Here is a 57,671-nt window from a genome sequence, read left to right on the forward strand (position 1 = left end):
TTCTGGTTTAGCTTCTGGTTTAGCTTCTGGTTTAGCTTCTGGTTTAGCTTCTGGTTTAGCTTCTGGTTTAGCTTCTGGTTTAGCTTCTGCGTGAACTTCTGATTTAACTTCTAGCTCAAGTTCAACGCTTGGCTTAGCTTTTACTTCCGGCTCAGCTTTAACTTCAACTTCTGCCTTAGCTAGTATCTCAGGTTCAGATACTGATTCTGGCTCTAGTGCCGCCACAGGCTGAACTTTTTCTTCAACCTCAGAGAATGGCTCAGACACTGGCTCTGCTTGGGCTTCAACAACCGATTCTAATTTTGGCTCTGGCTCTGGCTCAACTGCAGCTTGTTTCACTTCAGCTTCATGATCAACCTTAGACTCAAAGCTCACCCCATCTACGGTGGGCGTCGATACCTCTTCTGTTGTCTCTGGAGTGATATCTTTCATCTCACTCTCGGCTGCATCTTGAGCCTCTTCAGAGCGCTTAGCTGCCTGCTCTTTTTCAGCTTTAGCCGCTTTTTGAGTGCGATTGTAAAGATAAAAACCTACTACAATCAGCAGTATAATGATTATTTCTTTCATTGTTTTCCACCATGGGTTAGCCACGAACACATTTAATACACGCGTTTGTGTAGCTAAAATGTGCAAAATTTAAACGTTATTATTAATGCATTGTCTTTTATAAAATCAACTATTTATATCATTTTTTTATCGGGTATCAAAAATAATCGCTTTTTTAGGTGTTACAAAACATAAATAAACAAAGCACTAACTATCCTGATAGCACAACTTTTCAAGGGGTAAAGGCTTAGCAAAATAAAAACCTTGGACTAAATCAACACCACAACTTTGGATAAATTGATATTCCTGCTGTGTTTCTACTCCTTCGGCAACGACTTTACAGTTAGCAATTTGGCCAAGCTTTGCAACTAACTTATAGATCTCTTTTCCTTTACTCGATGTCGCATCCAATAATAACGACCTGTCAATTTTAACTTTATTGAATGGGTACTTGAGTAGGTGAGGAAATGAAGCGTAGCCTGAACCAAAGTCATCCATTGAGATAGCGATGTCTTGCGCCTGAAGCTCGGTCATTACTCGAGTTAAGTAAACCTTGTCACTTAACATCGCTTCCTCTGTAATTTCGATTTCTACCTTAGACGGTGAAATAGCGTAGTACTCTAATCTAGACAGTAAATGCGACACAAAATCAGGCTCCTCGATGGAGGCGACAGATACGTTAATGGATATACGCCCCCCTACAGGTAACTCTATTTTCTGCATATCTTGTAATACCAACTCAATAACCATTTTATCTAACATTGGCATCGCTTTGAGTAATTGAAAGTCAGCAATGAATACTGGCGGACAAAGCATCCCTTTATCATCTATATAACGAATTAATGCCTCGTAGTTATAGTGTGATTTATCATGAACAGATTGTATTTTCTGGTAAAACATCACCAGAGTACCTTCTCTTAAAATCTTCGCTACCCGATTCTGCACTGAAGATTGAGTAATATTGTCGTTGGTTGAGTCCCTTACACTGCGCAATACATGATTAAAAATAGAGCCCTCAGCTGCAGCGTAACGAGTATTGGGATCAACCGAAATCAAGTGTTTACCAACGTAGGCCAGGTAAAATGGTCGGTAGATAAAAATGCCGATAATAATAACGACTAATTGCAAAACAGCACCATCTAACTGCTCTCCCATAGCGAAGTAACCACTAAAAATAGGCGGTGTTAGCCAATTAACAATACTAACAACGGGAGAGACGATACCTAATGCAATACAAGCATACACGATCACAAAGCTGACCAAAGGGACAAGAATAAATGGAATGATCATGATCGGATTAAACAGGATTGGCAGGCCAAATAATAACACTTCATTAATATTAAACATGACCATAGGTATGGCAACGATTGCCAGCATCTTGTGGTTGTATTTTTGGCTAAAGATAAGCACGCAGAGTAATAAGCTTATGCAGTTACCTGAGCCTCCCATTGACAAAAATGCGTCATAGAAGCCTTGGCTAATGATATTGATTGAAGCTTCTCCGGCACGCCAAGCTTCAATATTCGCTAGGGTATCGGCATAGATTTGCTGCTTGATAGTAAACAACATATTGTGCCCGTTGATACCAACTGCACCCAAGATGCCAAGAAACGCTTGATATAACAAACCACCAGTAAACGTCATAGGATCCAGTCCTAATGACAAAATAACTGATTTAACAGAAAACCCTGTATAGGTCGCTAATTGCGACAGCAGCAATGCAATCAAGCAAAAACAAAAAATATGCACAATATATTTTATTAATCGAGAAGCAAAATCAAACGAGTTAGGATCTAACAGCCGGATCGGAAAATATAAATAGTATAAATACGTCACTATAGCGCTTAATAACGCCAATAGTGGATTGTTTGGCAATGAATAACTGGTTGAAAAATCTAGATGCTCTATGGACAAAATATAAAACAGAAGCAAGGCATAGATGATAAATATTGCACTGGATGCGTTAGCTTTTTGCGAAAGGTAATAACTCGCAACAATACAAAATGTTGTTGGGTAAAGATTAATTAAGATATTTGAAATATAAAAGAGTAGCTCTGAAACGTAATTAATCTCCATCACTCTAAAGGCATGGCCTAATAGCATAGCTAACGAGTTGGCTAGTGTTATCGGTAACAGCAACAGCGCAATCGCAGCAAGATCGGTCAAATAGAGTTTCGACCCTTTACTCCAATTACACACTCTTGCCAACATTTGACTAAACATCATGAGTTAGCACCGATTGTAGTGCTAGCATTAAGCCCTACATTATTAGCCCAACAATAAAGTGCAAAGAAAGCGACGTTCATTCTATTTCTCTTGTTTCTGGTCTGTTCCGAGCCACTTTGTGTTAGCTCAAAATCAAAAATAATACTCAATTAGCCTGCAGTGGCCCACGAAAGGATGGATACTCGAGATCTAGAATCGAACCGCTACACCTAATTTATAACGCGCCTCTCCTTCGGCACTAAATACAGGATAATTGTTTTTAAATTCAGGCTTAACTTCAGCGAAATCAGATGCCACCCCAAGCTGAATGCTATCTTCTTCAAACAAGTTAACCACTTCAAAAGTTAGCGAAAAATATTCGGTTATATCAAAAGTGCTACTAAAATCGACCGTGCCATAAGCTTGATGCTCACGATTACCGTAATAACCTGGTAACTCACGGATCATATAGGCGCTACGCCAGTTATAAGCTAAGCGGGCAGAGAAGCTATCTCGCTCATAATAACCCACTAAGTTAACCGCATGCCTTGATGAATCTGAAAACACATCAACTTGATCAGGATAATATTCAGCAGGTGCATGTGAATCAGCAAAAGTGTAATTTGCTGCATAACCCAATCCGTTTTCGAACCCATTTTGAAGCTGTAGTTCAACACCTTGTATAAGCCCACCTGAGCCATTTTTCTTGTTAGAAACAGTCCAACTATCTTCACCAGAGTCAGGATCAACAATGCCCACACTTTGATCTAATAATTGCTCTGAGGTGATAAACGAGTTGATATCTTTAACAAAATAAGTCGCTGATATGATTCCTTCAGGGCTGAAGTACCACTCCACGCCCAGCTCGGCCTGTATCGCTTTAAACGGCTCTAGAGCGATATTACCTTGATCGATTACTTCGTTATTCGGAATGCCATCGCCATAGCCCGATAGTGCAGAAGAGGCGAACATATCGTCATAATTGGGTCGAGAAATGACTTTAGATGCCGCCGCTCGGATAATGACATCATCAGTGGCCTCAAATGCAACATTGATACTTGGTAGTAAATCACGATAGTTTGCCCCTAATGTACTCAAATCATCAGCGTAAGTACCCTCTGAGGTAAGCTGGTAATAATCCGAAGCGACATTGGTCGAGATATAGCGAAGCCCGATATTGCCTCTAACACGCTCAGATGCGAAGTTAGCCATCAAATATAAGGCTAGGTTGGTTTCGTTAATGGTACCGTAACCCGACTTATATACCTGACCATTACTATCAAAGCCAGTGATTGCAGCCTTGGCATCGTTGAGCATGGTATCAAAAATAGGTTTCGGCAGAGTAAAGCCGCCTCCTGATGAAACCGTACCAGAGTAGTACGCAGATGCATTTTTTGCGATAATCTCGGGGTTAACTATGCCTTCAAAAGACTCCTGTTTAACGTCATGTTCAGCCCAGCTTACTCCGGTTTTAATTGTGTTGATAAAGCCAAGCTCTACAGGAAATGTAAGGTTTAACTTAAGGTAAGTCTCTTCATCTGAGTTGGGTTGTTTACGCAGCGACCAACTTTCTGGAGCCAAGGGGCCATTAAAGTCCTCTGCCGTAAATGAGTTGTTCGCTATATCGATATTTATCACATCACTGCGGGCATCATAAGTGCCTGCAAAATCGCTGGCCTGCCCCAACCAAAAACCGTAATTAGCTGTCGTGTTGGTTCCCCCTTCTGAGCGAGTATTACCCAGTACACCATCTACCGTATAGTCATCCGTTTCATACTTAAAATCAAAGTCATAAGTATTGGAATCCATGCTCGATTCGCGCACCCATGTTTGCGCCCAGGCCGGGTTAGCATCATCGGCATTACGACGATATAAGATACAGGTTCCGGCCTCATTTCTTTGCTCGCAAGCAGCCTCTTTATCATCAGGAAACATCAAAAATAACGACGTATTGGCATTGTTGGCTTGCATATCAAGACTCATGAAATTGAAGCCAAGCTCCAATTCGTCTGTTGGCCGGTACTGCAACACCGCATTAATAGCAGAGCGCTCACGCTGCTGCTCGAACGTCGTCGGCACTATCTCTCCCCAGCCGATGCTTGATTCGATCCCATTACGCTGATAATGAGTGTTGGCATCTGCTACCGCGAGCAGCACACCTAAGCTATCGGTGCTATTTTTCCAGCTATACAAACCAGAAAATTCAGGGTCTACTTGCTCAGAAACGGTGCCATAGTCTTGCTTACTGCTAAAGAAAATTGAGTTAGTATCTAAATCCAACGGCTTGCGGGTATTAATGATAACGGTACCACCGATCCCACCTTCGGTAATATCGGCTTGAGAAGATTTATAAACCTCTATTTCACCTATTATTTCAGGCGGTAACAAAGAGTAATTAAAACTACGATCAGTTGTTTGTTGGTCAAACCAACCTGTCGATGCAACAGAGTGACCATTTAACAAAGTACTGGTTAACTGATTAGATGCGCCACGAATAGACACTTGCTGACCCTGGCCAAATTGACGATTAACCGAAACACCGGGCATTCGCGCCAAAGACTCACCCACATCGCTGTCAGGGAATTTACCTATATCTTCTGCGGTTACCGCATCGACAACAGCATTGGAGAACCTTTTAGTATTAATAGAGGCCTTCATGGAGGCCTGAATGCCACGCACCTCAATAATTTCCATTGATGACCCAATGACGCTGCCATCCTCTATTGGGTTCGCTGTAACAATAGCAGGTAGCAGAGTGCTCACTAGCAGTAGTGCAGAGGTCGCCATTAAGCTTACCTTAAAACTTGTTCGTCTTATTTTTACACGCGTCATCAAAGGGGGGGATCTTAAAGTCAATTATCATTCTACAAGTAATGCCACATCAATATGAGCTGAAAGCCTAGTTCGGCGCACAGCCAACCTAAGGGAATAATAAGTAATATCCCCTTGAATAAAGTGGTTTTAGTGTTTACTGCAAACTTAATATCGACTTATTTAAGGCGATATTGGAAGTTAATTTTACCTTTGCTTGAGTCGGAGAGGTCAGTGACTTTAAGCCACCGAGAAATGATAAAGCCCTGAATTTAAGGCCCCATTGTAATCAATCTCAACGCTAGACAATCTCACTATATCACGAGGTAGATTGCCTCCTTCATCAATAATGTTTTATGAGGAAAATTACACCATCAAACACCGCGGCGGATTTTAATCCAGCGCAAATGATTCTGACAAGCATATTTTAATATATCGCTTTGGGGATAAACTAAAAAAACATTAGCTTGAAGTGATAAACCGTTTTTCTTGATTAGCTTAAAGCACTATTTTGTGCACACCTTCAAAGTTTGAAGCTAATATTTTGTCAGCAAAAGCGAACCCTTTTATGATGATAATAACCAAGTAACTTACTAAGGTATCCCATGGCATTTGCACAACTACTCAGTGGCAAACTTCTCAGAGAGTTTGAGACGATTTCAGCTATGGTGAAAATCTACTGTAAGGCGCACCATAAGGAAGCGGGATCTCACCCTTGCGAAGAGTGTGAAGACTTTATCGAATACGCCCATACTCGCCTTGATAGATGCCCCTATGGTCAAGATAAGCCAACCTGTAACAAGTGCCCAGTACACTGCTATAAGCCTCATATGAAAGCCAAGGCGCGCGAGATCATGATTTTCGCAGGCCCTAGAATGCTACTACCTCACCCTATTATGGCTATTCGTCATTTACTCTGCGAACGTCATCCTGCGCCAGGTAAGCCCCCCGAAGCTTGCTCTAACCGCCACCAACGCATAAAAGTTACCACAAAAGATTAGTCAATTTTACTAAGCGCGATATCATTTAAGCAAAATATAAAGCTAACCTATTGTCATAACGTTATTTTCCACGCCTTCAGTGCCGCACCCTTGTCGTATTTAACATTCACGACTAGACTTTTGAAAAGTAAGAATACTTGTCGAAAACTGAATATAAAATGGACTCAGTAACGAATGCAGCAAGGAGGCTGATGATTTGAGCAAAGAGATCCTACTCGTAGAGGATAATAAGGTCATGCTGCTACTGATGACAAAAATGCTCTCCTCCCGAGGTTACCATGTCATTAACGCTATCAATGGCCTTGATGCACTCACTCAACTCGAAAAGCACCCTTCTATTCAGCTTGTCTTAAGTGACTGGATGATGCCTGATTTAAACGGCATAGAACTGTGTTATCACTTAAAATCCCCCGACTATAACCGTTATATTTTTTTTGTTTTGCTCTCAGGACGTGATGATCAAGAATCAATTGTCGAAGGCATTAACGCTGGCGCCGATGATTTTGTCGCTAAAGATACTAATATCAATGAGCTAGATGCTCGCCTTAAAGCGGGATTTAGGAGTCTAGAACTACACAACCAGTTAGTTGCCAAAAATATTGAACTAGACCAAGCTTATGCCACCATACGCCAAGATCTCGATTCGGCCAGCTTATTGATCCAGCGGATGTTACCTAGCCAAAAAAAATTCCCTGGCGTTGAGCTGCACTACACTCATATACCGAGTGCTCAAATTGGTGGCGATATGCTCGGATGTATGCCGCTAGATGAAGACCATATCGCCGTTTACCTCTTTGATGTCGCTGGCCACGGAGTAAAATCAGCATTGATGTCTTTTGCAATCCAGCAAAGTATCGACTCTAGCAGCAACTCGCATGTAAAACACCAACAAGATAGCGACCCTTTTTATCGCTTAAGAGAGCCCAGTGAAGTGCTCGCTAGGCTTAATCAGAGTTATATTAATCAAGGCGATAATAACCTCTACTTCACTATGATTTACGCCGTGCTGAATACCAAAACCGGACAATTAAACTACGCCTTTGCTGGTCACCCTCCAATGATCTGGCAGCAAACATCGCAACAAATATGCCGCTTTATACAACAAGAGAGCTTTGTCGCCGGTATGTTCGATTTTGCTAGCTACCAAACCGAACAGATCCAATTGAGCGTAGGCGATCGCATATTTCTCTACTCTGATGGTATTACCGAAGCGGAATCTACAGATAAAGAACAATACTCAGAGCAAAGGTTAGCGCTGCAAATTCAACAGCTGTCCAAGCTGACAATTAGCAAGCAAAGTAACACCATAGTAGAGGAATTAAACAACTGGTCAGGCACAACACAGTTCGATGATGACATCAGCTTGTTGGCATTTGAATGGAATGGAAGCTAATCAAGGAAACAGCATGCACTTCGATATAATTGCGAAAAACCAATACACGGTGATCCGAATTAAAGAGGCTAGGTTTGACGCCAAGCTGACTGCCAGTTTCCATGTTGAACTCGGAAAACTAAAAGATAACCTACGCGAGCATTTACTCCTTGATATGAGTGATGTGCGCTTTATGGACAGTAGCGGACTAGGAGCCATCATGGGCACCTATAAGATGTTGCGCAACACTAAAATCAGTATCATTAACCCACAGAAACCGATCCTAGATTTGCTCAAGTTAACTCGAATAGACAAGCTGATAGTGAGCCATGCAACCATAGAAGATGCGCTAACAGCAAACGCTTAAAAGGATAGCTTGATGAAAGGAATGACACTCGCTGCAGGAAAAGGCACAGAAGTACAGCCTATCTTCAATGCGTCTCCCTTTTATCGCAGCGGTAATAAGGGAGGTTAATGTGAACACAAGGACGTTTTACCAACAATACTCAAGCAGCCTGGAGGCATCCCGCACTGTTGCCTCCGATATCCTGCCCTTTTGGTACTCACTCGGCTTGGATACAGCCCTTATCGGGCAGATGGAGCTGTGCCTTGTAGAACTCGTGAATAACGTATTTGAGCATGCCTACGCTAACCTTGATGGGGCACAGTTTGAAATTAGCTCTTACGTAAATGACACAAAACAGTTAATTATTGAAGTCGCAGATTATGGCGACTCGATACCCAAAAATCTGCTTGATGACCTACCTAAAATGGACTTTATTGAACCTCTCGCATGCGACCCAAGCACCTGGTTACAAAGCCGTAGGGGACTCAAAATCATTCAGCAGCTTTCAGACAAAATAGAATACCATTCACACGATAACCGCAATACTTTCAGACTATTGAAAAAGACCAGCTAAAGACACTCTAGTCATAACAAAATGCCAGCTTTAGCTGGCGATTTAATGGCTGTTAATATCAACACAAGCAAGGGGGGAAGCTATGATTAAGATTGATGAATTAAAAGCACTCTGTGACGGCGATGATTCTATGCTGAACATGCTACTGACGATCTATATCGAAGAGTATGGCCAAAGTGATCACCTCATTTTTCAGAGCTATCAAACAGAAAATATCACTGAATTATTTCGTCTCACCCATGAGCTCAAAGGCATGTTCAGTAACCTGTGCGCGCAAGACGCTGTAAGCTTGGCACAAGTCGTTGAGTCGAGCTCTAAAGGCGGCTCACTCCCCGAGCGCATAGCAATAATCAACTTGTGTAGCGAAATCCAAACCATCAATCGCCAAATAACCGCTATTTTACAATAACCGACGCGATTCACAGTCAAAGCCAAGCTGGAACGACTAGCCCAAAATGATTGAGCTTAGTCTTCATCAAAATACAAAACTAACCGCCAAGCTTAATAAATCAGCGTCTGAGCTTTCGCCGTAGACCAGTGGTGAAGTGACAAACTGGGCGCGATTACCTTCCTTTTGAGAGAAGATAATCTGGTATTCAATATTGATTGAAACACTTGATGTTAAGTCATATTTAACCCCTGCCGTTACCGCTTTTGACTTTCGCAGTTGATGGCTCTCACCGTAAGTTAAATAGGGTGACAATTCGTCAAATGCATAAATAGCCGAGGCATACCAGTTTGCTTGTAATCGATCGGACTCAACCTCTGCTATCCACAACCAAGAGCCATAGCTGTATTCCGCCCCTAACGTGTAAATATCGAGTTTTTCCTCCTCTACCGAGGGAAGCTGGGTATATTTGGCTTGCATAAAGCCACTATGAATACGGTAATTAAAGCCCACTAAATCAATATAGATCCCTGCTATCCATTCGGTATCAAACTGCAATAAAATGTCACCTAACTCGACCTTATTGACTCTATCAAAACCGTAATAGGGAGAAACCGTTAACAGCAGTTCATCAGAAATATCATAATTCCAGGCTAAAGAGAGACCATCATAAAAGGTAAACCCTAAAATGCTGTCATATACCTCTTGAGGTGGCCTTATCCACGGGTAGGCTTGGCTGACATAGTAGTACTCCGAAACCAGAAATACCGGTAAGCGCAAACGCCCTGCTCTCAACTCAAAATCATCAAAGCCATATGATAGATATGCCCATTCAAGTTCAGGGTCACTCCAGTTATCCTGGGTACGTTTCACCACCTGCCCAGACGCACTCAAGCCATCGAACACATCGATATCTAACTGTAAGCCAAATATGGTGTCACAGTCGTAGCAGGTATCGTCGGTAATTTCTCGACTAATAAATAGTGGGGTTCGATTATCACTTTTGCTGATAGTGGTTGAGCCAAATCCACTTAATAAAATGTTGTCGGTTAACTCAATACTTGCCTGGGCAGCAGGGCAAAATAACAGGTAAAATAACGCTATAAATAATGTTTGGCGAAATAACATGGCTATTCTCCCTGAGGCACGGTTATCAAGATATTGACTTCTTTGGGGACGGAATCGATGGGGGCATAGGCTATTCCGTTGGGGTTATCGTTAAGCCATTTTAAAATCTGCTTAATATCATCACTGTTTAATTCTTCGGGGGGAGTACCTCTTCCAGAAAATGCAAGCCCAGCCCAATAGCCGTTCATCTGCGATACGGATTTACCGAGTAGCATTTTGTAAAAGTCTTCTCTGTGGATGGAAGTTTCAGGGAGGTCTACCAGGATAATTTTTAAGCTACCGGATATTTTCTTACTTTTGCCTCGATAAAGCATTCTAGCCTTACTTTTACTTAATGGCGGCAAGTCGTCATTCAAGGTAAAAATTGCAAACTCAACGTCTTCGCTTTCATCGACGCCGGCTAAAGCTTGAGAGGCGGGGGAGCTACACACAAGCACCAGCAAAAGAAATTGCTGACAACAGACAAGCTGAACCCGTTCGTTTAATCCCTTAAACATTAAAACCCTCATTCCTTGATAGTTTTTTGTACTAAGCTGAATATAGTCAAGGCTTAGTTAAACCACAAGCTCACCACTAACTTGTTCAATTCATGGAGTAGAAATGAACTTATTGAATCATATTTCAATAAAAATACGGATGTTAGCCTTGGTGCTATTGCCACTGATTTTTGCCTCATTCTTGTCTGCATTAGAGATTAAAAATCAAAGCGACAATGTTGAATCGCTAAATACCCTCAATAGCAAAATTAACTTTCTTGAATCTTTCTCTCAGTTAAACAAACAGATCAATCACGCAAGAGAGCAGTTATTCAAACACAATATTAAGCTGTCCATCGACTCTTTCAACACCCGCCTCAACTACATAGCGCTGTTACTACCACAAGCCTTTAGTGCCGAAAACGCTTTAGAGATGGAGTCCTGGTTAAGTAATACCAGTAATGCGCTAAAAGAGATGAATGAAGTTGATAGTGAAGGATTAGGAGACTGGTCATTTTGGTTCAATGAGCTGCAAGTTCAAGCGCTAAGCACCATGGAAAAAGATCACTCAGGCGTTAACGATGAAATAAATCAACAGCTGGTGATACTCTATCAACTGCAGTGGCTGTCTCTATGGTCTACTGAAGAGCGTTGGTTAATCAAACAGTTGCTATTAAATCGCGGAGAAAGCGAACTGCTTAGCCAGCTGAACTCCATCACTGAACACCAACAACTTTATATTGAACGCTTTATTGAGATCAACGCTAAGCCGGAGCAAGTATCTCTGCTGCTGAGTACCTTTTCAGATAAAGCATTCGAGCAAAGCTACCAATTAAGAAGCCACATTTTAAATCAGCAGCCACTAACCCAAACCCCAGATACAAGTTTGCAAGCATTACAGCAGCGTCTTGATTTAATTCAATATGTTGTGAGCACTTTCTCCAGCCAGCTAACTAACAATATCCAGAGAGAAATCAGCCAATCTAAGCGTTTGATCTTATTATTCTGTGCAGCATTGTTTTTCTCTTTGCTCATTATTGCCATCATAGGCGCAAACCTATATCGACGCATCACTAACTATCTCAGCCACGTGATTAAAACCATGTCTCAAATTGAAGAAACTCATGACTATTCACAGAAAATAAACGAAGCGGGTAACGATGAATTCAGCCTATTTTCCCATACACTCAATAAGCTGATTAATGAGCGCCACCAAAATGAACTAAAAATATTACAAGCCAAGCGTGAGGCTGAAAAAGCCAATCAGGCAAAGAGTTCTTTTCTGGCAAATATGTCTCATGAAATCAGGACTCCGCTCAACGGAATTATCGGCATGTCCGATATCATGGCTGCCACTAAGCTAACGGCCACTCAAAGTGAACATTTACAAACTATTGAGACTTCATCGCAGACACTGTTACTGCTTATCAATGACATACTCGATCTCTCTAAAATTGAATCTGGTAACCTCTCAATAACCCATACAAATACCAATATTGTCGAAGTGGTATATGACACGCTTTCGATGATCTTACCCAAAGTCGCCGAAAAACAACTCACCCTTGAAGTCGATATCGATAAAGATACTCCTTACCTGACCTCCTTAGATGAACATCGCATGCGCCAAGTGCTGATGAATCTGCTCTCTAATGCGATAAAATTTACCCTAGAGGGAGGCATTAAGGTCGTTGTTTCGTGTCGCAATAGTGCCAGCTATAGCAAGATGCTAATTAGCGTGCATGATACTGGAACAGGAATAGCCCCTAGCAAGCAACAACAAATATTTTCTCCTTTTATTCAAGAGGACGACACCATTACCCGTCAATTTGGTGGCACAGGGCTTGGACTCTCTATTTGCAAACAACTTATAGAATTAATGGGGGGCGAGATCACCCTTAGCTCAGTGAAAGGAAAGGGATGCTGCTTCACTATCTCGCTGAAAGCTAAAATAGTCAGCTGCACAAAACCAATCTCCAACCAATTTAAACCATTAACCGCTGCGATCATTTCAAATAACTCGCAACGCAATGACATGGTTAGCAAAGAATGTCAGCGCCAAGGATTTAGCCTTAACTACCATTATCAGTCTTGCTTTGACCTGCTTCAAGATAGGCAAACAATTGATCTTTTGTTCCTCGATATCCAGTCATCGACAAGAGGTACACTTGCGAGCCTACCTGAATTGCTTAAGCAAAAAGACATCTTTACCATTGCCATTAACGCTCTGGGCGAGAAGCGACAGTTAGATAATATAGATGCAATAGTAACCCTTCCCTTATTAGGCAACCGTTTTAGGAACGCCATACATAACGGCATAGAAAACCGAAAACTAAGGCAGCAACAGCAACCACAGAATCAGCTCAACCCGATAAACAAGCCCGCTGAAACAGAGAAATCGAAAGTGGTTATCCTGATTGTAGAAGATAACCTAGTGAATCAGAAAGTGGCCTCTTTACAGCTCAAACAGGCGGGTTTTGATTTTATTATTGCGAGTAATGGCCAGGAAGCCTTTGAATTCATCAGCGCTGGTAGAGCCTTCCACGCCATTTTAATGGACTGCATGATGCCGGTTATGGATGGCTTTACGGCAACCGAAAAGATCAGAGAGTGGGAAAGTCTACATTCTCAGCCAAGGTTACCTATCATCGCACTAACTGCGAGCGTACTCGATCAAGATATTCAGAAGTGTTATCAATCAGGTATGGATGATTACCTCGCAAAACCCTTTAAAAAAGAGGCGTTACTACATAAGCTTAAATCGATATCTAAGCAGGCGAGTTAAATCGTCCACTGACTAACAGCCACGCTATACTCATAGCATCCCATGACGTTAATAGCGGCGTTACATTTCCTAGCAAGCACATACTATAGATGTAGGCTAGCTATGACTAAAAATTCAACACTTGCATCTGGGATAGTAATACGTTGAAATGATATTGGCATGAATGAATTTAGTGAGTTTTTCTCTCAAGGTTATTGGTGGCTCTCATTGCTTGGCGGTCTACACTGCCTCGGGCTAGGCTTGTATATCCGCTACATTTACACCGAGCAAAGTGGTAACCATAAAATTCTGGGTGGCATTTTCAGTTTAATGGCGCTGTATTTTTTTACTGGGTTACTCAACATAAATAACGCCCCTGCCCCCATCCACTTACTTTTCATCTTAATTATTCCCGTCTACTTTTTAATGATGCCCCTGCTCTACCTCTATTGCGACCGCAGCCTTAATGAAATAAAACGGCCAATCGGTTTTTCACGTCACTTCTACCCCGCCGTTATCATCGCTATTATTGTGGTATTAGCCACCAGTTACCGAATCACCTTTGAGCATAATTGGCCTGAAATTAAACTGAGTCAGCCGCCGACTCTGACTGATTTAAGCCTTTTAGGCATGGTACTTCCTGCCATGCTATTTGTTCAGACTGGGCTCTATTTTTATTACATCATTAAAATGCTTAGCCGCTATCCCGGCCGAGTATCAAGAGTGCATCAAGATAGCCTCAAAGATATTAAGTTTCGCTGGTTGTTGGTGCTAACTCTCGCGTTAATGGGCAATTGGCTTATCAGGACGGTATTGGTGATCTTGCCTTTTTACTTTGGCGATAGGTTTATTGCTATCAACCAAGCCGCGACCAAGTTAGCCCTGTTATTGACTGTCTATATATTGGCTATTTACGGCCTCAAGCAGATCACCCGAGCCGCCTTTTTGCGCGGCAAACTCACTCAACAACATTCGAAACAACATCCGAAACAACCGATGCGGGCCAGCCAACAGCTACTTAGCTCTGAAGAGCTCGCTTATTTGCAGCAGTTAATGCTGGAGGAGAAAGAAGAGGATCAGAAAAATAACCCGCCATAGGCTTTGCTGAAGTCCACGGCGTGATAGGTCCATATTCGTTAGGCTTTACAGCCATGTAGGAAAATTTTAATCGCTTGCGCCGAATACTGCTTAATTTCCTCTTCCGAAGGGACACCTAACCCCAAGACCACATCTTGGTAATAATCACCTCGCAAAAGCCCAATTAACTGACTGCTTGTCTGGGCAGGATCGTCAATATTCAACTGTCCTTGAATAGCCTGTAGTTGTAAAAAATCACTCAACATTTGATAAAAACGATGGGGCCCACGAGATAAGAAAAAATCTACCAGCTCTTTATCTCGGCGAGACTCAGTCACAATAATCCGATATATATCGATAATAGGCTGAGAACACAAAGCCTTAAGGTATTCGTAACCGAACTGATTAAGCTGTTCAGCTAGATCCACTTGAGCATCAAATTGAAAAGCACTGCCCACCTGTTCGGTACAGCGAGTGACCACCTGAATCAAAATTCCGCGCTTACAACCAAAATAGCTATAAAGGGTCTGCTTAGAGCCACCGCACACCTCAATAATTTGATCTAGACTCGTGTCAGCGTAACCCTGCTCAAAAAAAAGCTGAGTCGCTACGTCGATAATTTTTTCTTGTTTCTTTAGCGTAGATGGACGCATTCAAGTACCTCTCCTGTATGAGCCTAATTAGAACAGGTCTGTGTTATTCATGCAATTTAAGCCAAGTAACCCATAAGCTTGCTCAAGGTTAATTTGCGATCTCAAACGATCTTTTATGAACCTTGGTTAAAATTTAACTTGATCTAGTTATACCAAACAACTTATCGTACCGTCCAGTACGGTACGATAAGTTAATGAGAAAATATGAACGCCAAAATTAAAGCCATCGTTATCGCCCTCGCCTTAGTCACGACTCTTGCAATGACGGCTAACACTTTTGTCAGTAATGCTGATACCGAAAAAACCGATAACGCCTATGTTCATGGTGAGATCACCCAGATAAGCGCCGAGGCTTCTGGTCGAGTCACAAAAATATTTGTAACAGATAACCAAATGGTAAAAGCCGGAGACGTACTGGCAATCATAGATCCGAGAGATTACGTCGCCCGACGAGACCAGGCTAAAGCGGCGTTAGCCATGGCGAGTGCATCACTCGATAGCAACCAGAGTCGCACCGCGCTACAACACGTCAATATCGACGAAACTGCGGCTCATTTGGAGGTCGCAGAGGCGAACCATGACTTCGAGCAAAAGGAGCTCATTAGGTATGCAAAATTGGTTAAGACCGATGCTGTCAGCAAAACACAGCACGATGCGCAAGCGAACAAGACTCGCATAGCCAATGCCAACCTTGAGGCGGCTAAGTTTAAGTTATCAGCAGCCAAGCAGCAGCTTATTAACCTAGAGACAGATCGCACTCACATTCTTGCACAGCAGCAACAAGCACAAGCAAGCTTAGCGCTAGCCGAACTAGAACTGCAAGATACCCAAATTCTAGCGCCGATCTCTGGCCGGATCGGTAATCGCGCCCTACAACTCGGTAAGTTTGTCCAAGCAGGTTCTGGCGTATTGGCCATTGTGCCAACCGGTGAATTATGGATAGAAGCCAACTTTAAAGAAACTCAGCTAACCCATATTCAACCCGGACAGGCCGTAGAGGTGATACTGGATATGTTCCCTGACTCAACACTCACTGGCACGGTGAGCAGCACTTCGCCATCAACAGGTGCGCAGTTCAGCCTATTGCCTCCTGACAATGCCACCGGTAATTTCGTCAAGGTGGTGCAGCGAGTACCAGTAAAGATCAAACTGATGATCCCGTCGGCATTAAAAGGCCGAGTCGTTCCAGGGCTATCGGCAGAAGTCACGATTAACACCAATAGCACCAATAGCTAAGTCTTTCACTTATTCAGAGTTAATTCCATGAACCGCCGCCTCGAACTTATGCTAATTGTGACCCTGGCAATGATCCCATTTGGCATCACCTCGGCTATCTACAATGCCAGTGCCAGTAACATTGCCGGAACATTAAGCCTATCGGCTGACAATGCTTCTTGGTTCAATATTGCTTATATCTTAGCGCAATTACTGACCCTGCCTTTGGCCTCATGGCTAAGTTACCGCATAGGCGCAAAGCGCCTGCTAACCATGGGCACCGCTCTTGGCTTGTTAAGCAGTTTACTATTAGGTTTTAGCAGCAATGTCGTGGGGCACTTTATTGGCTGGGGCGTTATCGGGATTGCAGCAAGCTGTATGTTAGTGGCAGTGCAGGTGTTGGTGCTGCGTAACCTGTCACTTAAGGACATAGCTATTGCTGAAGGTTGCATGATGCTAATGACAACTCTGCTACCTATGGGCGTCTACCCTTGGCTTATCGCCGAGCTAGCCGAGAACGCCTTATGGCAACTCATCTTTGCGGCACAATCGAGCCTTTACCTGCTCATTTTGGCCTGGTTATGGTTACGGCCACTCGATTATATCGACGCGATACAGGTCCTGAAATTTAACGCGCTACAAGCGATTACCATGAGCGCTGCCATCACCGGGATCACGCTAGTCTTGATGCGTGGCCAGTACTATAACTGGTTCGATAGTCCAGAGTTTACTCAGATGACTCTGGTCACCGCGGCATTGATTCTCTTATGTGTATTCGTTATCGCGAAGCAGCTTGGTCGTGGCGAGTTCATTCGTAGCGATGTATTAAGCCCGCTAAAGAATAAAGTGTCGATGTACAACGCTGCCCTTGCAGGCTTTGCCGTGCTTGGCACTTCTATGCTGATCAGCGTTTACCTTGGCAGTGTATTGCGCTACAGCCATAGCGAGCAAGGCTGGCTGCAAGTGCCCGCTTTTGCCAGCATGTTTGTCGGCTTACTTATTAGTATCTGGATCTGTAATCACCCAAGACTCAAACCCGATGCTGTGGTGCCCATTGGTGTGCTAATGATCTTGCTCTCGAGCGTCTCGCTATCAGGTAGCAGCGCCAGTAGTGGCGCAAGTGATATGCTGCCAGCATTGATCTTACGCGGGCTTGGCGTCGGCTTGCTCAATGTCACCGTGTCTATCTCTATTTTATCGAGTTTTAAAAAAGAGCATATTTCACAGGGCGTAAGTTACTTCTACCTCTTTAGAACCTTAGGGGGTCTGATGGGCATGGCGTTGTTCTCTAGAATGATGAGTATTGAGTCCACCAGCACCATGGGTGTGCTAGGCGAAAATTTCAATCAAATGAACAGCAATTTCATCCAGTATCAAACGGCCATGACTCAAGTCTTGAACCAAGGGATGTTGGAAGCCACGCCAGAGCGAGTCGCGAGCTTGCTTTCCAGCCAACTGCAACTACAAACGGCAGCCGTTGCAGGAGGCAATAATTTCCAGTGGTTTATTATCTCGCTGTTTGTGCTTGCCCCTATCTTGATCATAGGTAAAAAGTTAGTGGCAAAGTCTGCTAATCAGCAGCCGGAAGATTAACTAAGTCTGTTTTTGATTTATCACAAATAAACACCATTGAATGAATTTTTTTCATAGCCAACCGCGTAAAAGTTACGCTAGTGTATTAGCCCTTATTTCAAGAAAATATCAAAAAAAAAATAATAAATGCAAGTTAACTTATTGAAGGGTAGGAATTAATACATGAAACAATCACACAAGCTATCGTTGCTTGCTGCCGCACTGTTCGGCAGCAGTTTCTCCGCCATGGCGGTAGAGAGAACGCACGACATCAGCATTGATGACTTCTTTGATATCGGTAATATGGGCGCAGTAACCCTTAGCCCGAATGGTAGGCAAGCGGTGTGGTTAGAGTCCCGCTGGGACAAGGAGCTTGATAAAAGCCAGCGCGACTTATGGTTAGTTGATACTCAGTCTCGCCAACCAAAGCGTCTGACCTTTACTAACGAGAGCGAGTCTAGCCCACAGTGGAGCCCAGACGGTGAATACGTTTACTACCTAGGAAAAATAAAGCAAGAAGGTGCAAAGGCACCATTCAACGGTAAAACTCAAGTCTTCCGTTTATCCATCTCAAGTGGCGATAGCCAACCTATGACTAAAGAAGCCGAAGGCGTCACAGGCTTTGAGCTCAGTCATGACGGTAAAAGCCTGTATTTTCTAACCACTAAAACCACAACCGATAAAGATCAGTGGGCAGCAATGCGCGCCGATCACAGCGCTCCAAAGTATGGCCACGGCGAACAAAAAACCAATCCACTATATCAGCTCGACCTTGAGCATTTTAAGCAGACATTACTCCTAGATGACGATAAGGTTGTTTGGGAGTTTAAGGTTAGCCAAGATGGCAGCAAGATAGCCCGTATCACCACCACAGATAACGAACTGGTATTCTTAGAAGGTTGGTCTGATGTTGAAATTTTCGATACGACCACCCAGCAGAACAGCGTGCTGGCAGACACCCAATGGCGTGACAATGCCCCTTCGCCATATGGCTGGCTGCTCGGCCTTGCTTGGCAAGACAACAATACCGAATTAGCGTTTAGAATCGATTTCGACGGTCATCCAGGCCAGCTATTTATTGCCGATGCCAAAGCCACAGATAAACCATCGCTTGAGATCTCTCGCCCAGACGATGTGACACTGAACTCAAGCGATCTTACTTGGCGGCCAAACAGTGATGAGATCTGCTATCGCGGCGCCGATCATGGCCGCGTCAAACTGTTCTGTACTGAAATCGATGATGGCGAACAAGGCGATACTCGCAGCGTAATTCCCGGTGACATGGTGATCGGTAGTTATAGCTTTAGTCAAAATGGTAAGTCCGTCGCTTTTAGCCATAACGGCTTAGATCATTTCTCTGACATGTTTATTGCAGATGCCAACAGTAGCCGTGCCAAGGCTAAACGTATAACCAATATCAATCCACAAGTTGATAGTTGGAAACTGCCGCAAGTTTCTATTGTAAAATGGACTGCGCCCGATGGTGCTGTTGTTGAAGGCATACTCGATCTACCGGCTGGATACAAAAAAGAAGATGGCCCCTTGCCATTAATCGTGCAAATTCATGGGGGGCCAACATCAGCGACGCCTTATGCCCTGCAGCATAGATCTTACGGACGTTCGACCTTCACCGCTAATGGATGGGCTCTACTTTCACCTAATTACCGTGGCTCCACTGGCTATGGCGATAAGTTCTTAACCGATCTTGTCGGTCGCGAACACGATATTGAAGTGAACGATATTATGGCTGGCGTTGATCAACTTATTAGCGATGGTGTCGTTGATGGTGACAAGATGGCCGTGATGGGCTGGAGTAACGGCGGTTATCTCACCAATGCGATTATCAGTACCAATAACCGCTTTAAAGCCGCAAGCTCTGGCGCAGGCGTATTCGATCAGCGCCTGCAGTGGATGCTTGAAGACACGCCTGGCCATGTGATTAACTTTATGGAAGGCCTGCCATGGGAAAAGCCTGCAGCCTATGATCATGGCTCGTCATTGACCCATGCTAATAACATCAAAACCCCAACGTTAATTCACATCGGTGAAGGCGATCAGCGTGTACCACTGGGTCATGCACAAGGTTTGTATCGCGCTCTTCAACACTACCTCAATGTACCTGTAGAGTTAGTCGTTTACCCCGATGAAGGCCATGGCCTGAGTAAGTATCAACACCGTAAGGCTAAGATGGAGTGGGATCAGAAATGGTTTAATCATTATGTATTAGGCCTACCTGTCGAGTAAGCAACTCTGTTTATCATCGTTTAGCTAACTCTATTAAAGCGCCCTGTTGGCGCTTTTATTTTTTAGATAACAATCGCTTTGTAAAAGTGTATTCACTTTCCGTTCAGTAAGGCTATGCTAAGGTTTAAGCTGTTTATGACATAGCGAAAATGGAATGAGGAGAATCCAATGATAGGTTTTATTAAAAGAGTCACCGCTAGCTTATGTCTACTTGCTAGCGTATTGATAGCGCCGCAGGCGCTCGCAGAAGACAGCTATGCGCAAGCTAAGAGCACTTTTCAGCAAGCCAATGAAACACAAAAATTCTTTGACAGCGCTTATGGTTACGCACTATTTCCTACGGTAGGAAAAGGCGGTATAGGTATTGGTGCCGCCTATGGTAAAGGACAAGTTTATCGTGCTGGCAGCTATGCCGGTAATACCAGCCTAACTCAAATTTCTTTTGGTTTTCAGCTCGGTGGTCAGGCCTACAGCGAGATCATCTTTTTTAAAAATGAGGCCGCCTATAAAGACTTTACCAGTGGCAGTTTTGAATTTGGCGCTCAAGCTTCGGCCGTTGCCATCAACATAGGTGCCAATGCTCAGGCTGGTACCACAGGTAACTCAGCGGGCGCCGGTAAAAGTGCTGCTACTGCCGCCTATATTAATGGTATGGCGGTATTTACCGTAGCCAAAGGCGGCTTAATGTTTGAAGCTGCTCTAGCAGGGCAATCTTTTACTTTTGAAGAAAAGTAGAGAAAAAGAAGCTTCTAGGAAATGCAGATACGGATAGGACCTAGATCCTAGGTCCTAGATCCTAGGTCCTTCAAAGTTAGAACCGAGGTAAATCACATTCTTCACACCCCTTTACAGGATAAGAATTCGTTATTTATGCCCCCATGGCACTGGTGGCAATGCCACTGGCTTGCTCAGATCAAAATCGACTCTAAAATCACGATTTTCACGAGTTAAACGGTAAGTAAATTCTTGCGGCTTGACGTACATGTGCCACACGTTAGTCACCGACACATCTAAAGCATTTTCTCTAAAGTTGTTAATCGAGTAAGCATCGACGGGAAATGACTGCTCAGTAGCGATGCCCATATTGGCTGTCATACCACCATACATAGTCACCTTGTCTTCAGATCCATCTTTATGACGGTGATCATGAGCTAAATGCAGGCCATAAGGCGTTTTAGTTATCACCCAAGTACGAGAGTGGTCATCACCCACATGAAATGGCACCTTAAGTACTGTATCGCTGCATTCACGCACATGCATAACAAGCTTCTTGCCACTAAATGCCGAGTCTGCGCTATTGCCCGCAGTAACAGTTCCTTCAAACGCTTTGCCACAATGAGCAGCGAGATTATCGAAAAAAGCAGCCTGTTCTGAGGTCACTGCCATTGCAGGCAATGCAAAGCCACTCGCCGCTAACAGGGCCATTTGTGAGTATTTTATTGTTTTCATTATTATCTCCGATGATTTGTGACTAACACTATCACAAAGAGATAAATTTTAGCTGAAAGCTTAAAGTCTTTATAAATCAAGCTGTGCCTTGGTTTTAGCGCAATTAACGAATATAAGACAGCGCTCAACCTCTAAACATGGCGTATACTCGCGCGACATTTTTCAGTATCACTAAAAGCTCAACCCCTCATGAGTAAGTACACAGTTCCAACCTTCTCGCTCGCAATGTTACATCCCAAATATTGGGGTGTATTACTCATCGTTAGCCTTAGCTTTCTTTGCAGTCTGTTGCCTTATGCGATTCAAATACGCTTAGGTAAGCTTGTTGGCCGTATTGTCATCGGCTTTATGAAGAAGCGCCAGCACACCATTAAGCGCAATCTTGAACTGTGCTTTCCAGATATGGGTGACGCTGAGCGCGATAACTTAATCAAACTGAATATTGAAAACACCGGCTTAGCCCTATTAGAAACCGGTATGGCTTGGTTTTGGTCGAATGAACGTATTGCTAAACACACCACTGTAGTTGGCATGGAGCATATCGACAAACTAAAGGCTGAAGGTCGTGGTGCACTGCTAATTGCCGTGCACTCACTCAACCTTGAGCTTAGTGGCCGCGCATTTGGCCAATATGCAAAGGGCATGGCGGTATACCGCCCTAACAACAATCCATGTTTTGATTACTTCCAGCTAAAAGGACGTTCGCAAGGTGGGCATACGTTGATTCATCGCAAGAACGTCAAGTTTATGCTGGAAGCGCTCAATGATGGTGCCTTCATGTGGTATGCACCGGATCATGACTATGGTCGCCGTCGCTCGACTTTTGCGCCGTTATTCGCAGTTGAAAATGCTTGTACTACCACTGGCACCAGTTTGTTAGCGGATAACACCAACTGCGCCATAGTGCCTGTTGTTTTTGTACGTAACAACGACAGTGGCCACTACACTCTCACTATAAAAGAACCAATGATAGATAAGTTTCCTAAGGGAGATGAACACGCGGGCGCGTGCTTTATTAATAAGATTGTTGAAGAGTCAATTATGGCTAAGCCAAGCCAATATATGTGGCTACATAGGCGCTTTAAGAACCGCCCTGATGGCGAAAGCTCTTTGTATTAACCGGTGAAGCCTCTCTGTATCAATGCTTCACTAATCAAACCAGGCTGACGACTTTTCGGCGGCTTGGTTTTTGACATCATCATCGATATACATAGATACCATAGCCAGCGCAGCAGCTAATGCCCCGAGATCATCGGAAAATCCCAGTATAGGGGTTAAGTCTGGAATTGCATCAATCGGCGAGATAAAGTAAGCCAAGGCACCAAAAATCACCGTCTTCGCCCACTTAGGCGTATCTGGTCGCTTCGCGGCATAATATAAACACAGCGCATTATCTATCACTTCACGTCCGGCTTTTTTGGCAAACATTTTCACCTTCAGCCAAAAGCTCTCATCGCTATAATCGTTTGTGTCATTCATTTCTTGAGTCATGATCCAGCCAAAAAAATAAGGGAATATCCTTGATATTCCCTTATTTTAGTTTAATTAGCTACAGCAAGCTTATCGCTGATGCTTTGGACAGTTGAGTGTCCCAAGCGTTGTTTTACTCTGGGTGCGTTACCTTTGGTGTTTCGGCGTGGTTCCCCAAGCATTCTTTTTAGGCGGTCGCTTGGCAGCTGCTTTATTTGAATTTGGATTTCCCTGACCACCTGTTTTAGCGCCTTGCTTAGCCGTGCTAGCGTTCGCCGCTTTGCTCTGGCCTGACTTATTCTGACTCGGCTTACTCTGAGCAGATTTACCCTGCCCAGACTTGCGGTCATCAAACTGATCAGCAGAGAAACGGGTAAAGGCTTTTTTACCTTTACCGTCATCTTTAGTATTGAGCTTCTTATTGTTGCGGTTCGCTTCACGCTCCTGGCGCGTCTCTACTGGCACTAAGCAAGATGGGCCATTACCAATTAACTTTTCTTTACCCATATCGATAAGCGCTTCACGAATAAGCGGCCAGCCTGCTGGGTCATGATAACGCAACAAAGCTTTATGTAACTTACGCTGGCGGCCTTTTTTCGGTACCGAAACCTGTTCGCTGTTGTGCTTCACATTTTTAAGTGAGTTCAGCTCGGTATGGTAAATCGTCGTTGCGTTTGCCATGGGTGATGGATAGAAGTTCTGCACTTGATCCAGCTTGAACTTTTCGCCTTTCAGCCATAGCGCCAAATTCACCATATCTTCATTGGTGGTGCCTGGATGCGCCGAGATAAAGTAAGGGATCAAATACTGCTTTTTCCCCGCCTCTTTTGAGTACTTATCGAAAAGTTCTTTAAACTTATCGTAAGTGCCCATTCCCGGCTTCATCATCTTATTGAGCGGTCCCTCTTCGGTATGCTCTGGAGCAATCTTCAGGTAGCCACCCACGTGATGGGTGGCCAGCTCTTTAACATAGCGCGGATCTTCAGTGGCTAAGTCATAGCGCACCCCAGAGGCAATCAATACCTTTTTAATCCCTGGTACATCTCGAGCGGCGCGATACAAGTCGATAGTCGCTTGATGATCGGTATCTAAATGACCACAAATTGACGGGAATACGCAAGATAAACGACGACAAGTGCTTTCAGCTTTAACACTAGAACAGCCTAAGCGATACATGTTGGCCGTTGGGCCACCCAGATCGGAGATCACCCCGGTAAATCCAGGCACTTTATCTTGAATGTCTTTAATTTCTTTAACGATCGAATCCTGAGAACGACTTTGAATAATTCGTCCTTCATGCTCGGTGATCGAACAGAAAGAACAGCCACCAAAGCAGCCACGCATAATATTGATTGAGGTCTTAATCATGTCGTAGGCAGGAATTTTTTCTTTGCCATAAGATGGATGCGGCACGCGCTGATAAGCTAAATCAAATACGCCATCCATCTCATCAGTATTCAGCGGCCATGCCGGTGGGTTAACCCAAATGGCACGCTCGGCATGCTTTTGAAATAACGCGCGCGCACAACCGGGATTTTGCTCCTGATGCAAAATACGCGAGGCATGGGCATACAAAAACTTATCTTCAGATACTTTTTCATAGCTAGGCAGTAAGACATAAGTCTTCTCCCAAGGCTTAGGTCTGGCAGGTTGGATACTGATCGCCTTTGGCGCATCATTATCGAATATTTTCTCATCCGTTGGGCCCGACAGGTTTTTACAACCGACATCATCGGCACCATACGGGTTAGGAATTGGATCGATTTTATGTAGTTGATCTATTTTTCGTGAATCCATGCCCTTCCACTCAGGCAAAGGCTCTTTACGAATAACTGTCGTGCCGCGAATATCATGCAGCTCAGAGATAGGCTCGCCAGTGGCTAAACGGTGTGACAACTCCACCAAAGGTCGCTCAGCATTTCCGTAAACCAAGATATCTGCTTTGGCGTCTAAAATAACGCTACGACGCACTTTATCGGACCAATAATCGTAGTGAGCGATACGGCGCAAGCTCGCTTCGATACCGCCAATCACCACAGGCACATTCTTAAAGGCTTCCTTACAGCGCTGGGTGTAAACCGTTACGGCACGATCGGGGCGTTTACCGCCAATATTTCCTGCGGTATAGGCATCATCATGACGCATACGCCGCTCGGCCGTATAGCGGTTGATCATCGAGTCCATGTTACCGGCGGTCACACCAAAATAGAGGTTAGGCTTACCTAACTTCATAAAGTCTTCTTTGTTTGACCAATCAGGTTGGGCAATAATCCCGACTCTAAAGCCTTGCGCTTCGAGCATGCGGCCAATTACTGCCATACCAAAGCTTGGATGATCCACGTACGCATCGCCGGTGACGATAATGATGTCGCAACTATCCCAGCCTAGCTTAGCCATCTCTTTGCGAGACATAGGCAAGAAGGGCGCTGGGCGAGTAAGCTCAGGGCGATACTTTGGAAAGGTAAATAACGTGGATTCTACTTGCATGGATTAGGCAGCCTAACTGAAATACAAAAATTACGCAGATTTCGCGCCCCACGTTACTCTCACGTTGGGGACGCGGAGTATAACAGGCTCCGCCTGCAAGGTGTGACTAAAAAAGCATCAAGTTGATGCTTTTTTTAGTATAGCCCCTTATCCCATAATTTGGCTGTGGGTATTATTCAGCCTGACTTTACAGTGTACTGAAGTCGATACAATAAGGCTTATTAGCTTTTGGCTGACATTGGCTAAGCGCTATAAACTGGAGATAAAAGTCAGTAAATTTGCCAGCACTAGAGCTAACATCACAGCCCAAGTTAACAAGACGCCCCAAAAACGACCGAAATGATAACCGCCTCGCCCCTGAGTTAACCCAATTGCATGCAGCAAACGAGCAACAATCCATACAGTGCCAAATACGTAAAGTAATAGCGCACCGGTGCCATTCATCTCTGCAACCACGAACAGCAACAAAGTAATAGGCGCGTTTTCCAATAAATTAGCGTGCACTCTTTGCGCCAATTCAAGTGACTCATTACCCGCACTACCGAGACCAATTTTATGTCTGCGCCTCAGTTTTATTACCCTAAAAGAGAGCGCAATCGTTAACAGTGCAGTAAGGCTGATAAACAAAGCGGATATAGCAAGTGGCATACGTTGACCTATTCAGTAGCAAGTAAAACCACAGCATTACAATTATCGAACATTATGTAAAATAAATGGCAACCTTTTTAGCTCAAATAGGTTAAGATGCGCTCGTCAAAACAGGGCAAATAAACATCTGTATAGAACAAACGATAAAAACAATGTAAGCATTTGTTTAATAAAATAAATAATCCTGAAGTCACCTACAGCGAAGCAAGATTGTGGATAATCGAGAATTTTTAGAAAAGCGCCGTTTCATCATACGGCTCGGTAAAGCACTGCATAAATTTGGTACGCCAGCCTATCGCCTAGAGACTCACCTACAAGGTGTTTCTAACGTGCTTGGCATTGAAGGTTACTTCTTGATCTCGCCAACCGCGATGACCTTTGTGTTACAACACGACGAAGACCAAGAGTATAACCACGTCGCCAGAGTGAAGCCCGGTGAGCTAGATCTGGGCTCATTAGCCAGAACCGACGAACTGGTTGAAGAACTCATGTCAGGTCAGCGCACACTCAGTGAAGCGCTTGAACGCCTAGAAGAGATCTCCAATAAACCTAACCCATACGGTACCAAACTAACCCTACTCGCCTTTGGTGTATCGGCAGGTGCCTTTGCCATGCTAATGGGCACGAGTTGGAACGATGCTTTTTGGTCTAGCATGTTAGGCCTGATGGTTTACGGTTTAGTTTATCGCGCCGAACGTTCTAAACGTATGGCAGAAATGCTTGAGCCCCTTGCCGCGATCCTCTGTGCTATTGCAGCCTTCGCTATCGCACGCGTCGACCCTTCGGTTAATATCCCTGTGGTGATCTTGTCCGGCATTATTATCTTTATTCCCGGCCTTGCCCTCACTTTGGGGCTAGCTGAACTCGCAGCGCGTGACCTTATCTCAGGTACGGCAAGGGTGATGGATGCCTTCATGCTGCTATTTAAGCTCTATTTCGGGGTGATCCTCGGCATGGCCATTGGCAAGGCGTTATTTGGCGAGACAAGCTATATTCCTCCTGAAGCACTACCTCAATGGGCGACATTTATCTCAGTGCCAATCTTATCTACGGCACTGGTTATTATCTTTAAAGCCAGAATAAAAGACTCCCCCTGGGGCATATTAGCTGGCATTGTCGCTTTTTTCTCGGCGATATTGGGCGGGATTTACTTTGGCGAATCGATTGGTATTTTCTTTGGCGCATTAGCCGTCGGCGTATACTCTAACTTGTTTTCTCGTTGGATGAAGGCACCCGCTTCTATCGCATTATTGCAAGGCATAGTGATCTTAGTACCTGGTAGTAAAACCTATATCGGCCTTAATACCTTAATTCTCGGTGAGACCATCTTTAACCAATCTCATTTGGGGATACAGATTTTTTTAATTTTTATGTCCATTATTGCAGGCTTAATTTTTGCCAACGTTGCCGTTCCGCCAAGGCGTACCTTGTAAGCGCTAGCAGCAATAATCACCAAAGAAAGAGCGCTTAAAGGCGCTCTTTTTTATTGCGCTAAATCATTTTCTGATTAAGTAAAACTGCCTGTTATGACTTGACTAATCTACACTTACGCTGTGTTATAGTTTTGTTACACTTTAGCCACTATTAATTCTCGCCAAGGAGTAGAGTGACATAATGAAGCGGGTTTTCAGCATCACCTTAGTGTTCTTTTTTAGCATCCAGATGGATGTTGCTTCGGCTGAAAATAAAACTGCAGTTCCTGATAAGCACCACGCTGAAGATTACGAGCAAAAAAAACCGACCAAGAATATTGTGATCAAGAGTAACGATATTTTTGATCTCTCCGACCCCGATACTTTTTTCATTCATCGCTGGGCTAACTACCTACATATTAACACCCGAGACTCAGTGATCCGCGACAAACTTAGCTTTTCAGAAGGAAATGAAGTCAGCCAAAAGGACCTAGACGAAGCACAACGTATATTGCGCTCACAGGCCTATATTCGTGACGCTAAAATTAGCTACTCAGCACCCGCTCCCGATGCAGACCTTTCTGATGAAGGCGAAAATATCTTAGTCGAAACCTGGGATAACTGGTCACTACTGCCCACTTTTAGCGCAGGAAGAAGCGGCGGGGAAAATAAGTTTTCCATCGGTATCAAAGAAGATAATCTACTCGGTTACGGTATTCGAACTCGTATCAAATATCAGTCAAATGCAGACAGAACGGGCTATAAGTTTGGCGTCGAGGCACCATTTTATTATATCCAACACGCCACTATTGCTGCTGACTTTTACGATAATAGCGATGGGCAGGCTAAACATGTTTATTTTAATAAACCTTTTTACACCTTAGACGGCAGCCATATGTACTCTGCCGAATACTTGGATGACCTGCGCGTTGATACTCTCAAGCAAAACGGTATGGATATTAATGAATTTCAGCACTCCGTTTTCTACAATAATGCCCGCTTTGGCTGGCTGATAAACCACAATAGCGAGGAAGTTTCTAGGTTTATTACCGGGATAACTCAAGACCAGCACGAGTTTAACCATATCGATAGCTACCCAAACTCAGAGCTGCCAAAAGATAGAGACTTTCTTTATCCATGGCTTGCTTATCAGTATCTACAAGATGATTTCAAAGTCCTCAAGAATGTGCATTTAATTAATTACAACGAGGACTTTAACTTTGGTTGGCAGCATTACTTTAAGCTAGGTATCGAAACCCGAGACCTAAACGACAGCTCACCGATTGGTTACCACATAAACTGGCAATCGAGTCGCGGCTACCATGGTGAGGATCAACTGATTTTATTGGAGATGGATGGTGAGGGCGTATTTGCCACCAGCCAAAAAGATTTCTATAAACTCAATGTCGCCGCCGAGTATTTTTATCATATTAGTCCCAAGTGGACTGCCTATTCAAAGCTCAGATTAAGCACCTCACAAAATAACTACTTGGATGAACCTTTTGCTCTTGGCGATGACACTGGGGTTCGTGGCTACCCCAATGATTACCAATATGGTGACAATCAATGGGCCTTTACCGCAGAGATAAGAAACTATCCTAATATCAATTTATATCAATTAGCGGAACTCGGTTGGGCCGTATTTACCGATGTAGGTCATGCATTTGGTGGTGACGATGAAAATAACGCAGTATCTTCCCCCATCGGCAGCGTTGGTATTGGTGCAAGGATTTACTCATCAAAATCAAGCTACGGTAATGTCGCTCATATTGATATAAGTATGCCATTCACCTCCGGGGTTGAAGTGAATAGTTGGGAATGGCGCTTTCAGGTGAAAAATCGCTTTTAAGCGCCCTATCGAGCCAACAATTAGGCGTTACTTAGTGTCATAAAATGCTTCAATTTTTTCTTTAATGTCATTCTTCGGCTCATTATTTTCAAACTTATCGTTCCGCTTTATTTGCGCTTTCATCATTGCTCACCAAGTGTCGAGACAGAATCAAACCCTACTTCAACTTTGCCCATTGTCGAACTCACTTGTAGGCCTTGAGCAAAATCAATCAAACCAACATGTAAAATCAACAATTCGACTTAATTTATAGTCGTCTCAGTTAAACAGCAATATTCGCGGTTAATGGCTGTGCCCCTGAGAAAAGTTAATCATCATCACACCAACGGCCACCAGCGCCATACCAACCCAAGCTGTCATATCTAAGTGTTGACGATAAAATAGCGCCGACAATAAAGTCACAGTAACAATGGCCAACCCCGCCCAAAGCGCGTGTACTACACCAACAGGCATGCCCTTCATCGCTTGGCCTAAAAAGATAAATGCCGTTAGGTGGCCTAGAAGCACTAAAGCGGCAGGTAACGGCTTACTAAAACCATCAGTGGCTTTTAACGCCACATGAGACAAGGCTTCTGCCACCACACCCAGAAAAAGAAACATCCAGCTCATTTTATTACCTTAATTGTGCTCCGCAATTGTTTGCAAAGGCGTTTAAAATCAATATCCGTATTATATTTTTCTGATAAATAATGATAATCCCCCTTCAATACAAATCACTTTTACTCTTGGGTAATAATCTTTTTAAAGGTAATAGAAAAGCCGCCCTATTGGCGGCTTATAGCGTCGGTATTTCGGGTGAAAATTGCGTTTTACTGCGCTAAATACTCGGCATGAAAACGTAAGTGGTTTTCAATGAAGCTAGAGATGAAGTAATAGCTATGATCATAACCTTCTTGCATATTTAGCGTTAGCGGGTAGCCGCTCATTTTAGCTGCCGCCTCTAGTACTTCTGGCTTTAACTGCTCGATAAGAAAGTCATCAGCCTCACCTTGATCAACTAAAGCTGGCACAAATTCAGTCGCTTTACGCATCAATAGGCTGGCATCGTAATCAACCCAAGTTGTGGTATCACGGCCTAGATAGGCTGTTAGTGCCTTTTTGCCCCAAGGGCAATTTACTGGATTTGCAATCGGGCTAAATGCCGACACAGATTGATAAGCCTGTGGGTTACGCATGGCAATCACCAACGCACCGTGGCCGCCCATAGAGTGACCCGCAATAGAGCGCTTATCACTCACCGGGAACATAGATTCAATAAGCGCAGGCAATTCATTAACCACATAATCGTACATGCGGTAATGGCGATTCCAAGGTGCTTGGGTAGCATTGACATAAAAGCCCGCGCCTTTACCTAAGTCGTAACCCGCATCATCGGCAACATCATCGCCTCGTGGGCTGGTATCTGGCGCAACAATCGCCATACCCAGCTCAGCAGCCATTCGCTGTGCGCCAGCTTTTTGCATAAAGTTTTCATCGGTACAGGTTAGCCCTGACAACCAATAAAGCACGGGAACTTTTTTACCATTTGACGCTTGAGGCGGCAGATAAACCGCAAATCGCATGGCGCAATTTAGGGTTGTAGACTGGTGGCTATATTGCTTATGCCAGCCGCCAAAGCTCTTGTTGACACTGATATTTTCAACGGTCATTTAATGCCGACTCCTATAAATTTTTACATCGAGAGCAATCAAGCCTCTTAAAAACAACAAGCGCCCGAAAGCGCTTGTTATTTTATATGACCTAATTACTTGTCGAAGTGGATTACTGTACGAATACTCTTACCTTCGTGCATAAGATCAAATGCTTCGTTAACTTGCTCAAGCGCCATTGTATGAGTAATAAAGTCACTTAACTTGAACTCACCTGCAAGGTAACGCTCAACGTACTCTGGTAATTCAGAGCGGCCTTTAACGCCACCAAATGCACTACCTTTCCAAACACGACCCGTCACTAACTGGAATGGACGCGTTGAGATCTCTTGGCCTGCACCTGCAACACCAATAATCACTGACTCACCCCAACCTTTATGGCAACACTCAAGTGCGCTGCGCATGACGTTAACGTTACCAATACACTCAAATGAGTAATCAACGCCGCCATCAGTCAGCTCAACAATCACATCTTGGATTGGCTTGTCATAGTCTTTAGGGTTAATGCAGTCAGTTGCACCCAATTGACGGGCTAGGTCGAACTTACTTTCGTTGATATCGATAGCAATGATGCGTGACGCTTTAGCCATTGCCGCGCCGATAACCGCTGACAGACCAATGCCACCCATACCGAAGATAGCAACGGTTGCGCCTTCCTCAACTTTAGCGGTGTTCATTACCGCGCCCATACCGGTTGTGACACCACAGCCTAGAAGACAAACTTCTTCAAGTGGCGCTTCAGGGTTGACTTTCGCTAACGAAATTTCAGGTAATACGGTGTACTCAGAGAACGTTGAAGTGCCCATGTAGTGATAGATTATCTGGCCATCTTTAGAGAAACGGCTAGTACCATCTGGCATCAAACCTTTACCTTGAGTTTCACGGATCTTCTGACAAAGGTTAGTCTTACCAGACTTACAGAATTTACATTCGCCACATTCAGGAGTGTAAAGTGGGATAACGTGGTCGCCTACTTTAACGCTAGTGACACCTTCACCGATAGACTCAACAATACCGCCACCTTCATGACCAAGAATACAAGGGAAGATGCCTTCTGGATCGTCGCCCGATAATGTAAATGCGTCGGTGTGACATACGCCAGTGGCGATCATCTTAACGCGCACTTCACCTTTTTGTGGTGGCATTACATCTACGATTTCCATAGATAGTGGCTGGCCAACGGCCCAAGCTACTGCGGCTTTTGATTTGATTGTTTGTGCTGTCATCTTGTATTCCTACTCTTAATAAACTTTTATATACGGCGTGTCACCGCTGTGGGTATGGCAAAGATTATAACGACCTGTTCAATATTGATAATCCCACCAATAGGTAATTAACCTTTACCATATGGTAATAATCTTTAGGAACGTGGCTTCATTATTTACTGAAATGCTTTCTAGGGCTTGAGCTAGTTCAAAGCCATGTTATAAATTAATCTCTACTGGTTTTTGCCACAGCAAATTTAACGTAGCTGGCTATCTTTACTGCCTCGGCGATTAAACAGCTGTTGCTTTGCCTGAGCACCATCGAGTTCATTTTGACAATGAACACAGAGTCATACACCTGCCACCGCCATACGTCGAGCCTCAGGGATCTGCTCGCCACACTCTTCACAATGTTGCAGGCTAATCCCGCCAACCAGTTTACTTCTAGCGGTTGACACGGCATCGTCGACACTGCTGTCGATTTGATCTTGCACCGCACCATCTCTTGACCATCCACCAGCCATGTTAGTACCTCTCTATGACAATTCGCGGTTGCTGAGCATAAGTCGATTTAGCAGCCTATTAATCTATAGTCGAAGGCTGGGATTGCGTCTAACAATCCACTGTATTTCGCCCTTGAGTGACCAGCGCGAACTGAGAGCGAAGTCGCTCCAGATATAGACAGTTCCAGATATAAGCAGTCCATGTCACCCGGCTGCAGGTTAGCTAACCTGATTAGCGACAATGACTCACCTTTTGATGAGGCTCATTATATTTATTTCAAATAGAATGATAATTAGCTCTTAATACAAATCTCTTTTACCATACAGTAATAAAGGCTGAGTCAGCTTGTCGCATAAGGAGTCATCATGTTCAATTGGGAAGGTGTGAGTGAGTTTGTCGCCGTTGCTGAAGCAGAAAGCTTTACCAAGGCATCACAAAGATTGGGGATATCAACCGCACAAGTCAGCCGCCAAATTAGTGCACTTGAAACCAGACTGGCCTCTAAGCTGTTTCACCGCACCACCCGCAAGGTATCGGTAACCGAAGTTGGTCGCATCTATTATCAACATTGTCGCCAAGTATTAGATGGCTTAGAAGAAGCCGAGCGTGCAATTACTAATTTGCAGACAAGCCCACGCGGGTTACTCAAAATCACCGCGCCGGTCACCTATGGCGAAATGACCATGGCGCCATTAATTAATGACTTTGCATCGCTCTACCCAGAGCTGGAAGTCAAACTCAATCTAACCAACCAAAAGTTAGACTTAGTTGATGAAGGTTACGATCTGGCGATTCGACTTGGACACTTAGAAGACTCAAGCATGATGGCCAAGAAGCTAAGCAGTCGTACCCAATATGTGTGCGCGTCGCCTAGCTATATCTCAACCTATGGTATTCCGCACTCGCTATCAGAGCTAGATCAGCACAACTGCCTAATCGGCACCATGGATTATTGGCGCTTTCAAGAAAATGGCAAAACCAGAAATGTACGCGTTAGAGGCAGTTTAAGTTGTAATAGTGGCCACGCTTTAGTTGATGCCGCCATTAAAGGCATCGGCATAGTACAATTGCCCGATTATTACGTATTGCCGTTTATTGAGTCAGGCGAGCTAACGCCTTTGCTTGAGCAAAACCGCCAACCAGAAGAGGGGATTTGGGCGCTTTATCCGCAAAATCGCCATCTCTCACCAAAGGTACGTATGCTACTTGATCACTTAAGCCACGGCCTTAAACAAGCCTAGCACTCCCACTATTTTGACCTACACCCCAGAGCGTGGGTCAAAATACATATGACAAAATTCAAGTAAAATGCTTAAAAATCAATAAACAATAATTCCTCACCCAACAATTGTTACCTGTGTGCAAAAGTAATTTACCTTTTGAGCTAATTGTTCCAAAAAGAACGGTAACTATAATGAGCGCCATCTAAAGCCCTGCACTCGGTCATACCTTTCGTATCCCCTTTTAGTCCTAAGGCTCTTATCAAATTACATCGGCATCTGTTGATGCTTAGAGGAATTACTATGTCTCGTATTGTTATTGTTGGTGGCGGCGCAGCAGGCCTTGAAATCGCAAGTATGCTAGGTCGCAGTGTGAATAGCCAAGATGAAGTGATTTTGGTTGAAGGCGAAACCCACCATTATTGGAAGCCGCGGTTTCATGAAATAGCCGCTGGTACCTTTGACACCGATCTTGATAGTCTTTGTTACTTTAGCCATGGTGCTAAAAATGGTTACATGCACTATCAAGCCTGGATGACTGACGTTAATCGAGCAGCAAAGAAACTCACCGTACGTAAGCCTAATGGTGAAACAGATACACTCGATTACGACTACCTAATCATCGCCATTGGCGCGATCAGTAATGATTTTGCGACCCAAGGTGCAAAAGAGCACTGCTTGTTCTTAGACACACCAGAACAAGCCCGTGATAGCTGGCACAAAATCAGCAGTTTGCTGCGTTCAGGTAAAGATTGCAGCATCAACATTGTCGGTGCTGGCGCGACGGGTCTAGAGCTCGCAGCAGAGCTTGCCAAAGTAAGTGCAGAACTGAGCGAAAATCCTTATGCAGCATGGCTTAATATCAACTTGATTGAAGCCGCCGATAGAGTATTACCAAACGGCCCAGTTAAAATGTCTGAGCAAGCGCTACTGAGACTTGAGAAATATCAGATTAATGTGATGCTTAATACTCGCATCGCTAGCGTTGAAGCCGATCGTATGCTCACCAGCGACGGCCTAGTGCTCAATGCCGATGTGCAGTTTTGGGCAGCAGGTATTAAAGCCCCTGACTGGCTAAAAGAGATAGGCGGCCTGCAGAGCAACTCGCTTAACCAACTGGTTGTTGAGCAAACGCTTGTTACAACCTTTGATTCATCAATCTTTGCACTCGGTGACTGCGCCGCAATTCCACAAGCAGATGGTAGCCAAGTACCACCTAAAGCTCAGGCAGCTAACCGCGCTGCAGTGCATTTAGCTAAAAACTTAGTCGCCCTATTAGATGGGAAGCCACTCAATCCTTTTGTCTACAACGACGGCGGAATGGTGGTCGCTATCGGGCATAACTTTGCAATTAGCACCATGATGAATGACAGGTTAATCTTAAAAGGCCGCTTAGTGCGCCGCCTCTACGATACGATTTTCCGTTTACATCAAAAAACGGTTAGTGGTTACTTAACCATTTCGCGTTTGATTATTTTCAAACGACTAAAGTGTTTGTTTAAACCCGCTTAAGCAGAACTATTGCAATTACCTGCGTAAATTACAGCTAACAAAAGCCCGCTTATCTTTCGATAAGCGGTTTTTTTGAATATTAGCCATTAATTTCTAATCTCATACCGCTGACCAACTTTAATCGTGGTGCCAATCATAGTAGAGCCAATAACGCGAGAGCACGAAAGCCAATAGAGTAACCCTGTAAGTGAATAGCCCTATTTGTAGAAAGTAGTTCGAACTCTAAACATATCTAGCAGGTATTTTTTTGCCCTACACCACAAAGCAAGATTGCTTAACTGTTAACCACCAAGCAGCTGTGTTAATTTTGATCGATACTAGCCTTAAATCTGTTGCAAACTAATTTACTAGACTGCAACAAGGCTGCTACCAGAAAAAGTGAAGCACTGCCTCTAGTTTGAACTCTAATGATTAACAGAGACGGCACGTGCGCAAAGGATCGCTAACCTCAAGCACGGAGTTCTTATGAAACGTATACTGTTAATTGGCTGCCTTCTTAGCGGCATAACACATCAAGCCCTAGCCCAAGAACAATGCGGCAAGGTCACTATCGCCGATATGAATTGGAGCTCTGCTTCATTAATCGCTAACGTTGACCGCTTTATTTTACAACATGGCTATGGCTGCGAAGCCGAGTTAACCCCTGGTGATACCATGCCCACCAGCACCTCTATGGTTGAAAAAGGCGAGCCAGACATCGCCCCTGAAATCTGGAGTAACAGCGTTAAAGAGCTTATCGAACAAGCGGTCACTGACAAGCGCTTAGTTATTGCCGGCAAGTCGCTATCTGATGGTGGTGAAGAGGGGTTTTGGGTGCCGCAGTACATGGTCGACAAAGATCCCAGCCTGAAAACCATTCAGGGAGTGATCGCCAATGTAAAAAACTTTGAGCACCCTGAAGATCCAGAGCGCGGTGCCTTTTATGGCTGCCCTGCAGGCTGGGGCTGCCAACTCTCTGCGGAAAACCTCTTTCGCGCCCTCAAGCTCGGTGATGCTGGGTTTGATCTTATCGATCCGGGGTCAGGAGCCGGTCTAGCGGGTTCGATTGCCCGAGCTTATGAGCGTCAACAACCTTGGTTTGGCTACTATTGGGCGCCCACTGCGGTACTAGGCAAGTACAAAATGGTCAAAGTAGACTTTGGTAGTGGTGTCGATGCAAAAGAATTTAGTGACTGTATCTCTCAAGCAGAGTGTGCCGATCCTAAAGTCACTATGTACCCTGCAGCCTTGGTACAAACAATTACTACCGCAGCATTTGCTAAAAAATCAACGTCTGCATTTGAGTATCTTGGCAAGCGCGCCTTAACCAATACACAGATGAACCGCTTATTGGCCTGGATGGAAGATAATCAGGCTGATGGCACTATCGCTGCCGAGTACTTCTTAATCAATCATCAAGATATTTGGCTTGAATGGGTTCCCGCAGAGGTGGCCACTAAAGTGAAATTGGCCATAGCCGATCTCTAAAAGTCACTATCAAAGCGAGGCCTGCTACGCCTCGCTTTTTTATCCTCATCTAGATTATCCCTAATAACAATAATAGAGGTCGTAATGGCTGACTTTTCTTGGCTCAGCGAATTTCCGAAAATGGACCGCTCTACTTTGCTGCAGATCCGTAAATATTTAGACGGTGCTTTTCGGGACTTTTCTCGCGAGTACGGCGATGTTATCGAGTCTTTATTCGATCCGCTGCTCGACTTTCTTATCTGGTTTGAAAAGCTGCTTGTGCAGTCGCCATGGTGGGCAGTGCTGCTCTCTATCACCGCTTTGGTTTATGTTGCTAGCCGCTCATGGAAGCTATCTTTAGGCGTTGTCATTTCATTCTTACTGATTGGTTATTTTGGCATGTGGCAAGATACCATGCGCACCCTTAGCATCATTACTGTCTGCACCCTATTGGCCATCACATTGGGCGTACCCATTGGTATCTTAATGTCTCGCAGTAATCGTACTCAGGCGGTGGTGACGCCCATTTTGGATGTGATGCAAACCATGCCTGCCTTTGTCTACTTGATCCCAGTGGTCATGCTACTGGGTATTGGCAAAGTCCCCGGCGTTATTGCCGTGGTCATATACGCCATTCCACCTGTTATTCGTCTAACTAACCTAGGGATCCGCCTAGTAGACAAAGAAGTACTAGAAGCGGCGACGGCTTACGGCGCGAATCCGATGCAGCGCTTGCTGGGAGTTCAATTACCACTGGCCTCTCCCACCATTATGGCCGGTATTAACCAGACGATAATGATGGCACTCGGAATGGTGGTTATCGCATCTATGATTGGCGTTAAGGGCTTGGGCCAGCCAGTACTCAAGTCGATCACTAACCAATATTTCACTCTTGGGCTGTTTAACGGTTTGGCTATTGTCGCACTCGCTATCATTTTTGATCGCACCTCGCAGGCCTACGCCAAACGGTCACAAAAACATACGCGAAGTGGCCATCATGAATAACAACTCATCTAAAGAGCCACTCATTCAAATTAGAGATCTTTATAAGGTCTTTGGCAAAAAACCAAACAAGGTTATTCCGCTAGTAAAAGAAGGTTTATCTAAGGATGACATTCTCGCACAAACCGGCCATACCGTCGGCCTTAAAGCCATTAACCTCGACATTCACCAAGGCGAGATTTTTGTGATTATGGGACTATCTGGCTCCGGTAAATCAACCTTAATTCGTCACTTCAATCGATTAATCGATCCTACCGAAGGCCAAATACTGGTTGAAGGCTTGGATGTAATGAAGCTCAATACCAAGCAGCTAGAACTGTTTCGGCGCAGTAAAATGGCCATGGTGTTCCAACGTTTTGGCTTAATGCCCCACAAAAGCGTGCTGGAAAATGTCGGTTATGGCCTAAGTGTACAGGGGGTCGATAAAGCCACTAGAAATGCTAAAGCCAAACAATGGCTGGAAACTGTCGGTTTGAGCGGATATGAAGAGCAGTATCCTTCTCAACTTTCAGGTGGCCAACAACAACGTGTCGGTCTAGCAAGAGCCCTGTGTACCGATGCCGAAATCCTGCTGATGGATGAAGCTTTCTCCGCACTCGATCCACTTATACGCAGTGAGATGCAGGACCAGTTGATAGAGCTGCAAAAAGAGCTACGTAAAACCATTATCTTTATTACCCATGATCTCGATGAAGCGCTACGCATTGGCGATCGTATCGCCATTCTCAAAGACGGTGAACTGGTTCAAGTCGGTGAGCCAGTCGATATCTTGCTCAACCCTGCTGATAATTATGTAGATGCTTTTGTCAAAGATGTAAACCGTCCGCGAGCCCTGACAGTTGAAACGGTTATGAAGCCACCCGCATTTCGCCTCACTGCCGACACGATAGGAGAAGCACTTAAACAGATGAAACGCATTCCTGCTAACTATGCCTATTACGTTACCGATGAAGGCTTTCAGGGGGTGGTGTGCCAAGCAGCGCTAGAAGATGCCGTCAAAGCTGATGAACAAGCGCTAATGGAAGACTTCAAGGTAGAAGAGCTAACCCCTATTTCACAAGATGCACTGCTTGAAAGCATTATTCCCGCGACAATGGAGTCTGATTACCCCCTCCCCGTTGTCGATGCCGATGGCGACCTACAAGGCGAACTTTCGCGGACTCACTTAGCCGACGTGCTATCGGATTTCTATAGCGACGCCGACAGCACAGCCAATACAGACCTACAAAAATCAAACTTAACTCATAAGGATAAATGATGATCCGCTACACACTTGCAGCTTCATGTATCGCCCTTGCATTATCCGCGAATGCAAGCGCCACCCCAATTGATGAAGAGCTAGAAGCGTTAAAAGCCCGCATCGAGCAACTTGAGGCTCAGCAGCTTCAGTCTCAACAGCTTGAACCTGAACAACTTGAGCCTCAACAGCTTGAACCTGAACTGCTCGTCGTCGAAGAGCAGCAAAAGGAACCAGAGAGCAGCGTCAATTTTGGCGGCGCCGTGCGTGTCAATTACACCTATGAAGACTATGATGACGACAATGCTGACCGTGGTGGCGATTTTGATTTTGACCTGTTCCGTATCGATGTGTCAGGCAATTATCAAGACCTAATCTTTTCTGCCCAGTACCGCTGGTTTGAGTACATGAATGTGATTCAGCACGCTTGGATTGGTTACAACTTTGATGACAAACAACAAGGTAAAATTGGTGTCACTCAAGTGCCTTTTGGTATGTTAACTTACGCATCAAACAACTACTTCTTCAGCTCTAACTTCTATCTCGGACTTGAAGATGACCATGATATGGGCTTGAACTACACCTATAAAGGCGATAACAACCAAATTGATTTTGCCTTCTATAAGAATGACGAACAAGGCGGCCTTGATGGCTTTGTCTCAGACCGAACCGATCGTTATGCCTACGATGTTGTTGGTATCCGTTTACCTGGAGAAGGTGTCTATGATGCCCCCAGTGACGGTTACGCTGCAGCTGAGGTGAATACCTTCAATGGTCGTTATGCTCACAATTTGATATTCGATGAGCTCGAAGTTGAACTGGGCGCGTCAATCCAAGCCGGACAGCTTGATATTGCCAATGGCACCGATGGCGATAATGTCGCTGCAGCCATTCACAGCGTGGTTAACTACGATCGCTGGAACGTTAAATTACAGCTGACCGACTACAAATACGATGTCGATGGCATGGATGTAGAACGTATTGTGGTAGCCGCATATCATTTTTACGACTCTATTCCAGCAGAAGCCACGACTTATATCGCCAACGTGGCATACAGCTTACCTGTAGAGATAGGCCCGATATCCAACCTAACCTTCTATAACGATTATTCGCTGGTTACCGATAAATCTGCAGCACTCGCGGATACCTTTATGAACGTCACTGGTATGGCTATTGCTGCAGGTGGACTCTATACCTATGTCGACTTTGTTGTTGCAGAGAACCAACCCTTTATCGGCGGCACTATGGTGGGAGATGGCGGCACTAACACCCGCTTTAATATTAACTTCGGTTACTATTTCTAGTCATACTCTTTATACCGACAAACCTGATTTACAGGTAATAAAAAGCCCGCTTACTTTTCGGTAAACGGGCTTTTTATTAAGAGGTGACATTGATATCCGATAAACCCTAACTCTGGTTTAAGAGTGAAATAAATGACTTTTTATCTTTCTTTTCGAACTGCCACTCTAAAGAATTAATCGTTTTAAAAACAAAAGGCCCCACATTTCTGTGAGGCCTTCTGCATCAAAAGGTTGAGTTGGCCGATAAGCCGGGTCCTGTCGTGGACAGTTATTCATCTAGGCCTGCAATCGCTCACAGGCTCAAGCGACCTACCCGGTCCCAACGCGAGCAGCGCCATACGGGACCCTATTTGGTCTTGCTTCGGGTAGAGTTTACCTTGCTACGGACTATTGCTAGCCGCACGGTGCGCTCTTACCGCACCCTTTCACCCTTACCGACTTGATAAATCAAGCAGGCGGTTTCCTCTCTGTTGCACTTGTCGTCGGTTCGCACCGCCCAGGCGTTACCTGGTACCCTGCTCTTTGAAGCCCGGACTTTCCTCCCCGTTCTTGCGAACGCGGCAACTGTCTAGCCAACTCGGCGCGGATTATAGCCTAAGCGAGACTAACAAACCAAGGACTTTCACAAATACCGTCTTCGCACGCACAATATTTAAAGGCCGATGGATAAACCATGTTTATAAAGTGCGTTCTTTTTAATATCGTAAATCTGTCCCGCTACGGCGGCGGCTTTTTTCAAAGGCAGCTCTTCGCACAGTAATTTAAGCGTGTTTATCACTGTTGGCGAGAACTCTAACTCTTCATCGCTGCGATGGCCGTGACACATCAACACGATTTCGCCGCGTTGCTGATTGGGATCATCTTTTACTGTTTGCAGTACTTCACCAGCGGGACCTGACAGGAAGGTCTCAAAAGTTTTAGTCACTTCACGCGCCATCACAATTTCACGATCGCTACCTAACGCTTCAACCAGTGACTCTAGGCTGTGCACAATACGATGCGGTGATTCATAAAAAATTAACGTGCGAGGATCATCTTTCAGTGCGGTAAGTTTATCAAATCTCGCTTTCTCTTTTGAGGGTAAGAAACCTTCAAACGAGAAACGATCAGAAGGTAAACCGGAAGCACTTAATGCCGTAATCGCAGCACATGGTCCGGGCAGTGGGATCACATTAAATCCTGCTTCACGCACTTGTTTAACTAAGTGGTAGCCAGGATCTGAGATCAGCGGTGTGCCAGCATCGGAGATCAATGCTACCGCTTCACCATTACCCAGCTTTTGAATGATCCACTGCGCTCTATCACGTTCATTGTGATCGTGTAGCGCAGTTTTTCGAGTTTCAATACCGAAGTGACTCAGTAATTTTCCACTATGACGGGTATCTTCACAGGCAATAAGTGATACTTGGTTAAGTACCTCTATTGCACGGCTACTGATGTCCCCTAGGTTCCCAATTGGTGTGGGAACAATGTAAAGCGCGACCGACAGGTCCATAACTACCTCTGTATTGAGTGTTGGCAAGAGTTTCTAACAATACTTTCGCCAAGCGGAAGAGCAGGTTAAACTATTAGCAGCATCTTACCAGAGTGAAGACCCGTGTTAAAAAGACTGAATACAACAAAATTTATTTCTATCGCAATTTTATCTGCGGTTTTGTTCGGTTGCGGCACGACTTCTGCGCCGGTACAGACTGAAAAGACACAAGTTTCTTTATCCGCAGTGACCGAGACGTCATCGCAATATTTGGCCCTTGCTGCCAAAGAAAAAAATAAACAAACCCGCGATAAATATGTTTTACTCGCCGCGCATGCCTTTATCAACGAAGGGAATGCCAGCGCTGCAGATAAAGCGCTGAAATCGATTGCGCAAGATATCAGCCAAAAACCAGAGCTACTGGCGGAGCATATTTACCTTTCCGCTCGCGTATTAGAGATGACGTCGACCTATGATCATGCTCTGCAGGTGCTTAATTATCCAAGCGACTGGACACTGCCAAACTGGCAATGGGTCAGTTACTACCAGTTTAAGGCTCACCTGTATCAATTAGTTAATCAACCAATCGATCAAGTGAGACAATTGAGCTTACTGAGCCAGTATTTACCGGCCTCACAGGCTCAAGAAGTCAACGACACTATTTGGCGCTCTCTACAGCCGATTAACGAACAAACCCTATTAAGCTTTAGCAACGATACCTCTAACCCGATTTTTGCGGGTTGGGTACAACTGGCCTATATCGCTAAACACTATGCCGTCGACCCTAACGATCTGGTTCGCCACTTAGGCAGCTGGCAACAACTCAACCCGTATCATCCTGCAGCGGCAAAACTGCCCACTGACTTAGAAAAGGCACTTAACACTCAGCCTTATCAGCCAAAAAATATCGCGGTCTTACTGCCATTAACAGGCTCACGTGCAAGCGTTGCTAGCACCGTCAAGCAAGGCATTATTGCCAACTATATGGCAACCGGTGACGACAGTGTTGCACTCAACTTTTTCGATACAGCAACAGGTGCACAGGCCGCTTACCAGCAAGCCGTGGCATCGGGCGCTGAATTTATCATTGGTCCACTACTGCAAACTGAAGTCGAGCACTTACAGAATATGACTGCTGTAGGCGCTCCCGTTAACGCGGTTGGAGAGGCTGTCGCCGTGAGTCCTGTGGTGAGCAAGACCATTCCACAGCTTTACTTGAACCATATTGATACTTTTACCGCCGATCCTGATAAGTATTTCTTTGCCTTATCGCCGACCGATGAAGCCATTGATGCGGCTCAGCGCCTATACAATGATGGTATTGAACAGCCGTTACTATTAGTCAGCAATGATGCTGTTGGCCACCGCATGGCGGAAAGCTTCAATAAGGCTTGGCAAACCCTGACTAATAATCCGGCCGAAATCCATTACTATGACGGCGGCGACAAAATGAAGGTCACCGTACAAAAAGCCTTAGGCGTTATCGATAGTAAAGAACGTATTTCTCGCATTAAGGCTATTTTGACTCCTAAGATTGAAGCGGATTTTCGCTCCCGTCGCGATGTCGATGCTATCTATATGATTTCTGCCAGCCAAGATTTAGCGCTACTTAAGCCTTTTATCGACGTTAACTTTAGCGTGTTTGCTGAGCCTGTGCCTCTGTATACCACCAGCCGTAGCCGTGTTGAAGGTAACGACCGAGAAACGGCTAATGAGCTGAATAACTTAACGATTAGCGACATTCCATGGCTGATCACGCCCAACACTGAAACCCGTATGGTCAATGAGCTATGGCCTAACTGGAGTAACAGCCGTAAACGTCTATTTATTATGGGCTATGATGCGCTCGATTTAGTCGGTAAACTGGCACAAATGCGCGCCTTACCTGGCTATCAGTTTACAGGGCGTAGCGGTTTGTTATCGGTGCAACCTGACGGTACCTTGAATCGCCAGCTCAGCTGGGGCCGCTATCAAAGAGGTAACTTGCGTCCGCTATAAAGCCGATGCAGGAAGCTTTTGATAAACTTTACAGTTAAATACGCTGAAGCAAATAGTCTCGGCACAATCTTTAAGATATATTCAAATTAACGCGACAAGGATGAGCGAATTTGGCACCAGCTAACCCAAATCAAGGCCAAATTGCCGAATATGCAGCACGGCAATATTTGCAGCAACGTGGGCTAACCTTTGTCGAACAAAACGTGCGATACCGTTTTGGTGAAATAGACATAGTGATGAAAGATGGCAACGATTGGGTGTTCGTTGAGGTAAAATACCGCTCTCCATCTCAATACGGTGGTGCCGTTAATGCTTTGAGCCCAGCACAAGCAAGGCGAATTAGAAAAGCAGCAAACCATTACATACAGTTAAATCGAATCGATGCTATTTGTCGTTTCGATGTCATTGCGGCCGATCCCCAAGGGATCCAATGGATCCGCGGTGCATTTTAAATAGTTTAATTTTCATATGTACCACCAGCCAAAAGTGGACATAAATAAACATAGGGTTTATCCATGTTAGAACGCATTAAAGACAGCTTTACAGAGTCAATTCAAACTAAGATTGATGCTTCTGAAGCACTACCAGAATCAATTGCTAAAGCCGCTGAGATGATGGTTCACTGCCTGCTTAGTGGTAATAAAATCCTAGCTTGCGGTAATGGCGGTAGCGCCGGTGATGCACAGCATTTTTCTGCGGAGCTATTAAACCGCTATGAAATTGAGCGTCCACCACTACCCGCTATTGCTCTTAGCTGCGACACGTCAACAATCACAGCGATTGCTAACGATTACAGCTACGATGAAATCTTCTCTAAACAGATTATGGCACTAGGCCAGCCTGGCGATATTTTGTTAGCGATTTCAACCAGCGGTAACTCAGGTAACGTGATTAAAGCCATGGAAGCAGCCCTAAGCCGTGACATGACAATTGTATCGCTAACCGGTAAAGATGGCGGCGCGATGGCAGGCCTACTTAGCGTCAACGACGTTGAGATCCGTGTGCCATCAAATGTCACCGCCCGTATTCAAGAAGTTCACCTGCTCGCGATTCATTGCTTGTGTGACAACATCGACCACACATTATTCCCACAGGACGAACAAGCATGAGAGCAGTGCTCCCATTAATCGCGATTGTGTTAATGCTGCAAGGCTGCGCTGGGGCCGTTATGGTCGGTGCAGTCGGCGGTGCAATGATGGTTAATGACGAGCGCAGCTTTAAGACTCAAATTGATGACACCAATGCCGACTTTAATATCTCTAGCGCATTGGCTTCTCATGATGACTTAAAAAACCAGGCGAATATTAGCGGGATTGTTATGAACGCTAATGTATTGATGATTGGCCAAGCGCCGAACTCAATGCTGCGAGATAAAGCGGTTCGTACTGTTAAAGAGCTAAAGATTGGCGGTAAGATCCATAACCAGATCCGTATTGGTAATCCAACCTCTTTTACGACTCGTAGTAACGATACCTGGATCACCACTAAGGTGAAGGGTCGAATGCTCAATGAGAAAGGCTTAGATGTAACCAATATTAAGGTCGTCACTGAAAATGGTGAGGTGTTCTTAATTGGTTATGTCGAACGCGCTCAAGCCGATTTAGCCGTGGAAGTGGCGCGTAATACCGCCGGCGTGCGCAAAGTGATTAAGGTGTTTGAATATACAGATTCTTAATCACAATGCCCTTCGCCAACACCTAAAAGATCATCCCGCCTTTTGCTCGATGATTTTTTTGGGTTTTAAATTAGCCATTCTTGCAACTATCCATGGAATAACTAGCGATGGCAGTACAATAAAGCCTGCACCAACCCAGCTCAAACCGTCTAACCACTCATCGAATAGCAGCCAGCCAAACAACACACAAAAGAGTAATCCGGTGTATTCAGCAATCGCTATCTGACTCGCCTGCGCTTTACGGTAAGCCAATACACACAACCAGTGATACGCCAGTAAGAAGCTGTTACTCAGTGCCGCAATGCCGATTAAGCCCCAGCTTACGCCCTCAAAGCCCTGTACCAGTACCATCACTAATGTCAGCGGGATACTGAGCGTGTTATACAACATCAGGGTCACACTTGGATCCTCGCTATCGGGCAGCTTACGTAGCGCGAGCTGATTCAGGGCAAAAGTAAAAGCCGAGATCAGCACCGCAATCCCAAACCAGTTGATTTCGCTTGGACGCAGTAAGATTAAAATACCAATAAAACCTAAAATGGTGGCGAGCCACTGAGTTGGCGTTACCTTCTCTTTTAGAAAAATCGAGCCCATCAGCACAATCATCAAAGGGGCAGAAAAGAATAACGAGCTCACCGTCGCAATAGGTAATGACATCAAGCCCATAATCAAACACACCGCCCCTAATGCCCCCGTGTTCGAGCGGAAAAAGTGGACTTTTACATGTTGAGTCGTCGGTCTTTTAGCGTAAAACCATAAAGGCAGTAACATCAATACCGATAGTATTTGCCGTATTAACAAGAAAGTCGCGGCGTTACTTCCCTCTGGCATCCATTTAATAGAGACATCATAGAGCGCACTAAATAGGTTGCCGAAAACGAGGATAGCCATAGCAATTATGACGTTAGATTTCATCTGTTTTTCCACAGTACAACTGAATATGCGCGCATGATATCGCCCACAAAAGCCAAACTAAAATGATGTTTTTTATCCATGCATGAATTAAATTAATATCAAGATGAAGATCACCTATTAAATTCATATATTGAGCAGGTCACTATGCGCAAACTCCCGCCATTAAGAGCCTTGCAGGTTTTTGAAGCCGCAGCTAGGCAGTCTCACTTCTCACGTGCTGCAGCCGAATTATGCATCACGCAAAGTGCAGTCTCTCATCAGGTAAAGCAGCTAGAAGAACATTACGGAGAACGCTTATTTAAACGTGAGGGACGGCAGCTGCAACTCACTAGCAAAGGTGAACTGCTATATCGAGAGTTAGAACGGATCTTCAACGAGTTAAGTGACTTAAGTATGCAGATAAGCGGTGACAGTAACGAGCAACTTCGCCTTGCTGTGTACAGTTCGTTTGCGGTCAAATGGTTAATTCCAAGACTCAGCGATTTTAGACGTCAACACCCTCAAATCAAAATCCGTCTCGACATGATAGCCGATGACCCAGAACTCAGTGACAGCGTGGCAGATATGTTTATCACCGGCCAAAGCGGTCAATTAGGTTACCACCATCACTTACTGCATAAAGAGCGCTTAATTCCGGTTATCAGCCCAAGCTTACTGGCGCTAGATAGCATAGCACTGGACGAATTAGCCAAGCACCCATTGCTGACGGTTGATGAAGGTGCACTGGGGCTCGATTGGGACCGCTGGTTTGTGGTAAACAACTTAGTGCCACCCGCAGAGCAACAGCAACATATTTTTAGTCATGTGTTGTTAGCGATAGAAGCGGCTATAACTGGCCAAGGAATTGCGCTGGCATCTGACTTTATGGTGCAAGCTGATATTGATAAAGGGGTATTAGTAGCGCTTGATTTACCCGATATTTTGACTGGATTTGAGTTCTATTTCAGTTGTAAACAGCGCCGCCTCAAAGAGCCCGCTATTGCAGCATTTGTTGCTTGGTTAAGTCGCCAATAACGCGATCAAACTGAAGCAAGAAAGCTTAAGCAATACGACTTAAGTAATAAACTTAAGCAGCAATAAAAAAGCCAGCGATAATAGCTGGCTTTGAATCAATTTTAGGACCAGATACCGAATTAAACGATAAGCCCAATCTTTTCGTATACATTCTTGATGGTAACTTCAGCGCGAGCCTGTGCCTTTTCGGCACCGTCTTTCATCACTTTAGCCAAGAAATCGTGGTCTGCGCGGTATTCTTTAAAGCGCTGCTGTAGCGGCTCAAGCATACCGACAACGGCTTCACCCGTAGCCACTTTTAAATGACCATACATTTTGCCTTCAAACTCGGCTTCAATACTCGCAATCGATTGACCAGTACAGCCTGACATTAGGCTGATTAAGTTAGATACACCTGGCTTTTCAGCAACATCAAAACGGACTACTGGTGGCTCTTGACCATCTGTCATCGCCTTCTTTATCTTCTTCATGACAGCTTTTGGGTCTTCAAGTAAGCCAATAACGTTATTACGGTTATCATCAGACTTAGACATCTTCTTTAGCGGATCTTGTAGTGACATCACCTTAGCACCATGCTCTGGGATGAATGGCTCTGGGATCACAAATGTTTCACCATAAGCATTGTTAAATCGGGTCGCGATATCACGCGTAAGCTCTAAATGCTGCTTTTGATCTTGGCCTACTGGAATTTCGTTCGCTTGATAAAGCAAAATATCTGCCGCCATCAACACCGGGTAACCAAATAAGCCCACGTTAATGTTATTAGCATGCTTTTGTGATTTATCTTTAAACTGCGTCATGCGGTTAAGCTCACCCATCTGGGTGTAACAATTTAGTGCCCAGCCAAGCTGCGTATGCTGTGGAACCTGAGACTGAATAAATACCGTGCTCTTCTTAGGGTCAACACCACAAGCCAAATACAGTGCTAGCGTATCAAGACATGCTTCACGTAATTTAACTGGATCTTGTCTGACAGTAATCGCATGCAGGTCAACGACGCAATAAAGGCAATCATGACTATCTTGCATTGCAACCCACTGACGTAACGCGCCCATATAGTTGCCGATGGTCAGCTCGCCTGATGGCTGCGCTCCGCTTAGAACTACGGGTTTCGTTAGAGGGTTCGTCATTTTGTTTATTGCTCCGTTGCTTTATCGCGCAGTTTAAGTAGCGCGGTTATTTCACTAAATTGTTCACATACGGCGTCGGGGCCGCTTAGCCCGATATCTTCACCGTAGTTGTAGCCGTAGGTCAAGCCCACAGAGGCAACCTTAGCCGCTTTTGCCGCTAATATATCGTTCTTTGAGTCGCCGACCATCAATAATTGCTCTGTTTGCAACTGCCATTCATGCAAAATGTGCTCTAATGGCAATGGATCCGGCTTCATCTTAGACAGTGAGTCACCACCAAGCACGATGCTAAAATACCCATCAATATTGAATGCTTTCAATAATGGAATGGTAAATTCAAAAGGCTTATTAGTCACAATTGCCATTTGATAGCCCGCTTGTTGCAGCTGAAATAAAACAGTTTCAACATTTGAGTAAAGCACACTGTGCTGCTGCAGGTTTAACTTATAAAAATGCATAAAGCGCGGCATAGTGCTTTGCAGCTTTTCTTCACTCACTTGAGCATCAAGAGAAAAACTGAGCGCTCTGCGCATCAACATCTCGGCGCCATTACCTACCCAGCTGCGCACCATATCATCGCTACACAGTGGCAAATTCAGCTCAGCTAGCGTCGCACGAGTCGCTGCGGCTAGATCTGGAACGCTATCAATTAGCGTTCCGTCTAAGTCAAATGCTACGGCTTTAATTTGACTAAAAGTGCTCATTGGCTACGCCTCAACAGTCGCTAATTCGCTGCGCATTTCATCAATTACCGCTTTGTAATCAGGCTTGTTGAAAATGGCAGAACCAGCAACAAACATGTCTGCACCCGCTGCTGCGATTTCAGCAATGTTGTCGACCTTTACGCCGCCATCGACTTGTAAACGAATGTCATAACCACTGTCATCAATCAACTTACGCACTTGACGCAACTTATCTAATGTAGACGGAATAAATGATTGGCCACCAAAACCCGGGTTTACAGACATCAACAAAATTACATCTAACTTATCCATTACGTGATCAAGGTAGTGCAGTGGTGTAGCTGGGTTAAATACTAGACCTGCTTTGCAGCCTGATTCTTTGATTAACTGCAGGGTACGGTCCACATGCTCAGAGGCTTCTGGATGGAAAGTTATAATTGAGGCTCCGGCAGCAGCAAAATCAGGGATGATACGGTCAACAGGCTTCACCATTAGGTGCACGTCAATATCGGCAGTCACACCATAGTTACGTAGCGCCTGGCACACCATAGGACCAATGGTTAAATTTGGCACATAATGATTATCCATGACATCAAAATGAACCACATCAGCCCCCGCGTTTAATACGGCATCGACATCTTCACCTAGACGAGCAAAATCGGCAGATAAAATAGAAGGAGCAATCAAAAATGGACGCATAACGAACTCACTTTAATGTTTAAGAAGTACGCCATTCTACCTGCTGTAGCCATAGCCCTCCACACCTGAGCGCCCATTTCAGCTAAATTGCAGAGATAAAATATTTCACCTAAACAATGAAATAGGATTTACACGTAAAAAACGTTTAAAATATAGCCTGCTTTGTTATACTATCTCGACGAGTTACAAAGGAAGTGAATAAAAGGAGGCGTGATGAAAGGATTTATACAGAATACTGCAGTGCTAAAATCTGTTGCTATTCTTGCGCTTGGCTTTACAGCGATAACCAGTTTCGCACTCTCTTCAAATCGAACCGACATTGCAGCAAATACAGCCTGTGCATGCGATAGCGACTCGAGTCAGTACAACCCTAGTCTACCTGCTAGCCACCCGAGTAATCGCTGCGCTGAACAGATGAGCGACTTAAGCTGGCAAAGCTGGTTAACCGGTAACAGCCAGACCAATCAATTACACTTTATCGATCTGTTTGAACTGTTATATGGCCATGAAAGCGCGCCTATCAGTAAGAACACTCCACTCAACAGCAAGTAATCAACAACATGCTGCGCCGCTTGTGGCACATATTCTCTAGTACTTTAGCGGCATTTTTTGGGGTACAAACAGAGCAGAATCGCGTAAGAGACTTTCAGACATCTTCACCCGTTCCCTTTATCATCATGGGCATAATATTAGCGATTATGTTTGTGGCTGCGTTACTGTTTATCGTTAGGCAGGTATTAGCATAATCCCTAGCCTAACGAGATTAGAAATTTAATCGTTTTCGTTATGGTATGAATCATCATACAGCGCCATCAGCTCATCGACTTTTTTACGGCCACTGCCCTTCTGACTAATATTACGCTGAACTTGAATCGTACCGAAACGAGCACCGTGGTATAACTCACGCGTTAACGGAATATCATGGTTACTAATCAGTACAGGAATACCACGCTCGATAGCTGTATGGCGTGCATGCCTCGCAAGCAAAGCCTGATCATCCAATGAAAAACCGCTCCCAACATAAGTCGTAAAACTGGCTGTCGATGACAAAGGTGCGTAAGGCGGATCGCAATACACCACATCACCCGCTTGGGTCAGACCTATAGCTTGCTCATAACCGATGCACTGGAATTCGGCTTTTTGAGCCTTTTCAGAAAAAGCTCTGATCTCTTTTTCTGGGAAGTAAGGTTTCTTATACGAACCAAATGGCACATTGAAGCCACCCTTACGGTTATAACGGCATAAACCATTAAAACCATGACGGTTCATATAGAGGAAATATACTGAGCGCGTAAAAGGATCTTGCGTGGCATTAAAAGCTGTACGTATTTTGTAGTAAGCCTCTTTTTCATTCATCTCAGGAACAAAAAGCGCTTGAGCAGCTTTGATGTATTTCTCAGGCTCTTTTTGCACAATCTTGTACAAGTTAATCAGATCATGATTAATATCGCACAATAGGTAACGACTATAATTGGTATTGAGAAATACTGAGCCAGCACCGACAAAAGGCTCGACCAGGCGGTCACCTTCAGGTAGATGTTCTGATAAGGCTTCAATCAGTTTAAATTTTCCGCCAGCCCACTTTAAAAAGGCTCTTTGTTTTTTAATCATTTAAATTGATTGAACACTGTGAAAAAAAGAGAGCTGATGATTGTACTCTGTTTATTATTGAATTTCACGAGTTGGAAGTACATCTTGTAGCTCATATTCATTAAGATTTTGCCAAGCTCGGATCCACGGCTCAGAAATTCCCGTTTTAGCCATTAATAGTGCCGACTGTTCTTGCGCACTTTTTCGACTAGAAAACTCTCCGAGTAGCACTACCCACCGATTCTTATAGCGCGCCACTTTAACTTGAGGAATATCTTCAAGCCTTAAAAGTGTGTTACGTAAAGAGTCTATCTTTTTTACACTCGCCAGCTGCAGGGTATACCCCTCTATTGGTCTACTGGGTAACTTTGCAATCGAGTCAACAGTTTCCGCTATTAGGGCCGCCTCTTCACGATGCTTTACAGCCTTGGTCAGTACTTTATTTGGCTTGTTACTTAACTCTGGCTGTATTGCATTCACTTGCTCTTGCTGCTCAGCTGCAAACGTCGAGATTTGCTTGGCTTCGTATGTAGTGACTTCAGTTGCATTAGAACCATCAAAATTGCCAAAACCCGATAAGGCTAAATGAGGTATTGGGCGGTAATGCTGCAGGATGCGCTTGGCATATTCAATAAGAAAGGTGTTATCTGGGCCAAACCGTTCGTCAGCATTAATCGCAAACGTAACCTCTTTAGCCTCAACATCTTCTGCGCTCTGATTACTATCAATTAGCAACCAACTCGCTAGCAGGGCAACAATGCCTAATGTTGAAGCGATAATAATCGTTTTTAATCTAGACTTTTGCAGTAACTGAACTTCCTCACCATTAAGCGCAAGCTCAAGTAAACCAACCACTTCTTTAGGTGTGCCAAGTTGCATCTCTAATCGGTTTTTAACTATATCCCTTGGAGTAAACGGTTGCTGTTCACTACGGCTTAATAAAGTGTAATAAAGGCCTTCGCGCTCAACTTGCTCTAATGGCTCAATATGTATGGCTAATACTTGCTCCAACAGGGGGGCTGGCAGCTGTTTGGTGACATCATTAAAAAACTCGGCAGGCGATGTCATTAAAATTTTAATCGACTTACCAGACAAGGATAGTTGACTAAGTACAATACATTCTGCCCAGATCTCAAGCGGCAATAGATGGGCGTCATCGAGTACGATACAGCTCTTGGTAGGCAGAGAGCCTATGACACTCAGTAAGCATTCTGGTAAAGGGGTTTCATCATCAAATACAGGATCGCTGAGTAGCTGAACCAATATTTTGCGCCTGATTTCAGCGCTATCGCAGTGTTTAGGACAAATAACTAATGCGGAGCTATGGTGCTCTAACTCACTGAGCAGTGCGGTAGCCAAAGTGGTCTTACCCGCACCATCGTCACCGGTTAACACCATCAACTGTTCGCCATACAAACTGAGATGTAATAGACGATGCAATAATGCATCTTGGCTTGGTAGTAGCGCAGCACCTGAAAACGACATCTAAAGTTGACCCCAATTCAGTTGTGACAATAAAGCCTTAGCATTAATTTTAGGCAACAAAAATCCACAACTATTCCTAAAGGGCATAGCCAGCAAAGAATAATCGAAGACTTGTTTTTTTATATTGAGTTTAGCGTTCACCGACCACCTGCAACATAATTTATGCGCAGTTGATAACCTCTTCCAGTAGCTCATCGGTAACGTCACTGTAGATCCCTGCTTGACCAATGCCTTCAGGTAAAATGAGTCGTAACTGACCTTTGAGCACCTTCTTGTCTCGGCGCATATGCTTAATGAATTGTTCAAAACCCATTGTTTCGGGTGCGGTTATCGGTAAATCAAATGCCGCTAATAACGCCGTTATTCGACAAACAATTGACTCATCAACCAACCCAAGCTTATTTGAAGTTATCGCAGCAAGGACTGTGCCAGCTGAAACGGCCTCACCATGCAACCATACACCGTAGCCCATTTCAGCTTCAATAGCGTGACCAAAGGTGTGCCCGAGATTCAGCAGTGCACGCACAGCTTGTTCGGTTTCATCCTTTTCTACGACTTCGGCTTTAATTTCACAGCAACGGCTAATTGCATACTCGAGCGCTTGTGTATCCAATGATTTCAACGCTTCAACGTTGTTTTCAAGCCATTGGAAAAACTCAGCATCCCAAATCACCCCATACTTAATGACTTCCGCCATGCCAGCTGCGAATTCACGTTTAGGTAGCGTGCTTAAACAATTGGTGTCAATTAATACACATTTCGGCTGATAGAAGGCTCCTATCATGTTTTTGCCTAATGGGTGATTAACTGCAGTTTTACCACCAACAGACGAGTCCACTTGAGATAACAGCGTTGTTGGAATTTGGATAAAATCCACACCACGTTGATAGCTCGCCGCGGCAAAGCCTGTCATATCGCCAATTACACCACCACCTAAAGCAACTAATACCGTATCACGGCCTAAGTTTTGCTCTAGTAATGCAGTGAATATCGAATTCATCTGTTCGAGGGTTTTATATTGCTCTCCATCGGGCAGAATGACAGGAGTCACGCACGCGAAACCCGACAGCATAGCTTCTACCTTTTCAAGATAGAGAGGCGCTATCGTTTCATTAGTGACGATTAGAATGTTTTTATGTTGAAGATAGCGAGCCAAAGGCTCGCAACTACTAAACAAATTCTGGCCAATTTCAATTGGGTAACTGCGCTCTCCGAGCTCTACCAGAACTTGTTTCGTCATATCTTAAAAACCTAACTGTTCAATAATTTGGTTTGCAACAACTTTGGCGCTTTGCTCGTCAGTCTTAACAATGACGTCAGCAATCTCTTCATAAAGAGGATTACGCACCTCGGCTAGGTTCTCTAGCACTTCTCTTGGGTCATCAACCTGAAGCAATGGACGACGCTTGTCTCTTTGCGTACGAGCAACTTGCTTATCAATAGTTGTTTCTAGGTAGACAACGATGCCGCGTGCAGAAAGATTATTACGGATCTCTTTGCTTTGAATCGAACCACCGCCTGTTGCTAAGACAATACCTTGTTTTTCGGTTAGATCAGCGACAACCTGTGTTTCACGGTTGCGGAAACCCTCTTCACCTTCAACATCAAAAACCCAAGCGATATCAGCACCTGTACGGCTTTCAATTTCTTGATCTGAATCGTGGAACTCTAAGTGCAGCATCTGTGCCAGATGACGGCCTATAGTGCTTTTACCAGCCCCCATAGGGCCTACTAGGAAAATATTACGTTTTTCGGCCATTTGATTTATACGTCTGAATCTTATTTAAGTTTGCCTACGTCAACTCAAATAAACGGAGTTGACCTTTAATCTTACCTTGCTCTATTGAGACTTGACCGCTGATTATCTCAGCTAAGTGCCATCTATGGCAAGCGGGGAATGCATTTCTATCGAAAATGTATCGACCAAAACGGCAAAGCCAGCGAATTATACTGGCTTTGTACGGCTAAATAATTTATAGCGCTTCTGAGACTATCTTCGGCGTAACAAAAATTAGCAATTCTTGGCGTTCATTTTTATCGGAGCTATTTCTGAACATGAAGCCTAAATAAGGGATGTCACCCAATATCGGCACTTTACTCACTCGGCTAATCAACTGTTGCTGGTAAATCCCGCCTAATACAACCGTCTCACCGTGGTCCACCAGCACTTGTGTGCCAATGCGTTGCGTATCAATTGAAACCGCTTGTCCTGTCGGTGTATCTACCGTTTTACCTTGAGAATCTTGAGTAATTTCAAGATCCAAAATAACACGATTATCAGGCGTAATTTGCGGCGTCACACGTAATGATAGCACAGCCTTTTTAAAGGTTACCGTTGTTGCACCACTAGAGCTTGCTTCAACATAAGGGATCTCCACACCTTGCTCGATATATGCCGCTTTTTGGTTCGAGGTGGTGATACGTGGACTGGCGATAATTTCACCCTTGTTTTCTTGCTCTAAAGCGCTCAACTCAAGATCCAATACCGTGCCATCTGCAAGCTTTGCCACATGAAATGCAATACTTGTTGGATTAGCCACAGCGGCAGGAAGGTTAACGTTTAGGCGATCACTTAAGCTTGGAACCACACCGTTTGCGATATCCCCCGCCCCTTCAAGACTACCTGAAGTGCCTTTATCGCCTTGCTGATCTGTGACCCCCCAACGAACACCGAGATCTTCAGAAACATCGTCTTTTACCGTTACCATACGAGCTTCAATCAATACCTGTTTAATTGGAATATCCAGTACCTCAATCAGGCGATGAATATTTTCCAATGTCTCTTCAGTATCTTTGACTAACAAGGTGTTAGTACGCTCATCAACGGCAACACTGCCGCGAGAGGTTAATAAACTAGAATCATCACCTTTTAACAATGCCGCGATATCTTTAGCCTTCGCATAATTAATCTGTAAGTATTCGGAGTATAGCGGAGCCAGCTCTTTTACTTCCTGGCGATTTTTTAGCTCTTGGCTCTCACGGATAGCGATCTCTTCACTAGGGGCAATCATCAAGATATTGCCTTCGATTCGCTTATCCAAACCTTTAGCTTGCAAGATAAGATCTAATGCCTGATCCCAAGGCACATCATCCAATCTTAAGGTGATATCCCCTTCAACCGTATCACTGGTCACTAGATTGAAGTTATTGTAATCAGCAATAATCTGTAGCACGGTTCTAACTGAAATATTTTGGAAGTTTAATGACAGCGAGCGTCCATCATATTTCTTCTCTTCCTTCACAATATTCATGCGCTCTGTTTTCTTCATCGTTAACTTAAATAAGCTACCGTCTTGCTGATAGTTGTACTCATAGTCACCATCAATATCGAGAAGAAAACGGGCAGTTAGATCTTCTTTAAAGGTTTCAAAGCTTTTAACTGGGGTAGCAAAATCATACACATCCATGACGTATAAAAAGTCACTCGGGATTTCTGTATTATAAAGTTTTAGTTCTAGCTTGGCGCCAACCTGCTCAACGTTTGCAGCCACAGAGCTGTTATTTAGCTTGACTAATAACTCACCACCACCATCGGCAGTCCGGCGAAAATCGATATTTTCGATGTTATTAACGAACGGACTTTTACCACTTGAACTCTGGCTCGCCACCTCGTCATTAATGGTTAAACGATAGGTATTGCCAACGACTTTACCTTGATAAGGTTTAACCTTGTCTAGACCAATAAAAACCTGTAAATCATTACCATTTGGCACAGTACTAACCGTTTCAACCCCTACCGTTTTAATTGGTAAGCTTTGCTTTTCTAGTGCCGAAATACTGTCTTCAAACCCTAAAATAATCTGAGCTGGAGACGCCTTTAGATCGATATCGGGTTCTTGAATATCATTCTCAAAAATTAACTGTAGCTCGAGCTGATGATCGACTACGGCGTGATATTTAACATCAATGAGTCGGTTAGCGGCATACGAATGCTGAGTCATACCTACGATTAATGCGAAACCAATAATAGCCTTAAATAAAGGCATTACCTTATAACTGGCTTGTGGCGTGGTTGAAGATCTCATTGTTCCCTCAGTCATCTCTTATTATTCTCCAGTCAATTCCATACTACTGTTGCGTTCCGTCCAGCAGCCAGATCCATCTGGTATTAATTCTATTATTTCGACAGTTTGTGGTGTTACTTTAGCTATTTGTCCATGATAAAGACCTAAATATTGCCCTACACCTAAACGGTAAACACTGCCATCTGTAGTCTCAAGTAGAGCCCAAATATCATCTTTCTCG

The 57,671-nt window shown here is 44.4% G+C and carries 50 protein-coding genes, 1 other RNA gene and 2 pseudogenes (1 of these 53 running past the window's edge); 27 read left to right on the forward strand and 26 right to left on the reverse strand.

The features are described from left to right. The 3 genes and pseudogenes from ACVBJC_RS15405 to ACVBJC_RS15415 all read right to left on the reverse strand — a co-directional run. A pseudogene (locus ACVBJC_RS15405) lies at positions 1-567 on the reverse strand (hypothetical protein); the annotation flags it as partial. Positions 568-753: 186 nt separating this feature from the next. After that, a complete protein-coding gene (locus ACVBJC_RS15410; protein WP_447161799.1) occupies positions 754-2,772 on the reverse strand; it encodes an EAL domain-containing protein in 2,019 nt (672 codons plus the stop codon). Between the two features lie 189 nt (positions 2,773-2,961). Then, a complete protein-coding gene (locus tag ACVBJC_RS15415; protein ID WP_447161800.1) occupies positions 2,962-5,538 on the reverse strand; it encodes a TonB-dependent receptor in 2,577 nt (858 codons plus the stop codon). A gap of 629 nt (positions 5,539-6,167) precedes the next feature. Here ACVBJC_RS15415 and ACVBJC_RS15420 point away from each other — a divergent pair. The 5 genes from ACVBJC_RS15420 to ACVBJC_RS15440 all read left to right on the forward strand — a co-directional run bounded on the left by ACVBJC_RS15420 (position 6,168) and on the right by ACVBJC_RS15440 (position 9,264). Further along, entirely contained in the window at positions 6,168-6,563 is a 396-nt protein-coding gene (locus ACVBJC_RS15420) for a nitrous oxide-stimulated promoter family protein (protein ID WP_447161801.1), read from the forward strand. 196 nt (positions 6,564-6,759) lie between these two features. Further along, on the forward strand, positions 6,760-7,956 hold the full coding sequence (locus tag ACVBJC_RS15425) for a SpoIIE family protein phosphatase (RefSeq protein ID WP_447161802.1): 1,197 nt from the start codon (positions 6,760-6,762) through the stop codon (positions 7,954-7,956). 13 nt (positions 7,957-7,969) lie between these two features. Further along, a complete protein-coding gene (locus ACVBJC_RS15430) occupies positions 7,970-8,302 on the forward strand; it encodes an STAS domain-containing protein (protein WP_447161803.1) in 333 nt (110 codons plus the stop codon). A 109-nt stretch (positions 8,303-8,411) separates the two neighbouring features. Next, a complete protein-coding gene (locus tag ACVBJC_RS15435) occupies positions 8,412-8,855 on the forward strand; it encodes an ATP-binding protein (protein WP_447161804.1) in 444 nt (147 codons plus the stop codon). An 82-nt stretch (positions 8,856-8,937) separates the two neighbouring features. Continuing rightward, on the forward strand, positions 8,938-9,264 hold the full coding sequence (locus tag ACVBJC_RS15440) for an Hpt domain-containing protein (RefSeq protein ID WP_447161805.1): 327 nt from the start codon (positions 8,938-8,940) through the stop codon (positions 9,262-9,264). Positions 9,265-9,330: 66 nt separating this feature from the next. Here the strand turns inward: ACVBJC_RS15440 and ACVBJC_RS15445 are convergent, their stop codons facing one another. Both ACVBJC_RS15445 and ACVBJC_RS15450 read right to left on the reverse strand, forming a co-directional pair. Then, on the reverse strand, positions 9,331-10,371 hold the full coding sequence (locus tag ACVBJC_RS15445; RefSeq protein ID WP_447161806.1) for a hypothetical protein: 1,041 nt from the start codon (positions 10,369-10,371) through the stop codon (positions 9,331-9,333). A 2-nt stretch (positions 10,372-10,373) separates the two neighbouring features. After that, positions 10,374-10,868 (reverse strand): hypothetical protein, encoded by a 495-nt coding sequence (locus ACVBJC_RS15450; RefSeq protein WP_447161807.1) that lies wholly within the window; start codon positions 10,866-10,868, stop codon positions 10,374-10,376. Between the two features lie 103 nt (positions 10,869-10,971). Between ACVBJC_RS15450 and ACVBJC_RS15455 the strand changes: the two genes are divergently transcribed. Continuing rightward, complete coding sequence (locus ACVBJC_RS15455; protein WP_447161808.1) at positions 10,972-13,629, forward strand: ATP-binding protein; 2,658 nt, start codon at positions 10,972-10,974, stop codon at positions 13,627-13,629. Positions 13,630-13,788: 159 nt separating this feature from the next. Continuing rightward, positions 13,789-14,706, forward strand: coding sequence for a hypothetical protein (locus ACVBJC_RS15460; RefSeq protein WP_447161809.1), 918 nt, complete (start codon positions 13,789-13,791; stop codon positions 14,704-14,706). 38 nt (positions 14,707-14,744) lie between these two features. On the opposite strand, the gene ACVBJC_RS15465 is transcribed toward ACVBJC_RS15460, so the two are convergent. Continuing rightward, positions 14,745-15,338, reverse strand: coding sequence for a TetR/AcrR family transcriptional regulator (locus ACVBJC_RS15465; RefSeq protein ID WP_447161810.1), 594 nt, complete (start codon positions 15,336-15,338; stop codon positions 14,745-14,747). Between the two features lie 204 nt (positions 15,339-15,542). Between ACVBJC_RS15465 and ACVBJC_RS15470 the strand changes: the two genes are divergently transcribed. The 4 genes from ACVBJC_RS15470 (at position 15,543) to ACVBJC_RS15485 (ending at position 21,104) form a co-directional block, all read left to right on the forward strand. Continuing rightward, positions 15,543-16,574: an HlyD family secretion protein gene (locus tag ACVBJC_RS15470; protein ID WP_447161811.1), complete on the forward strand. Its 1,032-nt coding sequence runs from the start codon at positions 15,543-15,545 to the stop codon at positions 16,572-16,574. Between the two features lie 27 nt (positions 16,575-16,601). After that, entirely contained in the window at positions 16,602-18,146 is a 1,545-nt protein-coding gene (locus ACVBJC_RS15475) for an MFS transporter (protein WP_447161812.1), read from the forward strand. A gap of 162 nt (positions 18,147-18,308) precedes the next feature. Beyond that, on the forward strand, positions 18,309-20,369 hold the full coding sequence (locus ACVBJC_RS15480; protein WP_447161813.1) for a prolyl oligopeptidase family serine peptidase: 2,061 nt from the start codon (positions 18,309-18,311) through the stop codon (positions 20,367-20,369). Between the two features lie 168 nt (positions 20,370-20,537). Next, positions 20,538-21,104 (forward strand): YSC84-related protein, encoded by a 567-nt coding sequence (locus ACVBJC_RS15485; RefSeq protein WP_447161814.1) that lies wholly within the window; start codon positions 20,538-20,540, stop codon positions 21,102-21,104. A gap of 129 nt (positions 21,105-21,233) precedes the next feature. Here the strand turns inward: ACVBJC_RS15485 and ACVBJC_RS15490 are convergent, their stop codons facing one another. After that, complete coding sequence (locus ACVBJC_RS15490; RefSeq protein WP_447161815.1) at positions 21,234-21,818, reverse strand: hypothetical protein; 585 nt, start codon at positions 21,816-21,818, stop codon at positions 21,234-21,236. Between the two features lie 189 nt (positions 21,819-22,007). Between ACVBJC_RS15490 and lpxL the strand changes: the two genes are divergently transcribed. Next, on the forward strand, positions 22,008-22,937 hold the full coding sequence (gene lpxL, locus ACVBJC_RS15495; protein WP_447161816.1) for an LpxL/LpxP family Kdo(2)-lipid IV(A) lauroyl/palmitoleoyl acyltransferase: 930 nt from the start codon (positions 22,008-22,010) through the stop codon (positions 22,935-22,937). A 30-nt stretch (positions 22,938-22,967) separates the two neighbouring features. Here the strand turns inward: lpxL and ACVBJC_RS15500 are convergent, their stop codons facing one another. From ACVBJC_RS15500 to ACVBJC_RS15510, 3 genes are all read right to left on the reverse strand, one after another. After that, positions 22,968-23,309, reverse strand: a complete 342-nt coding sequence (locus ACVBJC_RS15500; RefSeq protein ID WP_447161817.1) for a YkvA family protein — start codon at positions 23,307-23,309, stop codon at positions 22,968-22,970. A gap of 126 nt (positions 23,310-23,435) precedes the next feature. After that, positions 23,436-25,775 carry a YgiQ family radical SAM protein gene (locus ACVBJC_RS15505; RefSeq protein ID WP_447161818.1) on the reverse strand — a complete coding sequence of 780 codons (2,340 nt, stop codon included), beginning with the start codon at positions 25,773-25,775 and terminating at the stop codon, positions 23,436-23,438. A 249-nt stretch (positions 25,776-26,024) separates the two neighbouring features. Further along, on the reverse strand, positions 26,025-26,423 hold the full coding sequence (locus ACVBJC_RS15510; RefSeq protein ID WP_447161819.1) for an MAPEG family protein: 399 nt from the start codon (positions 26,421-26,423) through the stop codon (positions 26,025-26,027). Positions 26,424-26,635: 212 nt separating this feature from the next. Between ACVBJC_RS15510 and ACVBJC_RS15515 the strand changes: the two genes are divergently transcribed. Both ACVBJC_RS15515 and ACVBJC_RS15520 read left to right on the forward strand, forming a co-directional pair. Beyond that, positions 26,636-27,856 (forward strand): threonine/serine ThrE exporter family protein, encoded by a 1,221-nt coding sequence (locus ACVBJC_RS15515; RefSeq protein WP_447161820.1) that lies wholly within the window; start codon positions 26,636-26,638, stop codon positions 27,854-27,856. Between the two features lie 229 nt (positions 27,857-28,085). After that, complete coding sequence (locus tag ACVBJC_RS15520; protein WP_447161857.1) at positions 28,086-29,684, forward strand: ShlB/FhaC/HecB family hemolysin secretion/activation protein; 1,599 nt, start codon at positions 28,086-28,088, stop codon at positions 29,682-29,684. A 282-nt stretch (positions 29,685-29,966) separates the two neighbouring features. Here ACVBJC_RS15520 and ACVBJC_RS15525 read toward each other — a convergent pair whose 3' ends face one another. From ACVBJC_RS15525 to ACVBJC_RS15540, 4 genes and pseudogenes are all read right to left on the reverse strand, one after another. After that, positions 29,967-30,293 carry a DMT family transporter gene (locus tag ACVBJC_RS15525; protein WP_447161821.1) on the reverse strand — a complete coding sequence of 109 codons (327 nt, stop codon included), beginning with the start codon at positions 30,291-30,293 and terminating at the stop codon, positions 29,967-29,969. A 200-nt stretch (positions 30,294-30,493) separates the two neighbouring features. Continuing rightward, positions 30,494-31,333, reverse strand: coding sequence for an S-formylglutathione hydrolase (fghA, locus tag ACVBJC_RS15530; protein ID WP_447161822.1), 840 nt, complete (start codon positions 31,331-31,333; stop codon positions 30,494-30,496). A 95-nt stretch (positions 31,334-31,428) separates the two neighbouring features. Further along, entirely contained in the window at positions 31,429-32,559 is a 1,131-nt protein-coding gene (locus tag ACVBJC_RS15535) for an S-(hydroxymethyl)glutathione dehydrogenase/class III alcohol dehydrogenase (RefSeq protein ID WP_447161823.1), read from the reverse strand. Positions 32,560-32,795: 236 nt separating this feature from the next. Next, positions 32,796-33,062: pseudogene (locus tag ACVBJC_RS15540) on the reverse strand (DksA/TraR family C4-type zinc finger protein). Positions 33,063-33,407: 345 nt separating this feature from the next. Here ACVBJC_RS15540 and ACVBJC_RS15545 point away from each other — a divergent pair. The 6 genes from ACVBJC_RS15545 to ACVBJC_RS15570 all read left to right on the forward strand — a co-directional run bounded on the left by ACVBJC_RS15545 (position 33,408) and on the right by ACVBJC_RS15570 (position 40,763). Further along, the gene (locus ACVBJC_RS15545) at positions 33,408-34,283 is read left to right on the forward strand and encodes a LysR substrate-binding domain-containing protein (protein ID WP_447161824.1); all 876 of its coding nucleotides are present in this window, start codon (positions 33,408-33,410) and stop codon (positions 34,281-34,283) included. Positions 34,284-34,565: 282 nt separating this feature from the next. After that, positions 34,566-35,774 (forward strand): NAD(P)/FAD-dependent oxidoreductase, encoded by a 1,209-nt coding sequence (locus ACVBJC_RS15550; protein WP_447161825.1) that lies wholly within the window; start codon positions 34,566-34,568, stop codon positions 35,772-35,774. A 465-nt stretch (positions 35,775-36,239) separates the two neighbouring features. Beyond that, a complete protein-coding gene (locus tag ACVBJC_RS15555; protein WP_447161826.1) occupies positions 36,240-37,241 on the forward strand; it encodes an ABC transporter substrate-binding protein in 1,002 nt (333 codons plus the stop codon). A gap of 84 nt (positions 37,242-37,325) precedes the next feature. After that, positions 37,326-38,225 (forward strand): ABC transporter permease, encoded by a 900-nt coding sequence (locus ACVBJC_RS15560; RefSeq protein ID WP_447161827.1) that lies wholly within the window; start codon positions 37,326-37,328, stop codon positions 38,223-38,225. After that, the gene (locus ACVBJC_RS15565) at positions 38,218-39,480 is read left to right on the forward strand and encodes a quaternary amine ABC transporter ATP-binding protein (protein WP_447161828.1); all 1,263 of its coding nucleotides are present in this window, start codon (positions 38,218-38,220) and stop codon (positions 39,478-39,480) included. The genes ACVBJC_RS15560 and ACVBJC_RS15565 overlap by 8 nt, the downstream gene beginning before the upstream one ends. Beyond that, positions 39,480-40,763, forward strand: coding sequence for a carbohydrate porin (locus tag ACVBJC_RS15570; RefSeq protein WP_447161829.1), 1,284 nt, complete (start codon positions 39,480-39,482; stop codon positions 40,761-40,763). Before ACVBJC_RS15565 ends, ACVBJC_RS15570 begins: the two co-directional genes overlap by 1 nt. Before the next feature lie 228 nt (positions 40,764-40,991). Here ACVBJC_RS15570 and rnpB read toward each other — a convergent pair. Both rnpB and rsmI read right to left on the reverse strand, forming a co-directional pair. Then, positions 40,992-41,343: RNase P RNA component class A (rnpB, locus tag ACVBJC_RS15575), an RNA gene on the reverse strand. 72 nt (positions 41,344-41,415) lie between these two features. Then, the gene (gene rsmI, locus ACVBJC_RS15580) at positions 41,416-42,258 is read right to left on the reverse strand and encodes a 16S rRNA (cytidine(1402)-2'-O)-methyltransferase (RefSeq protein WP_447161830.1); all 843 of its coding nucleotides are present in this window, start codon (positions 42,256-42,258) and stop codon (positions 41,416-41,418) included. A gap of 102 nt (positions 42,259-42,360) precedes the next feature. Here rsmI and ACVBJC_RS15585 point away from each other — a divergent pair, with 102 nt between their 5' ends. From ACVBJC_RS15585 to ACVBJC_RS15600, 4 genes are all read left to right on the forward strand, one after another. Next, on the forward strand, positions 42,361-44,235 hold the full coding sequence (locus tag ACVBJC_RS15585; protein WP_447161831.1) for a penicillin-binding protein activator: 1,875 nt from the start codon (positions 42,361-42,363) through the stop codon (positions 44,233-44,235). 110 nt (positions 44,236-44,345) lie between these two features. Continuing rightward, complete coding sequence (locus ACVBJC_RS15590; protein WP_447161832.1) at positions 44,346-44,687, forward strand: YraN family protein; 342 nt, start codon at positions 44,346-44,348, stop codon at positions 44,685-44,687. Between the two features lie 63 nt (positions 44,688-44,750). After that, positions 44,751-45,344, forward strand: a complete 594-nt coding sequence (locus ACVBJC_RS15595) for a phosphoheptose isomerase (protein ID WP_012279127.1) — start codon at positions 44,751-44,753, stop codon at positions 45,342-45,344. Then, the gene (locus ACVBJC_RS15600; RefSeq protein WP_447161833.1) at positions 45,341-45,910 is read left to right on the forward strand and encodes a BON domain-containing protein; all 570 of its coding nucleotides are present in this window, start codon (positions 45,341-45,343) and stop codon (positions 45,908-45,910) included. The genes ACVBJC_RS15595 and ACVBJC_RS15600 overlap by 4 nt, the downstream gene beginning before the upstream one ends. 30 nt (positions 45,911-45,940) lie before the next feature. Here the strand turns inward: ACVBJC_RS15600 and ACVBJC_RS15605 are convergent, their stop codons facing one another. Then, positions 45,941-46,825: a DMT family transporter gene (locus ACVBJC_RS15605; RefSeq protein ID WP_447161834.1), complete on the reverse strand. Its 885-nt coding sequence runs from the start codon at positions 46,823-46,825 to the stop codon at positions 45,941-45,943. Between the two features lie 144 nt (positions 46,826-46,969). On the opposite strand from ACVBJC_RS15605, the gene ACVBJC_RS15610 reads away from it, so the two are divergent. After that, positions 46,970-47,839 carry a LysR substrate-binding domain-containing protein gene (locus ACVBJC_RS15610; protein WP_447161835.1) on the forward strand — a complete coding sequence of 290 codons (870 nt, stop codon included), beginning with the start codon at positions 46,970-46,972 and terminating at the stop codon, positions 47,837-47,839. Between the two features lie 119 nt (positions 47,840-47,958). On the opposite strand, the gene trpS is transcribed toward ACVBJC_RS15610, so the two are convergent. Genes trpS through rpe form a run of 3 tightly spaced genes read right to left on the reverse strand, consistent with a single transcriptional unit; the run spans position 47,959 to position 50,351 of the window. After that, on the reverse strand, positions 47,959-48,969 hold the full coding sequence (gene trpS / locus ACVBJC_RS15615; RefSeq protein WP_447161836.1) for a tryptophan--tRNA ligase: 1,011 nt from the start codon (positions 48,967-48,969) through the stop codon (positions 47,959-47,961). A 5-nt stretch (positions 48,970-48,974) separates the two neighbouring features. Next, on the reverse strand, positions 48,975-49,673 hold the full coding sequence (locus ACVBJC_RS15620; protein WP_447161837.1) for a phosphoglycolate phosphatase: 699 nt from the start codon (positions 49,671-49,673) through the stop codon (positions 48,975-48,977). Between the two features lie 3 nt (positions 49,674-49,676). Continuing rightward, the gene (gene rpe / locus ACVBJC_RS15625; RefSeq protein WP_220778473.1) at positions 49,677-50,351 is read right to left on the reverse strand and encodes a ribulose-phosphate 3-epimerase; all 675 of its coding nucleotides are present in this window, start codon (positions 50,349-50,351) and stop codon (positions 49,677-49,679) included. 213 nt (positions 50,352-50,564) lie between these two features. Here rpe and ACVBJC_RS15630 point away from each other — a divergent pair, with 213 nt between their 5' ends. Both ACVBJC_RS15630 and ACVBJC_RS15635 read left to right on the forward strand, forming a co-directional pair. Continuing rightward, complete coding sequence (locus ACVBJC_RS15630; RefSeq protein WP_447161838.1) at positions 50,565-50,903, forward strand: hypothetical protein; 339 nt, start codon at positions 50,565-50,567, stop codon at positions 50,901-50,903. Positions 50,904-50,911: 8 nt separating this feature from the next. Further along, positions 50,912-51,097: a DUF2970 domain-containing protein gene (locus ACVBJC_RS15635; RefSeq protein ID WP_447161839.1), complete on the forward strand. Its 186-nt coding sequence runs from the start codon at positions 50,912-50,914 to the stop codon at positions 51,095-51,097. A 25-nt stretch (positions 51,098-51,122) separates the two neighbouring features. Here the strand turns inward: ACVBJC_RS15635 and ACVBJC_RS15640 are convergent, their stop codons facing one another. From ACVBJC_RS15640 to ACVBJC_RS15665, 6 genes are all read right to left on the reverse strand, one after another. Next, a complete protein-coding gene (locus ACVBJC_RS15640; protein ID WP_447161840.1) occupies positions 51,123-51,962 on the reverse strand; it encodes a Dam family site-specific DNA-(adenine-N6)-methyltransferase in 840 nt (279 codons plus the stop codon). 54 nt (positions 51,963-52,016) lie between these two features. Next, positions 52,017-53,426 carry an AAA family ATPase gene (locus ACVBJC_RS15645; protein WP_447161841.1) on the reverse strand — a complete coding sequence of 470 codons (1,410 nt, stop codon included), beginning with the start codon at positions 53,424-53,426 and terminating at the stop codon, positions 52,017-52,019. Between the two features lie 160 nt (positions 53,427-53,586). Further along, positions 53,587-54,666 carry a 3-dehydroquinate synthase gene (gene aroB, locus ACVBJC_RS15650; RefSeq protein WP_447161842.1) on the reverse strand — a complete coding sequence of 360 codons (1,080 nt, stop codon included), beginning with the start codon at positions 54,664-54,666 and terminating at the stop codon, positions 53,587-53,589. 3 nt (positions 54,667-54,669) lie between these two features. Beyond that, the gene (gene aroK, locus ACVBJC_RS15655) at positions 54,670-55,185 is read right to left on the reverse strand and encodes a shikimate kinase AroK (RefSeq protein ID WP_012279139.1); all 516 of its coding nucleotides are present in this window, start codon (positions 55,183-55,185) and stop codon (positions 54,670-54,672) included. Between the two features lie 214 nt (positions 55,186-55,399). Further along, the gene (locus ACVBJC_RS15660) at positions 55,400-57,412 is read right to left on the reverse strand and encodes a type IV pilus secretin PilQ (RefSeq protein WP_447161858.1); all 2,013 of its coding nucleotides are present in this window, start codon (positions 57,410-57,412) and stop codon (positions 55,400-55,402) included. Between the two features lie 60 nt (positions 57,413-57,472). Next, positions 57,473-57,671, reverse strand: partial view of a pilus assembly protein PilP gene (locus ACVBJC_RS15665; RefSeq protein ID WP_447161843.1) — the 3' portion only. Its footprint extends 320 nt past the window's final position; the window shows 199 of its 519 coding nt (coding positions 321-519); the start codon falls outside the window, past its right edge; the stop codon is at positions 57,473-57,475.

Source organism: Shewanella sp. 0m-6, from assembly GCF_052977325.1.

Coding starts and splice junctions, on each gene's coding strand:
- ACVBJC_RS15410 (WP_447161799.1), bottom strand. CDS start 2,772: ATGATGTTTAGTCAAATGTTGGCAAGAGTGTGTAATTGGAGTAAAGGG.
- ACVBJC_RS15610 (WP_447161835.1), top strand. CDS start 46,970: ATGCGCAAACTCCCGCCATTAAGAGCCTTGCAGGTTTTTGAAGCCGCA.
- ACVBJC_RS15510 (WP_447161819.1), bottom strand. CDS start 26,423: ATGCCACTTGCTATATCCGCTTTGTTTATCAGCCTTACTGCACTGTTA.
- ACVBJC_RS15480 (WP_447161813.1), top strand. CDS start 18,309: ATGAAACAATCACACAAGCTATCGTTGCTTGCTGCCGCACTGTTCGGC.
- ACVBJC_RS15420 (WP_447161801.1), top strand. CDS start 6,168: ATGGCATTTGCACAACTACTCAGTGGCAAACTTCTCAGAGAGTTTGAG.
- ACVBJC_RS15450 (WP_447161807.1), bottom strand. CDS start 10,868: ATGTTTAAGGGATTAAACGAACGGGTTCAGCTTGTCTGTTGTCAGCAA.
- aroB (WP_447161842.1), bottom strand. CDS start 54,666: ATGACGAAACAAGTTCTGGTAGAGCTCGGAGAGCGCAGTTACCCAATT.
- ACVBJC_RS15595 (WP_012279127.1), top strand. CDS start 44,751: ATGTTAGAACGCATTAAAGACAGCTTTACAGAGTCAATTCAAACTAAG.
- ACVBJC_RS15465 (WP_447161810.1), bottom strand. CDS start 15,338: ATGCGTCCATCTACGCTAAAGAAACAAGAAAAAATTATCGACGTAGCG.
- ACVBJC_RS15485 (WP_447161814.1), top strand. CDS start 20,538: ATGATAGGTTTTATTAAAAGAGTCACCGCTAGCTTATGTCTACTTGCT.
- ACVBJC_RS15475 (WP_447161812.1), top strand. CDS start 16,602: ATGAACCGCCGCCTCGAACTTATGCTAATTGTGACCCTGGCAATGATC.
- ACVBJC_RS15445 (WP_447161806.1), bottom strand. CDS start 10,371: ATGTTATTTCGCCAAACATTATTTATAGCGTTATTTTACCTGTTATTT.
- ACVBJC_RS15500 (WP_447161817.1), bottom strand. CDS start 23,309: ATGACTCAAGAAATGAATGACACAAACGATTATAGCGATGAGAGCTTT.
- ACVBJC_RS15630 (WP_447161838.1), top strand. CDS start 50,565: ATGAAAGGATTTATACAGAATACTGCAGTGCTAAAATCTGTTGCTATT.
- ACVBJC_RS15620 (WP_447161837.1), bottom strand. CDS start 49,673: ATGAGCACTTTTAGTCAAATTAAAGCCGTAGCATTTGACTTAGACGGA.
- ACVBJC_RS15635 (WP_447161839.1), top strand. CDS start 50,912: ATGCTGCGCCGCTTGTGGCACATATTCTCTAGTACTTTAGCGGCATTT.
- ACVBJC_RS15415 (WP_447161800.1), bottom strand. CDS start 5,538: ATGGCGACCTCTGCACTACTGCTAGTGAGCACTCTGCTACCTGCTATT.
- ACVBJC_RS15645 (WP_447161841.1), bottom strand. CDS start 53,426: ATGTCGTTTTCAGGTGCTGCGCTACTACCAAGCCAAGATGCATTATTG.
- rpe (WP_220778473.1), bottom strand. CDS start 50,351: ATGCGTCCATTTTTGATTGCTCCTTCTATTTTATCTGCCGATTTTGCT.
- ACVBJC_RS15430 (WP_447161803.1), top strand. CDS start 7,970: ATGCACTTCGATATAATTGCGAAAAACCAATACACGGTGATCCGAATT.
- ACVBJC_RS15550 (WP_447161825.1), top strand. CDS start 34,566: ATGTCTCGTATTGTTATTGTTGGTGGCGGCGCAGCAGGCCTTGAAATC.
- ACVBJC_RS15440 (WP_447161805.1), top strand. CDS start 8,938: ATGATTAAGATTGATGAATTAAAAGCACTCTGTGACGGCGATGATTCT.
- trpS (WP_447161836.1), bottom strand. CDS start 48,969: ATGACGAACCCTCTAACGAAACCCGTAGTTCTAAGCGGAGCGCAGCCA.
- ACVBJC_RS15525 (WP_447161821.1), bottom strand. CDS start 30,293: ATGAGCTGGATGTTTCTTTTTCTGGGTGTGGTGGCAGAAGCCTTGTCT.
- ACVBJC_RS15460 (WP_447161809.1), top strand. CDS start 13,789: ATGAATGAATTTAGTGAGTTTTTCTCTCAAGGTTATTGGTGGCTCTCA.
- lpxL (WP_447161816.1), top strand. CDS start 22,008: ATGAGTAAGTACACAGTTCCAACCTTCTCGCTCGCAATGTTACATCCC.
- ACVBJC_RS15570 (WP_447161829.1), top strand. CDS start 39,480: ATGATCCGCTACACACTTGCAGCTTCATGTATCGCCCTTGCATTATCC.
- ACVBJC_RS15640 (WP_447161840.1), bottom strand. CDS start 51,962: ATGATTAAAAAACAAAGAGCCTTTTTAAAGTGGGCTGGCGGAAAATTT.
- ACVBJC_RS15565 (WP_447161828.1), top strand. CDS start 38,218: ATGAATAACAACTCATCTAAAGAGCCACTCATTCAAATTAGAGATCTT.
- aroK (WP_012279139.1), bottom strand. CDS start 55,185: ATGGCCGAAAAACGTAATATTTTCCTAGTAGGCCCTATGGGGGCTGGT.
- ACVBJC_RS15605 (WP_447161834.1), bottom strand. CDS start 46,825: ATGAAATCTAACGTCATAATTGCTATGGCTATCCTCGTTTTCGGCAAC.
- ACVBJC_RS15470 (WP_447161811.1), top strand. CDS start 15,543: ATGAACGCCAAAATTAAAGCCATCGTTATCGCCCTCGCCTTAGTCACG.
- ACVBJC_RS15490 (WP_447161815.1), bottom strand. CDS start 21,818: ATGAAAACAATAAAATACTCACAAATGGCCCTGTTAGCGGCGAGTGGC.
- ACVBJC_RS15660 (WP_447161858.1), bottom strand. CDS start 57,412: ATGCCTTTATTTAAGGCTATTATTGGTTTCGCATTAATCGTAGGTATG.
- ACVBJC_RS15520 (WP_447161857.1), top strand. CDS start 28,086: ATGGATGTTGCTTCGGCTGAAAATAAAACTGCAGTTCCTGATAAGCAC.
- fghA (WP_447161822.1), bottom strand. CDS start 31,333: ATGACCGTTGAAAATATCAGTGTCAACAAGAGCTTTGGCGGCTGGCAT.
- ACVBJC_RS15505 (WP_447161818.1), bottom strand. CDS start 25,775: ATGCAAGTAGAATCCACGTTATTTACCTTTCCAAAGTATCGCCCTGAG.
- ACVBJC_RS15535 (WP_447161823.1), bottom strand. CDS start 32,559: ATGACAGCACAAACAATCAAATCAAAAGCCGCAGTAGCTTGGGCCGTT.
- rsmI (WP_447161830.1), bottom strand. CDS start 42,258: ATGGACCTGTCGGTCGCGCTTTACATTGTTCCCACACCAATTGGGAAC.
- ACVBJC_RS15455 (WP_447161808.1), top strand. CDS start 10,972: ATGAACTTATTGAATCATATTTCAATAAAAATACGGATGTTAGCCTTG.
- ACVBJC_RS15555 (WP_447161826.1), top strand. CDS start 36,240: ATGAAACGTATACTGTTAATTGGCTGCCTTCTTAGCGGCATAACACAT.
- ACVBJC_RS15560 (WP_447161827.1), top strand. CDS start 37,326: ATGGCTGACTTTTCTTGGCTCAGCGAATTTCCGAAAATGGACCGCTCT.
- ACVBJC_RS15600 (WP_447161833.1), top strand. CDS start 45,341: ATGAGAGCAGTGCTCCCATTAATCGCGATTGTGTTAATGCTGCAAGGC.
- ACVBJC_RS15545 (WP_447161824.1), top strand. CDS start 33,408: ATGTTCAATTGGGAAGGTGTGAGTGAGTTTGTCGCCGTTGCTGAAGCA.